Below are 48,047 nucleotides of genomic sequence, written 5' to 3'. Positions count from 1 at the left end.
CCTCCCCGCCGCGGCCGCGGACGGGTCCTGCCCGACCGGACCGGCCGTCTCGTAACACGCGCTTAACGGCGTGACCGACCCTGCGAAACAGCCGCTTCCTAGCGTGTGAGCACTGGATACCGAGGTGTATACACCCCGGTCCACCTGTGCTCCGGACCGACCGGAGACCGTCCTCACGGGGGTCCTCATGTTCGACACGCTGCTGGTCGCCAACCGGGGCGAGATCGCCGTCCGGATCATCCGGGGGGCGCAGGGCCTCGGTCTGAAGACCGTGGCCGTCTACTCCGACGCCGACCGCGACGCACCGCACGTCCGGCTCGCCGACGCCGCGGTCCACCTGGGGCCCGCTCCCGCCGCGCAGAGCTACCTCGACGTCGAGCGCGTGCTGGGCGCGGCCGCGGAGTCCGGCGCCGGTGCGGTGCACCCCGGCTACGGCTTCCTGTCCGAGAACGCGGCGTTCGCAGCCGCGGTCGAGGCGCGCGGGATGGCTTTCGTCGGTCCGACCCCCGAGCACCTGCGGGTGTTCGGCGACAAGGCCTCGGCCCGGGAGGCCGCCGCGCGCAGCGGGGTCCCGCTCGTCGCCGGCAGCGGAGTGCTCGACGGCGTCGAGGACGCCCTGGCGCAGGCCGGGCGCATCGGGTACCCCGTGATGCTCAAGGCCGTCGGCGGGGGCGGCGGGATCGGGATGCACGCGTGCCACGGGCCCGCCGACCTGACCGACGCCTACCTGCGCGTCGAGCGGCTCGCGGCGTCGAGCTTCGGGTCGGCGGGACTGTTCCTCGAACGGTTCGTCACGCGGGCCCGGCACCTCGAGGTCCAGCTCTTCGGCGACGGGAGGGGCAGGGTCGTGAGCCTCGGCGACCGCGACTGCTCGCTCCAGCGCCGCCACCAGAAGGTCGTCGAGGAGGCCCCCGCGCCAGGGCTCGACGACGCGCTGCGCGAGCGGCTGCACACCTCGGCGCGCCGCCTCGCGGCCTCGGTGGGCTACCGCTCGGCGGGCACGGTCGAGTACGTCTACGACGTCGAGCGCGAGGAGCTCTCGTTCCTCGAGGTCAACACCCGTCTCCAGGTCGAGCACCCGGTGACCGAGGCCGTCACCGGGGTCGACCTCGTCGCCTGGATGCTCCGCCTCGCGGGCGGCGAGGACGACCTCCTCGACGGCGTGCCCGACGAGGGCCCGACCCGCACGGGGCACGCGGTCGAGGCGCGCGTCTACGCCGAGGACCCGCGCCGGGGCTACCGGCCGAGCGCAGGTCTGCTCACGCACGTCACTCTCCCCGAGGACGAGCCGGTCATCCGGGTCGACACCTGGGTCGAGGCCGGCCAGGAGGTCACCTCGCACTACGACCCGCTGCTCGCCAAGGTGATCGGGCACGGGGCGGACCGCGAGGCGGCGCTCGACGCCCTGGCCGCGGCGCTCGCGGGCTCGCGGCTCGTGGGCCTGCAGACCAACCTGCCGCTCCTGCGCAGCGCGCTCGACGACGCCGTGGTGCGCGCGGGCGAGCACACGACCGGGACCCTCGCGTCGGTCGTCGACGACGAGCCGTGGATCGAGGTCCTGGCCCCCGGCGTCATGACGACCGTCCAGGACTGGCCCGGGCGCGTGGGGCACTGGGACGTCGGGATCTCGCCCTCGGGCCCCATGGACGACCTGTCGTTCCGGCTCGGCAACCTGGTGCTGGGGAACGGTGAGGGAGCGCCCGGGCTCGAGTGCACCCTCACGGGGCCGCGGCTGCGCTTCTCGCACGGCGCGACCGTGTGCGTGACGGGGGCCGACACGCTCGTCACGGTCGACGGGGAGCCCATGCCCCAGTGGGAGCCCGTGGTCCTCGCCGCAGGCTCCGTGCTCGAGGTCGGGGCCCCGCTCGACGCAGGGCTGCGCACCTACGTCTTGATCGCCGGAGGCCTCGACGTCCCCGACTACCTGGGCTCGGCCTCGACGTTCACGCTCGGCGGGTTCGGCGGGTACACCGGTCGGGCCCTCGTCCTCGGTGACGTGCTGGTCCCGGGGGAGGCCGAGGCGTCGACCGGGGCCGCGGCTCGCGCCGTGCCCGTGGCCGACCGCCCCGTCCTGGGGCACGCGTGGGAGGTCGCGGTCCAGGAGGGGCCCCAGCCGGCGCCCACCTACTTCACGCGGGGCGACATGGAGCTGATCTACGGCACCACCTGGGGCGTCCAGTCCCACGCGAACCGCACAGGGATCCGGCTCACCGGACCCGCGCCGACCTGGGCGCGCCCCGACGGCGGGGACGCGGGCCTGCACCCGTCGAACCTGCACGACAACCCCTACTCGGTCGGCGCGCTCAACGTCAGCGGCGACACGCCCATCCTGCTCGGCCCCGACGGACCCAGCCTCGGCGGCTTCGCGTGCCCGGTCACGGTCGTGGCGGCCGCCCGCTGGAAGCTCGGTCAGATCCGGCCGGGGGACACCGTCCGGTTCGTGCCGGTGACCCCGGCCGCCGCGGACGAGCTCCGTGGCTCCGACCGGCTGCGTGCGCAGCCCACCGTCTCACCCGGGTCCGTCCGGACGACGGGCGACGACGGCGTCCTGGCCACGTCGGGCGTGCGGCGAGGGACGCCGTCGCGAGACCGGCCCGAGGTCGTGTACCTGCGCGGAGGCGACGACAACGTGCTCGTGGAGTACGGCGAGCGGACGCTCGACCTGGGCCTGCGGATGCGCGTCCACGCGCTGTCCGAGGCGCTGCTCGCGCTGGGGCTCGCGGGTCTGGTCGACGTGACGCCGGGGGTCCGGAGCCTGCACCTGCACGTCGATCCGGACGTCCTGCCTGTCGGGCGGCTCGTCGGGATCCTGCAGGACCTCGAGGAGGACCTGCCCGCGACCGTGGACCTGCGCGTGCCCAGCCGCCGCATCCACCTGCCGCTGAGCTGGGACGACCCCTCGATCCAGGAGGCCGTCTCCCGGTACGCCGCGGGCGTCCGCCCCGAGGCTCCGTGGCTCCCGTCCAACATCGAGTTCATCCGGCGCATCAACGGCCTGGACACGGTCGAGGACGTGCGACAGGCGGTGTTCGACGCCGAGTACCTGGTGCTGGGCCTCGGCGACGTCTACCTGGGCGCGCCCCTCGCGGTGCCGCTCGACCCGCGCCACCGGCTCGTGACGACCAAGTACAACCCGGCCCGCACGTGGACCCCGTCGGACGCGGTCGGCCTCGGGGGCAAGTACCTGTGCGTGTACGGGATGGAGAGCCCCGGCGGGTACCAGCTCGTCGGCCGGACCGTGCCCATCTGGAGCGGGCACCGTCAGCGCGGCGTGTTCGAGCAGGGCAAGCCCTGGCTCCTGCGCTTCTTCGACCGGGTCGTGTGGCACCCCGTGAGCCCCGAGGAGCTGATCGAGCAGCGCGCCGACTTCGCGGCCGGGCGGCTCGACGTCGAGGTCGACGACGAGACGTTCGGCCTCCGCGAGCACCTCGACTTCCTCGCGGAGAACGCGGGGTCGATCGAGGCGTTCACCGCTCGCCAGGACGTCGCCTTCGCCGCCGAGCGCGCGGCCTGGGCGGCCTCGGGCGAGCTCGACCGGGGGAGCGAGGGCGAGGCTCCCGGACCGTCGACGGGGACCGGCGCGGCCGACGGCACGCTCGACGTCGACGTCCCCGACGGCCACCACGTGGTGCACGCCCCCATGGTCGCGAGCGTCTGGCGGCTCGAGGTCGAGGTCGACCAGGTGGTCGAGCAGGGGGACCCGCTGCTCGTGCTCGAGGCCATGAAGCTCGAGCTGCGGGTGACCGCGACGGGTGCCGGTCGCGTCGCCCGCCTCCTGGTCGAGCCCGGGCGGCTCGTCGGACCCGGGACGCCGCTGGTGCTCGTCGCCGACGCGTGAACGCGTCGCGCCCCCTACCTGCCGGCCAGCAGGTCCGGGGCGCCTCCCCAGCCCAGTCCCGCACGAACGACGGAGAGCCGAATGACGACCACGCACGACCACGCGACGACCGACGGGCGAGCGCTCACCCCTGACGGACCGGACGGCCCCGAGGGGTCGGCCGCCGACCTGGCGGCCGGTCACCCGGACGGCCGGGCGGACGGCCCCGCCGCGACGAGGGTCGCCGCGGCCTACGCACGCCTGCGCGAGGTCGACCGGCCCGAGGTGTGGATCACGGTCGTGGACGAGGCCGCGGCGCTCGCCGCCGCCCGCGAGGTCGACCGCCGGGCAGCAGCGGGCGAGGACCTGCCGCTCCACGGCACGGCGCTCGCGGTCAAGGACAACATCGACGTCCGGGGGCTCCCGACGACCGCCGCGTGCCCGTCGTTCGCCTCGGTGCCGGGGGCGAGCGCGACCGCGGTGCAGCGGCTCGTGGACGCCGGGTGCGTCGTGATCGGCAAGACGAACCTCGACCAGTTCGCGACGGGGCTCGTCGGGACGAGGAGCCCGTACGGCGCGGTCCGGCACGCGTCGCTGCCCGACCGCGTCTCGGGCGGTTCGAGCTCGGGCTCGGCCGTCGCCGTCGCGCTGGGGATCGTCGACGTCGCGCTGGGCACCGACACGGCCGGCTCCGGGCGCGTCCCGGCTGCCCTCCACGGGATCGTGGGCATCAAGTCGACGATCGGGCTCGTGCCCGTCACGGGGGTCGTCCCCGCGTGCCGGAGCTACGACGTCGTCACCACGTTCACGCGCGACGTCCGGCTCGGCGTGACCGCGACCGCGGTCATGGCCGGGCCGGACGGCACGGACCCGACCGCCCGGACGTGGCCCGTGGACGCCCGGGCCGCGCTGCGCGAGCGACCTGTCGTGGGGCTGCCCACGAGCGAGGGCCTCGCGGCGCTCCAGCCCGCATGGCGGGGTGCGTTCGAGAGCGTGCGCGGGCGGCTCGCGGCGATCGGTGCCGAGGTCGTCGAGGTCGACATCCGTCCGATGCTCGACGCCGCGAGGCTCCTCTACGACGGCGCGATCGTCGCGGAGCGGTTCGCCGCGGTCGGTGCGCACATCGAGGCCGGGGGGCCGGGGCTCGACCAGACGGTCGCGGCGATCATCCTGGGAGGCAAGGACATCCCCGCCGCGCGGTACGTCCAGGACCGCGAGACGCTCGAGCGTGCACGGGTCGCGACCCTCGCCGCGATGGCGGGGGTCGACCTCCTGGTCCTGCCCACCACGACCGAGCACCCCACGCTCGCGGCGGTCGCGGCGGAGCCGGTCGAGATCAACCGTCGCATGGGGACGTTCACCAACTTCGTGAACCTCCTGGACCTTGCGGCGGTCGCGGTCCCCGCGGGCGAGGCCGACGGCGGGCCGTTCGGGATCAGCGTCATCTCCCGGGCGTTCGACGACGCGTCGGCGCTCGACCTCGCCGAGCGGTTCGTCGCCGGGGGAGAGGTCGGGCTCGCGCCCGGGGGGCGGGGGGACGGCGGGCCACGGTTCGGGCCGCCGGTCCGGCGCCTCGCGGTGTTCGGGGCCCACCTGCGGGGCCAGCCGCTCAACGGACAGCTCCAGGACCTCGGGGCACGCTACGTGGGTCCCACGCGGACGAGCGACGCGTACCGGCTCGTGGCCCTGCCGACGACGCCGCCAAAGCCCGGGCTCGTCCGCGTGGCGCCGGGCGAGGGGGCGCCCGTCGAGGGCGAGGTCTGGGAGGTCACCGACGGGGCCCTCGGACGCTTCCTGGCCGACCTGCCCGCACCCATGACCCTGGGTCAGGTCGAGCTGGAGGACGGAGGGTCGGTCGTCGGGTTCGGGTGCTCGCACCGTGCCGCGGAGCAGGGGGTCGACATCACGCACCTGCGGTCGTGGCGGGCGTACCTGGAGGTGAGCGCCTCGGGGAAGGAGGTGCTCGCGCTCGACTGACCCTCGCGAGAAGGGGCGGGCCGTCCGGCCGGGGAGACCTGGCCGGGCGGCCCGCCGGTGTTCCCGGCGACGCCGGGGGCGGAGACGAAGGACCGGACAGGTCCCCAGAGCGTACGAGATGGCAGATCGTCATGATCTGTCCGTTCCTTGGACGCCCCGTTTCGGGCGCGCGAACTTTGTGCTTAGGTCTACCTCAGTGAGGAAAGGTTTACCTAACTCATTTGCCACACCACTCGATACACCTGGCTCTGGGGGGACCATGGGACTGCCGACGATCGCCGCCTACGACGGCCCGGCACCGCACGAGTACCCGAGCAACCGCGTGACCTGGCAGGTCGACCCTGCCCGTGCGGTGCTCCTCGTCCACGACATGCAGCAGTACTTCGTCGACGCGTTCGACCCGGCGTCGCCCGCCCTGCGGGACGCCGTCGGCAACATCTCCCGGCTCGCCGCGACGGCACGCGAGCTCGGCATCCCGGTCGTCCTGACCGCTCAACCGCCCGCGCAGCAGCCCGCCGACCGCGGCCTGCTCACCGACTTCTGGGGACCGGGCATCCCGGACGACGGCACCGACGTCGTGATCGACGCGCTCGCACCGCAGCCGGGGGACACCCTGCTGACCAAGTGGCGCTACGACGCGTTCGTCCGCACGGGCCTGCGCGACCTCCTGCGCGAGCAGGGGCGCGACCAGCTCGTCGTGACGGGCGTCTACGCCCACATCGGCTGCCTCGTCACGGCGTGCGACGCGTTCATGCACGACGTCCAGCCGTTCCTCGTCGGAGACGCCGTCGCGGACTTCTCGCTCGCCCACCACCGCCAGGCGCTCACCTGGGCCGCGGACCGGTGCGCGGTCGTCGCCACGACCGCGGACGTGCTGACGCACCTCGGGGCGCGCGTCCCCGCGGTGGCGGGGGCATGAGCACGCGCGTCGCCCTCGTGACCGGGGCCGCGGGCGGCATCGGGGCCGCGGTCATGCACGCGCTCGCGGCACAGGGGTACGTGGTGGTCGCGGCCGACCTCGACCGGCAGTCGGTGCCCACGCACCCGGCCGCGCCCACGCTCCCGACCGGTGCGCCCGGCACCTCGAGCACGGTCGTCCCGGTGCGCCTCGACGTGACCGACGAGCAGGACGTGGCTCGTCTCGTCCGCTGGGTCGAGGACGAGGTCGGCCCGCTCGAGGTACTCGTCAACGCCGCGGGCGTCCTGCGCCCGGGGGGCGTGACCGAGTCCTCCCTCGCGGACTGGCAGCGCATGCTGGCGGTCAACGCGACGGGCGTCTACCTGGTCTCGCGCGAGGTCGCGCGATGTCTGTCCTCGCGTCGGCGCGGCGCGATCGTCACGGTCGCCTCGAACGCCGCGGGGGTCCCGCGCGTCGGGATGGCCGCGTACGCGGCCTCGAAGGCCGCGGCGTCGAGCCTGACGCGGTCGCTCGGTCTCGAGCTCGCGCCGTACGGGGTCCGCTGCAACGTGGTCTCGCCGGGCTCGACCCGCACGCCCATGCTCGCGGCGCTCGCGGGGTCCCCGGGACCCGACGACGTCCCCGTCCTCGACGAGCCGGCCGAGGCCCGGGTCGTGGCCGGGACGCCGCAGGACTTCCGGCTCGGCATCCCGCTGGGTCGTCTCGCGGAGGTGCAGGACGTGGCCGCCGCGGTGGTCTTCCTGGCCTCGGACGCGGCCCGGCACATCACGGTGCACGAGCTCGTCGTCGACGGTGGCGCCACGCTCCGCTGACCGTCGCACCACCCACCCTCCCCCCGCGTCACCGCACGATCCCTCGCACGTCACCCTGCGGACGACCGCGCAGGCCTTCATGCACCCCATCGACACCGACGAGGACGCCTCATGACCGGCTTCACCGTGCTCGACGACCCGGCAGCTCACCCGACGACGCCCGCGGTCGCGCCCGACCCGGCGCACGCGCGCCCGCACCGCACCGCAGAAACCCCAGGAACCCCGGGCGCCCCGGACTCCGCGGCTCCCACCTGGACGCCCGACGACGGGGCCTCGCCCGGCCACGCCGAGTTCCGTTTCGCGTCGCCCCGGACGGGCCTGGTCGCGCACGGGGTCCGGGCGCGACTCGACGTGCCCTCGTGGGACGGTCCGGCCGTCGCGGCCGCCGCGCAGGAGCTGCTGGCCCGCGCGGCCGGGGCGCGGTGGGCCGGGGAGCCCGCGCCGATCCTCGTCGGCGCCATCCCGTTCGACCCCTCGCGCCCCGCGCACCTCGTGGTGCCGGCGCACCAGTCGTGGCACCCCGTGGTCTCGGCCGGTGCACCGACCGACCGCACGGCCGACGACCCGCGGCCCGTCGCCCGGCCCGAGCCCTCGCTGCCCGGACGCGACGACGCGGTCTTCCGCGCCGCCGTCGGGCGGGCCGTGTCCCGGCTCGAGGACGGCGTCGCCGACAAGGTCGTCCTGGCCCGCACTCTCGACGTGTCCGCCCCCGGGCCGCTCGACCGCGGCGCGGTGCGCGCGGCCGTGCGCCGGGCCAACCCGGACGCGTACGTGTTCGACGTCGAGCTGCCCGGCGACCAGGGGCACCTGGTCGGCGCGAGCCCCGAGCTCCTGGTCTCGGTGCGCGACGGCGTGCTCCACAGCCACCCCCTCGCGGGGTCGGCCCCGCGCTCGGCCGACCCCGACGAGGACCGCGCGACCGCGCAGCGGCTCCTGGCCTCGGAGAAGGACCTGCGCGAGCACGCGTTCGTGACCGACGCGATCCGTGAGGCGCTGCGCGCGTACGTCGCCCGCGAGGAGGACCTGGACGTGCCCGCGACCCCCGAGCTCGTCGCGACCTCGCACCTGTGGCACCTGGGCACGCCCGTCACGGCGCGCCTGACGCCCGGGACCTCGGTGCTCGACGTCGTGTACGCGCTGCACCCCACGCCCGCGGTCTGCGGGCACCCGCAGGGGGCGGCGCGCGAGCTCATCGGCTCGCTCGAACCGTTCGACCGCGGCTTCTACACGGGCCTCGTGGGCTGGGCGGACCAGGCCGGGAACGGCGAGTGGGCGATCGTGCTGCGCTGCGGCGTGGTGCGCGGCGCCGACGTGCGGCTGTTCGCGGGGGCGGGAGTCGTCGTCGGGTCCACGCCCGAGGGCGAGCACGCCGAGACCGCGGTGAAGTTCTCGACGCTGCTGTCCGCTCTCGGGGGTGTCTCGTGAGCGCAGTCCGCGCACGGCAGCCCGCGCGTCCGACGCCCTTGCTGCTCGACGGCGTGGTCCCGGTGCCGACCGAGACGGCCGACCGCTATCGCGCGGCCGGGTACTGGACCGACCAGACGCTCGGCTCGCTCGTGCGCGAGGCCGCGGCCACGTGGCCCGACGCGACCGCGCTCGTCGACGCCGCGCTCGTCGACGCCGCGCTCGTCGACGCCGCCGGCGTCGAGGGGACCCGTTCCCTCACGTACGCCGACCTCGACCGCGCGGCCGACGAGCTCGCGCACGGGTTCGCCGCGCTGGGGCTGCGCCGGGGCGACCGCGTCGTGGTCCAGCTCCCGAGCGCGTGCGAGCTCGTCGAGGTGCTCGTCGCGCTGGGCCGGTCGGGGATCGTGCCCGTCCTGGCGCTGCCCGCCCACCGGCGCACCGAGGTCGAGTACTTCGCGGCCCACACGGGCGCCGTCGCGCTCGTGTCGGCGGGCGTCGAGCAGGGCTTCGACCACGCGGCCCTGGCCCGCGAGGTCGGTGGTTCCGTCGCCTCGGTGCGGCACGTCGTGGTCGCGGGCGGCATGCCCGCAGCATCCGTCGTGCCCGGGCACGACGAGCAGGGCCCCTTCACGGTGCACACCCTCGACGACGTGCGCCGCGCGGACCTGACCGCTGCCCACGGCCCGTTCGAGGACGCGGCCCACCCGTCCGACGTCGTGCTCCTCCAGCTCTCGGGCGGGACCACCGGCACGCCCAAGCTCATCCCGCGCACGCACGCCGACTACCTGTACTCGGTGCGCGAGAGCGCTCGGATCTGCGGCCTCGGCCCGGACTCGGTCTACCTCGCGGCACTGCCCGTCGCCCACAACTACGGCCTCACGTCACCCGGCGTCCTCGGCGTTCTGCACGCGGGCGGCACCGTCGTCCTGTCCCCGCACGGCGCGCCCGACGTCGCGTTCGGCCTGATCGAGCGGCACCGGATCACGCACGTGGCCCTGGTGCCGCCGCTCGCGCACGTCTGGGCGGCCTCGCCGCTCGTCGCGGCGCACGACCTGTCCTCGCTCGAGGTCCTCCAGGTCGGGGGAGCCAAGCTCGGCACGAGCGCGGCCGGACGCCTGATCGAGGTGTTCGGGGACACGCTCCAGCAGGTCTTCGGCATGGCCGAGGGGCTCGTCTGCTACACCCGGCCGGGCGACCCGCGCGAGGTCGTCGTCGGGACGCAGGGGCGGCCCGTCTCGCCCGCCGACGAGGTCCTTGTCGTGGACGACGACGACCGCCCGGTGCCGCCCGGCGAACCCGGGCACCTGCTGACCCGCGGCCCGTACACGATCCGCGGCTACTACCGGGCCCCCGAGCACGACGCCCGCTCGTTCACGGCCGACGGCTTCTACCGGACCGGCGACCTCGTGACGCGCGACGCCGACGGCTACCTCACGGTCGTGGGCCGGGCCAAGGAGCAGATCAACCGCGGGGGAGAGAAGATCGCGCCCGCCGAGGTCGAGAACCACCTGCGGGCCCACCCCGGCGTGCTCGACGCGAGCGTCGTCGGCGAGCCCGACGAGTACCTGGGCGAGCGCGCGGTCGCGCGCGTCGTGCCGCGCACCGGGGTGGTGGCGCCCACCGGTCCCGCGCTGCGCCGGTTCCTGCGCGAGCGCGGCATCGCGGCCTACAAGGTCCCCGACCGCTTCGAGACCGTCGAGGCGCTCGCCACCACCGCGGTCGGCAAGGTCGACCGCGCCCACCCGGCCGCCGCACCCGCGGCTCCCGCCGACCCTGAACCCCGCACCCAGCCGTGGAGCCCGCGATGAGCAACCCTTCCCGCACGCAGGACCCCCGCCGTCCTGGTCACGAGGTCGACGTCGACCTCCTGGGCCTGGGGTTCGGCCCCTCCAACATGGCCCTCGCGATCGCGATCGAGGAGCACAACGCCGCGGCCGACGAGCCGCTGCGCGCGGTCTTCCACGAGCGCCAGGCGACCTCGCGATGGCACCACGGGATGCTCTTCGAGGACGCCCACATGCAGGTCGCGTTCGCCAAGGACCTCGTGACGCTGCGCAACCCCACGAGCGACTACTCGTTCCTCGCGTTCCTGCACGAGCAGGAACGGCTCGTCGACTTCCTCAACCGGGGCAGCCTCACCCCCCTGCGTGTCGAGTTCGCGGCGTACCTGCGGTGGGCCGCGGCCCGGCTCGCCGGGGTCACGCGCTACGGGTCCACGGTCGAGACGGTGGTCCCGGTGCGCGACGGCGGACGCGTCGTCGCGTTCGACGTCACGGTCGCGGGGGCGCAGGGCCGCAGCACGACGAGGGCCCGCGACGTCGTGGTCGCCGCGGGACTCCAGGCGCGCCTCCCGTCCGGGGTCGTCGAGTCGGACCGCGTGTGGCACAACCAGCGCTACCTCGACCGGGTCGCGCTCGTCGACCACGACGTGCGGCGCGCCGTGGTCGTCGGCGCCGGGCAGAGCGCGGCCGAGATCATGCTCGACCTCTACGACCGGTTCCCCGACGCCGAGGTCCGCTCGGTGTCGCGACGTTACGGGTTCTCGCCCTCGGACTCGACGCCCTACGCCAACTCGGTGTTCGACCCGGGCGCGGTCGACGTCTTCTACGACGCACCGCCCGCGGGCCGCGCCCAGCTCATGGCGCACCACCGCAACACCAACTACTCGGTCGTGGCCGAGGAGACCATCCGCGCGCTGCACGAGCACGAGTACCGCGACCGGTGGCTCGGGCGCGAGCGCCTGCACTGGCACCGCTGCACCGAGGTGCTCGACGTGCGCGACGCAGCAGATCGCCCGGCGGGCGGACCCGAGGTCGGGTCCGTGTCGCTCACGCTCGCCGAGAACCTCACGGGGACCACGGTCGCCCTGGACGCCGACCTCGTGGTCCTCGCGACGGGCTACCGCCCGCTGGACCCCACGACGCTGCTCGGCGGCTCGCTGGACGGCGAGGGGCCGGGGGCCGAGCCCTCGCGGGGGGCCGCGGGCTCCGGCCGGGGGGCCGCAGGACTCCTGGGCCGCGACGCCGACGGCGCCCTGGACCTGTACCGCGACCACCGCGTGCGGCTGACCGAGCCCGCCGACGCGGGCCTCTACCTCGTGGGCCAGTCCGAGCACTCGCACGGGCTCTCCTCGACCCTGCTCTCGACGCTCGGCGTGCGCGCCGGCGAGGTGCTCGCCTCGGTGCTCGCGCGTCGCGCCGGCTCGGGCGACGCGACCACGACCACCCTGCCCGACGGCGCCGCCGCCCAGGCGCCCGTCACCCCGGGCGAGGCGCCCGACGCAGCCCGCGCGACGTCGTCGGGCGCTGCGGGCACCGCGCTCCCCGTGGCCGCGCGATGAGCCTCACCACCGCCGGTCTTCGTGTCGGCTACGGCCGGCGCGACGTGCTCCAGGGCGTCGACCTCGAGATCCTCGAGGGCGAGCTCACCGTGATCGTGGGCCCCAACGGCTGCGGCAAGTCGACCCTGCTGCTCGCGCTCGCGCGCATCCTGCGGCCCAGTGCGGGGACGGTCGAGCTCGACGGGCGCGTGGTCACCTCGATGCCGCCGCGCGAGGTCGCGCGCCGCCTGGCGTTCCTGCCGCAGGCCCCGCTCGGGCCCGACGGCATCCGTGTCCGCGACCTGGTCGCGCGCGGCCGGCACCCGCACCAGGGCTTCCTGCGCGCGCTCTCTGCCGAGGACCACCGGGTGGTCGACGAGGTGCTGCTCGCGACCGACACGCTCGACCTGTCGACCCGCCGCGTGAGCGAGCTGTCGGGCGGGCAGCGCCAGCGCGTGTGGATCGCCATGGCGCTCGCGCAGGAGACCTCGCTGCTGCTGCTCGACGAGCCCACGACGTTCCTCGACGTCGCGCACCAGATCGACGTCCTCGACACGTGCGCACGCCTGCACCACGAGGGCCGCACCGTCGTGGCCGTGCTGCACGACCTCAACCTCGCGGTCCGGTACGCGACGCAGCTCGTCCTCATGAAGGACGGCGCGGTCGTGGCCCAGGGACGCCCTCAGGACGTGCTGACGACCGAGCTCGTCGAGCAGGTGTTCGGGATCCGCGCCCACCTCGTCGCGGACCCCGAGGGCTGGCCGCTCGTGGTCCCCGTCCGCTCGGACGTCCTGGCCCGGCGGGCCGGGCCCCGCACGCCGGAGCACCAGCCCTCCCCGACCACCCCGACCGAAGGACCCTCATGACCGCGACCACCCGCCCCCCGGTCCCCACGCGCGAGCAGGCGCTCGCGGACCTCGTCGACGTCCTGGGCGTGGGCGGCTCGGCCGCCCACGAGATCGGCCTCGACGACGACCTGACCGACCACGGCCTGGACTCGGTGCGGCTCATGGCGCTGCTCGAGCGCTGGCGCGCCGCGGGCTGGCCCGTCGAGTTCGCCCAGGTCGCGGTCGAGCCCACGCTGCGCGGCGCACTGCGCGCGCTGGGCGTGCCGACCCCCTGACCTGCGGGCCCGCGTCACGTGCGGGCTCGGCCCACCGCTTCACCAGCAACCCACCTCAAGGAGAACCCCGCATGTCCAGCTCCCGATCCCTCACCGCCGCCCGAGGCGCCCGGACCACCCGCGCCACCGCCTGGCTGCTCGTCCCCGCCCTCGCCGCGGTCCTCGCCGTGGGCGGGTGCGCGGGCGGCACGTCGGAGGCCGGTGAGCCCGCGGGCTCCTCGGCCGAGGCCGGCACGCGCACGGTCGAGACCGCGTTCGGTCCCGTCACGATCCCCACCGACCCGCAGAGCGTCGTGGCGCTCGAAGGGGGCACGGGGCCGCTCCTGGAGGCCGGGATCGTGCCCGTCGCGACCGCGGACGGCGACTGGGCCGACTCGTTCCTGCCCGCCGAGCACGAGCAGGTCGCCGACCTCCCGATCGTCATGGGTGCGGACGGCTGGGACTACGAGAAGATCGCGTCGCTGAAGCCCGACCTGATCGTCGGGTTCGTGCGCGGCGGCAAGGAGGAGGAGCTCAGCGCCGAGAAGAAGGCCGACTTCGACAAGCTCTCGCAGATCGCCCCGACCGTCCTGATCCGGGCCACGGGCTCCGCCACGGTCAAGGACGCGTCGGTCGAGATCGCGACCGCCCTGGGTGCGGGCGAGGAGGCCGAGGCGACCAAGGCCGCGTACGAGGCGCGCGTCGCGGAGATCAAGGAGACGTACGGCGACGTGATCGCGGCCAACACGTTCGCGGGCCTCGACTCGTTCGAGGAGGTCACGGTCTACTCCCAGATCTCGTGGCTCGGCGGCATCCTCACCGACATCGGCGCCCCGCTCCCCGCTGTCGTGGCCGAGGAGACCACCGAGAACGGGGCCTTCCTGTCCTACGAGCAGCTCGGCCAGGTCGCGGACGCGACCGTGGTGCTCCACGAGCAGACGGTCGACGGCGCGCCCGGCCCCGGTGCCGAGGAGCTCGAGGCCGCCGCGACCTACCAGTCGCTCCCGGCCGTGACCGCGGGCCACGCGTACGGTATCCGCTACTTCTTCGCGGACCGCTACAGCCTGGCGCTCGACGTCCTCGACCAGCTCGAGGTCGTGCTCGAGGACCTCCAGGCCTGATGACGACGTCCTCCGCCCCCGACCTTCTGGCCGGCCCGGGACCCGCACCCGGAGCCCCGTCGGCGCGCTCGGGCGTGCCCGCGGGAGGCTCTCGCGACGCGTCCGCCAGGACCCGTGAGCCCGCAGGGTTCCCTCTGACGACCGCGCAGCTCGGCGTCGTCGGCGCACAGCTCGTGCGCCCCGGCACCTCGGCGTACGCGGTGGGCGAGGTCGTCGAGATCTCGGGCGACCTCGACACCGCGGTGCTCGCGCTCGCCGTGGAGATCGTGGTCGGGGAGACGGAGGCGCTGCGCACCTCTTTCGAGGTGTCCGACGGCGTCGCTCAGGTCGTGCACCCGGCCGGCGGTCCTGCTCCCGGTCGGGTGGGCGCCCTCGCGGGCGTGGCGTCCGGCGGGGTGCGGGTCCTCGACCTGTCGGGGGAGCCCGACGCGCGCGAGCGGGCCGAGGCGTTCGTCGAGGCCGACCGGGCGCGCCCCTTCGCCCTCGACGTGCCCGGCCTGGCCCGCCAGACGATCGTCCGGATCGACGCCCGCACGGTGTGGTGGTCGGTCGTGGTGCACCACGCGATCCTCGACGCCTACGGGATCACGCTGGTCCTGCGCCGCGTCGCCGAGGTCTGCACCGCGCTGACCTCGGGGCGTGCCGTGGGCTCGAGCCCGTTCGGCCGGGTCGCGGACGTCGTGGCCGAGGAGGAGCGCTACGCGGCCTCGCCCGAGCGCGAGCGCGACCGCGCGCACTGGTCGTCGCAGCTCGACGTCCTGGAGGGCGCGGGCCCGGGCGGCTTCAGCGACGGACCCGTGGCAGGTGGCCCCGAGGAGATCGACGCCGTGGTGCGCGTCGCGCACGAGGCGGGCTGCGCCGTCGGGCCGCTCGAGGACGTTGCCGCGCGCTCCGGTGCCGGCTGGCCCGACGTCGTCGCAGCCGCGTTCGCCGCGCATCTGGCCCTCGTGTCGGGGCGTCGCCACGTGGCCGTGGGCATGCCCGCGATGAACCGCATGGGTTCGGTCGCGGCGATCGTGCCGACCCTGCGCGTCAACGTCCTGCCCGTCGTGGTCGACGTGGCCCCCGGGCAGCGGATCGACGCGCTCGTGGCGCAGCTGCGCGAGCGCGTGGGCGAGCTGCGCCGCCACGGGCGCTACCCCGCCGAGCAGATCGCCCGCGAGGTGGGCGCGGCCGTGACCGCGGCCGAGCTCAACGTCAAGCTGTTCGACCACGACCTGCGCTTCGGCGCCGCGACCGGTCGGCTGAGCACCGTGGCCGAGGGGCCGGTCGACGACCTCGCGGTCTCGGTCGTGCGCGTCCCCGGCCCGGACGGCGACGAGCTGCGCCTCACGGGTACGGCGCCCGCGCGGCTCTTCACGCCGCCCGACGTCGCCGCTCGCCTGCGCGAGCTGGCCCACCTCCTCGAGGCCGTGGGGCAGGCCGCGCCCGGCGCACGCGTGGGGAGCCTGGGGCTCGCGTCTCCCGCGTCCGAGCGCGAGATCGTGGCCGGTTCGAGGGGACCCGCATCGCCTGGCGACGCACTGTCGGGGTGCGCCCTGCCGTTGCTCGCCGGAGACCTGTTCGACCGGGCCGTGGCCCGGCGCGGTGACGCCGTGGCCCTCGTCGCGCGCGAGACCTCGACGTTCCGCGCGCTCGACGAGGCCGTCGCGCACCTGGCCGGGCGGCTCGTCGCGGCCGGTGCGGGCCCCGAGACGCTCGTCGCGATCGACCTGCCGCGCGGCACCGACTACGTCGTGGCGCTCCTGGCACTGCACCGCTGCGGGGCCGCCGCGCTCCTGCTCGACGACCGGACCCCGCCCGCGCGGCGTCTCGCGCTCGCGGACCGGCACGAGGCGCGGCTCGTGGTCGCGGATGTCGCCGATGCCGCTGGGGGCGCCGGTGCTCCTGCTGGCCAGGGCCCCCGCACGGGGCGCGACGACCTGTGGGCGGGGCGCGACGTCGTCGGGCCGCGCGGCGACGCCGCCTCCCACGGGGCCGTGCCGCTGCGGCGAGCGCGCGACGTGCCCCGCGACGCGCTCGCGTACGTCCTGCACACGTCCGGCTCCACGGGCGAGCCCAAGGCGGTCGGGATCAGCCACGGCGCGCTCGCGCAGCTCCTCGCGCACCACCAGGAGCACGTCGTGCCCCGCGTCGAGGACGAGGTGCAGCGGGTCGCGCAGACCATGCCGCTGGTGTTCGACGGCTCGTGGGACACGCTGCTCACCCTGCTGCTGGGGCACGAGCTGCACCTGCTCGACGTCGAGCAGTACCGCGACCCCGACAGCCTGGTCGACCTCGTGGTGTCGCGTGGCATCCACCGGATCGACCTGACCCCGACCGTGATGTCGGCCGTGGTCGAGGCCGGGCTGCTCGCGCGCGACCACACCCTGCGGACCGTGTCCGTGGGCGGCGAGGCGTGCCCGCCCGCGCTGTGGACCACGCTGCGCGCGCAGCCCGGTCTGCGCGTCCTCAACCTGTACGGCCCCACCGAGTACACCGTCGACGCCGTGGGGGCGAGCGGAGACGACGCCGACCAACCCGTGATCGGGCGGCCGCTCAGCGCGACCACGGCCCTGGTGCTCGACCAGCACCTGCGCCCCGTGCCCGACGGCGTGGTCGGCGAGCTGTATCTCGCCGGACCCCAGCTCGCGCGCGGCTACCTGCGCCGTCCCGACCTCACGGCCGAACGCTTCGTCGCGTCGCCGTTCGGGGAGCCGGGCGAGCGCATGTACCGCACGGGAGACCTCGCGCGCCGCGACGTCGACGGACTGCTGCACTACGTCGGCCGACGCGACCACCAGGTCAAGATCCGCGGGTTCCGCGTCGAGCCCGGCGAGACCGAGGCCGCGCTGCTCGTGCTGCCCGGCGTCGTGCACGCGACGGTCCAGGCGCGGAGGTCGGCCCTGGGCGCGCGGCTCGTGGCGTACGTGGTGGCTCCTGGACTGACCGGCGACCGGCTGCGCGCGGCGCTCGCCGACGTCCTGCCCGAGCACCTGGTGCCCGCGGCGGTCGTGGTGCTCGACGCGCTGCCGCTCACGAGCAACGGCAAGCTCGACGTCGGGGCGCTCCCGGAGCCGGCGGCGGGACCCGCCCCGACGGTGACGGGCTCGCCCGCCGAGGGAGACCCGCTCACCGGCTCAGGGCGACCGGACCTCCCGCCGACGGTGGCCGACGTGACGCTCGCGTTCGCCTCGGCGCTCGACGGCGCCCGCGTCGCGCCCGACGCCGACTTCTTCGCCCTCGGTGGCGACAGCATCCGCGCGATCCACGTCGTGGCGCGGCTCCGCGAGAAGGGGTGGCGCTCGAGCGTGCAGGACGTGTTCGAGCAGCGCACGGTCGCCGGGGTCGCCGCGCGGCTGCGCCCCCTCGCCGCGGCCACCCGGGACGGATCCACCCCGAACGGCCCCGCCGGGTCCGGCGACCCGCAGACCTCCGAGCAGGCGGAGCCCGCGTCGTCCGGCTCTGCCCGCCCCACCCAGGACGCGGCAGCGCCGCTCCTCGACCTCGCGCCCGGCGACCTCGATCGCCTGGGCGCCCTCCTCGGCGACCGCCGACGCACACGGAAGGCACGACCATGAGCTCGACCGAGAGCATCGAGGCCGTCTGGCCGCTCACACCCCTGCAGCGCGCGCTGACCGCGCACGCCGGGCTCGCGGCCGACGGGCAGGACCCGTACGTCGGCCAGACCCTGGTCGAGCTCCGCGGCCCGCTCGACGGGCCCGCCCTCGAACGGAGCCTCGACGCGCTCCTCGTGGCCCACCCGAACCTGCGCGCGGGGTTCGCGGTCGACGACGACCTCGACCCCGTCCAGTTCGTCCCCAGCCGGGCCACGGCCGAGGTCGTCTGGTACGACGCTGCGGCACCGGGGGACGGCTGCGGGGCTGCTGGGCCGGACGCGACCCGCGGCGCCGCCGAGGCCGAGCGCTCGCTCCCGTTCGACCCGGCCGACCCGCCGCTCGTGCGGTTCGGGGTCGTGGTGCTCGCCGCGGAGCACCACGTGCTGGTCGTCACGAGTCACCACCTGGTGCTCGACGGCTGGTCGATGCCGCTGCTCGTGCGCGAGGTCGCGCGGCTCTACGGGGCCGAGCTGTCCGCCGAGGGCGACGAGATCCCGCCCGCCCGGGGCCGGTTCGTCGACCACCTCGTGTGGCTCGGGGACCAGGACCCCGACGCCGCGCGCGCCCACTGGCGCGAGTCGCTCGCCGACGTCGAGCTCTCGCGGTGGCCCGAGGCCGCGACGTGGTCGGCGGGCGACGTCCCCGAGGACGCGCTCACGACCCACCGGCCTCTCGACGGGGCAGCCGTCGAGGCGGTCCGCGCCGGTGCCCGGGCGCAGGGCGTCACGTCGGCCACGCTCGTCCGCGCGGCCTGGGGCCTGACGGTCGCGGCCCACGCCGGGACGACCCACGCGACCTTCGCGGTCCCGGTCGCGCTGCGCAGCCCCGAGGTCGAGCACGCCGACGAGATCGTCGGGATGCTCACCGAGTCCGTGGTCGCGCGCGTCGACGCCCACGCCGCGAGCACCCTCGGCGCCGTCGTGGCCGACCACGCCCGCCGCTGGAACGCGTCCTGGGAGCACCAGCACGTCGGGCTGCGCGGCATCCAGGCCGCGGCGGGCACCGAGACCCCCGTCGCGACGACGCTCGTGTCGTTCGAGCAGGCGGCGAGCGCGGGGGTGGTCGCCCCGACCGTCGTCGGCCTCGACCCGCTGCACCTGCGGCTCCTCTCGACGGGCGACGGCACGCACTTCCCGCTCGCGCTCGCGGTCGACGCGGGCCCCGAGACCTGGGACCTCGTGCTCGACGCCCAGGCGTCGGCCGTCACGCGGACCGGTGCCACGGACCTCCTGGCAACGTTCGAGCGCATCCTCCTGGCCGTCGCCACGACCCCCACGGCTCGGGTCGCGAGCCTCGACCTCGTCGGACGTCCGGGCAGCGCGGCACCCGCCACCTCGGCGGACACGGTCACGGGCGCCGCCCCTGTCACGTCGGCGGACACGGTCACGGGCGCCACCCCCCACCCCGCGCTCGTGACCGAGGTCCTGGCCGGCTCGATCGCACGCCACCCGCACGCCGGCGCGCTCGTCGTGGGCGACCAGCGGTGGACGTTCGCCGAGCTCGACCTCGCGATCACGCGGGCCGAGCGTCGCCTCACGGCCTGCGGGGCACGCCCGGGCGACGCGCTCGCGATCGACCTGCCACGCGACGAGCGCATCGTCCACGTGATCCTCGCGGCCCTGCGCCGCGGGCTGGCCGTCACGCCCCTGCCGCACGGCGCGCCCGAGCGCCGCGCGCACGTGCTGCGGCTCAGCGGGGCGCGGCTCCTGTGGGACGAGGCCGGCCCCCGCCCCCTCGCCACGGCGTCGGACCCCGCGTCCACCCGTGAGGTGACGGACGCGCCCGGGGAGAGCTCCGCCGTCGGGCACGAGCTGCCGCCCGCCCCCGACGCCGCGACCCTGCGTGCGTGCGTCGGGAGCATCATCTTCACCTCGGGCTCGACGGGTGAGCCCAAGGGAGTGGCCGTGGGGCAGGACGCGCTCGCGCACCTGCTCGAGCGGCACCGCACCGAGCTCTACCCGCCGGGCGAGCGCCTGCGCGTCGCCCACACCGCGGCCTTCTCGTTCGACGCGCACTACGACGCGTTCCTCGCGCTCGCCGCGGGGCACGAGCTGCACCTGCTCGACGAGGACGTGTTCCTCGACCCGGTCGCGCTGCGCGACTACGCGGCAGAGCACGGGATCGACTACCTCGACTTCACGCCGACCGTCTGGGGCGCGCTGCTCGCGGGCGCCGACTGGGCGCGCCTGCCGCGGATCTGCGTCGCGGGCGGTGAGGCTTTCGGGCCCGCGCTGTGGACGCAGATGCGGGCGCTCGCTGCCCCCACGGGTGCGCGCGTCGTCAACCTGTACGGCCCGACCGAGGCGACCGTCGACGCCCTCGCCGCGGACGTCGCCGACACGGCAGAGCCCGTCGTCGGGCGGCCCGTGGGGCGCACGCAGGCCAGGGTGCTCGACGCCGCGCTGCGCGAGGTCCCGGCCGGCACCGTGGGCGAGCTGTACCTCGCGGGGCCGCAGCTCGCCGAGGCGTACCTGGGGCGCGCGGGCCTGACCGCGAGCCGGTTCGTCGCCCGTCCCGACGGGATCCCGGGGGAACGCATGTACCGCACGGGGGACCTTGCGCGCCGCGCCGAGGACGGGACGCTGAGCCTGCTCGGGCGCAACGACGACCAGATCTCGCTGCACGGTTTCCGCATCGAGCCGGGTGAGGTCGAGCAGGCCCTCGTGGCGCTCGACGGCGTGGCCGAGGCCGCGGTCGTGCTCGCCGAGCACCCGCGCTGGGGGAGCAGGCTCGTCGCGTACGTGACGGGCGGTGGGCAGCTCGACCCGGACGCGCTGCGCGCCGCTGCGGCCGAGCGCCTCGCGCGGCACCTCGTGCCGACCGCGTTCGTCGTGCTCGACGCCCTGCCGCTCACGCGCCACGGCAAGCTCGACCGTCGTGCTCTGCCCGAGCCCGACTGGGACGGTTCCCGGACGCCTGGGGGTCTGCCCGGCACGGCGCCCGCCGAGCGGTCTGCCGCCGAGCCGACCCCCCTCGAAGCACAGGTCCACGCGGCCGCCGCGCGCGTCCTGGGCGGGGAGGGCGTGGGCCTCGACGAGAGCTTCTTCGCCGCGGGCGGCGACAGCATCGACGCGCTCCAGCTCGTCGCGGCGCTGCGCCGCGACGGGCTCGTCCTGTCGCCCGCGGACCTGTTCGCGGCGCGCACGCCCCGGGAGATGGCGCGGCGGGTCCGGCCCGACGCCGTCGCGCCCGCGGGTGCGTCGGCCGCCTCGGGCGCGGGCTCGGGCTCTGCCGGGGCGGGCGGTGCTGCCGACGTGCTCGTGCCGCTGACCGTCGAGCAGGCTGCCGCGTTCGACGCGCACGTGCGTGAGAGCGTGCCGGGTGCGACGCGTGTCGTCGACGTGCTGCCCCTGACCCCGACGCAGCTCGGCATGGTCGCCGAGGCCGCCCGGGACACGGTCGACGCCTACCGCACGACGACCCGGTTCACGGTGACCGGGCCGGGCGACGACGGGGGTGCGCTGGTCGCGGGCGCCGTGCAGGCACTGGTGCGCCGGCACGCGAACCTGCGCGGCGCCGTGCTCCAGCTCGACCTGCCCGCGCCCGTCTTCTTCGTGCCGGACGCCGTGGAGGTGCCCGTCGCCCAGCTCGACGCGCGGGGGCTCGACCCTGCCGGGCTCGCGTCGCTGCTCGACGAGGTCGACCTCGCCGAGCGCTCGCGCCTGGGCGACCTGTCGCTCGCACCGCTCGTGTCGGCCGCGGTCGTGCGGACGGGCGGGGACGAGCACGTGCTGGTCCTCGCGATGCACCACCTGCTGACCGACGGGTGGTCCGTGCCGCTGCTCGCCGGCGAGCTGCGGGCGTCGGTCGCGGGCGGGGCCGGTGCTGCCGGTTCTGGCGTCGGTCGTGAGGTCCTCGCGGAGGCGGGCGAGCCGTCCTTCCGGGACTACCTGGTGTGGCTGCGCGACGCCGAGGCCGGACGCGACGAGGTCGAGGACCTGTGGCGGGCAGAGCTCGACGGGGTCGACGAGCCGTCGCTGCTCGGGGTGGCCGGGGTGCTCGGGGTGGCCGGGGTGGCCGGGGTGGCCGGGGTGGCCGGGGTGTCGGCCGCGACGGAGCCGCTGACGGTGACGGACCCGCCCGCCGACGGGGACGCACGCGTCGTCACGCCCGTCGCGGTCGACGCGCAGGGCCTGCGCGCTGCTGCTCGCCGTGCCGAGGTCACGCCCGCGACGGTCGTCCAGACCGCGTGGGGCCTCGTCGTCGCCGCGCTGACCGGGCGCGCCGAGGCCGTGGTCGGTTCGACCGTCGCTGGGCGCCCGACGGACCTCGAGGGTGCCGACCGCATCATCGGGATGTTCGTGAGCTCGTCGCCCGTCCGGGTCGCGGCGGGCGCTCACCTGACCGCGGACTCGCTGCTCCAGGACGTCCAGGCGCGTCAGGCGCGCCTGCTCGACGCCCATCACGTGGGGCTCCCGTCGATCGTGCGGATCGCCGGCCACCCGTTGTTCGACACCCTCGTGGTCGTCGAGAGCTACCCGCGCGGAGAGCGGACGGACCCGGACGCCGACGACCCCTTCACCGACGACGCGCTCGCCCTCGGTGGGCCGGGCCGTCGCTTGAGGGTCGTCGACGTCGTCCCCACGGGTGGTCACGACGCCACGCACTACCCCGTGACCGTCACGGTCTTCCCCGCGCCCGACGGCGACGGGCTCACGCTCGAGATCGAGGAGCGGCCCGGCGCGCTCGCCCCGGAGGTCGCCGCGGTCCTCCCGACCGCGCTCACGGCTGCTCTCGAGCACCTGACCCGTGGCGGGAGCCTCCCCACGTCGCACGCCCTCGTCGGGTCGGTGCGCGTGCCGCGACCGACCCCGGTCACGACATCGGTCGACGCGCCGCCCCGGCACGAGGCCCGCACCGAGCACGACCGCACCGGCGACCGCACCCCCGACCAGGGCGACGCGAGCACCCGCGCGAGCGGCGTCGTCGGGCCGGGGGACGCAGCCGACGACCGCACCGAGCGCGTCCGCGCCGAGGTGTCCCGGGTGCTCGGGACCGACGTGACCCCCGCGACCGACTTCTTCGCCGCGGGCGGGGACAGCATCAGCGCGATGCAGCTCGTCGGCGCGCTGCGCGGGCGGGGCCTGGTCGTGACGGTCGGGGCGGTCTTCGCGGGCCGCACGGCCGCCGGGATCGCGGCCGCCGCGACCGAGAGCGCGCCCTCGCTGCCGCTTCCGGCCGTCCGTGCGCAGGACGGGCTCGCCGAGTCCGGCGACCTTCCTCTCACGCCCGCGCTCGCCTGGCTCCTGGAGAGCGGCGGCGACCATCGCGGGTTCGTCCAGGTGCGCGTGCTGCGGACGCCCGCCGACCTCACCGAGGACACGCTGCGCGCCGCGCTCGCGGGCCTCGTGGCGGCGCACGGGGCCCTGCGTCTCGCGGTGCACGACGGCGCCGCGCGGGTACTCGACGTGGCCTCGCCCGAGGTGTCGGGCGGGCTGGGCGACGTCCTGCGGCTCGCGGACGGCACGGGAGGGCCTGCGCTCCTCGACGCGCTGCGCGCGGCGGCGGCCGAGATCGACCCGGCGGCGGGCCGGGTGCTGCGCGCGGTGTGGGACGGGGAGGCGCGCGAGCTCGCGCTCTTGGCCCACCACGTCGCGGTCGACGCGGTCTCGTGGCGCATCCTCGTCGACGACCTGCGGACGCTCGCGACGGGCGGCGACCTGCCTCCCGCGTCGGCGAGCCTGCGCGTCGCCGCGGCGGCCCTGCACGACGAGGCGGCCCATCGGGCGGTCGAGCTGCCCGCGTGGCTCGACGTGCACGCCGGGCCGGCGGTCGCGCTCAGCGCCCGACCTCTCGACCCGGTGCTCGACACCGTGGCCACCGCGCGCGAGGTCGTCGTGCGCCTCGGCGCGGACGACACCCGGCTCCTGCTGGGGCTCGCGCCCGAGCACCGCACCGACCACGTCCTGCTCGCGGCGCTGTCGCTCGCGGCGGGCGAGGTCGCCCGTGGCGACGGGGGCCCCGCCGGTGGAGCGCCCGACGTGGACCTCGTGGTCGAGACCGAGGGCCACGGACGACGCCTCGACGGCGAGGGGCCCGACCTCTCGCGGACCGTCGGGTGGTTCACGACGACCTGGCCCGTCCGGCTGACCGCCTCGCGGGCGGCAGCGGCGTCGGCCCACCTGCGAGCAACGGCCCGCCAGGCCGCGGCGGTCCCGGGCGACGGGCGCGCGTACGGGCTGCTCCGGCACGTGGCGCCGGGGTCGTCCGCGGCTCTGCGCGAGGCCGCGGCGGCCTGCCCGCCGCAGGTCCTCGTCAACTACCTGGGACGCGAGACCGAGAGCGCCGAGGACTGGGGGAGCGCGGCCGACGCCGCGCACGTCGAGTCCGCGCTCGACCTGCACGCCGACCTGCCGTCGTCGCATCCCGTCGAGCTCAACGCGTACGTGGTCGACGGCCCGGACGGTCCCGAGCTCGTGGCGCGCTGGCTACTCGCCCCGGCGGTCGACGGCGGGTTGTCGCCCTCCATGGGTGGGCCGGTCGACCTCGGTGTCCCTCGGGGGGCGGAGACGTCTCGCTCGACGGGCGAACCCGTCGCTCTCGGCGACCGGCTCGTCGACGCGTGGGAGAGGCACCTGCGTGCTCTCGTCCGGGAAGCCTCGACCGAGGAGGCGGCCGTCGCACTCCCCACGGGTACCCCCTGGCCGCTCACGCCCGTGCAGCGTGGCATGATCCTGCACGCGCTCGAGGCTCCGGTCGACCGGTACACGAGCGCGGTCGACGTGGGCCTCGACGGGCCGCTCGACGTCGTCGCGCTGCGCGCCGCCGCAGCGGACGTGCTCGCGGCCCACCCGCAGCTGCGCCTCGCGGTCGCGGCGCGCGGCCCGGAGGACGTGGGCCTCGTCGTCACGGACGTCACCGAGGTCCCGCTGCGCGAGATCACGCTGCCCGACGGCGTCGCTCGCCTCGTGCGGGGAGACTCCGGTCGGGAGGCCGAGGGGACGGGCCCCGACGGTGTCGCTTCACTCGCGCCTGCCGCGCGAGATGCGGCTAACGGGGGTCCGAACGGGATTCTGACCCCCGTTGGCCGCAACTCGCGGGACGGAGCCGGCCCTGAAGCGGACGCCGCGCACGCCAGCGCCACGCGCATCGAGGCGGCGCACCCGGAGGTAGTGGACCCGGCAGCGGCGCACGCCGAGATCGCGCTGCCCCACGCCTCGCACGCCGGCCACCACGACGCGGAGCACCCTGACGCCGGCAACCCGGACGCAGCGCACCACGACGCGGTGCGCCGCGCGCTCGACGAGATCATGGCCGACGAGCTCGACCGCCCCTTCGACCTGGCGCGGCCACCGCTGCTGAGGCTCGTCGTCGTCCACCTCGGGACCCACGCGGGCGCCGGCCACCGGCTCGTCGTGACGAACCACCACGTGCTCCTCGACGGCTGGTCGGTGCCGTTCCTCGTCGACCTCCTGCTCGGGGCGTACGTGCGGCGCGTCGGTGCACCTGCGGGATCGACGCCGTCGGGCCTCGTTACCGGCCTGGTGCCGCCGGCCCCCGGGACGGCCTGGCAGCTCTCGCGGCGCCTCGCCCGGCGTGACGCCCGAGCGGTCGACGTGTGGCGCGACACCCTCGCGGGGGCGCGCCCCGTGCGCGTGGCCGAGCCCGAGGACACGGGCGAGCGGCCGAGCGTGCTGCATGCGGCCCCGGAAGGCCTGGGTGACCGGCTCGTCCGGTCCGCGCGGGACGCGCAGGTCACGACGGCCGACGTCGTGACCTGCGCCTGGGGGCTCGTGCTCGCGGCCCTCACGGGCGAGCGGGACGTGCTCACCGGGACGACCGTCGCCGGACGGCCCGCCGAGATCGACGGCGCGCACGACGTGCCCGGGATGTTCGTCAACACCGTGCCCGTGCGGGTCCCGGTCGCAGGACCGGGCGGCGGTCCCCCGAGCGGGGGCAAGGCGGGCGATGGGCTCGCGGGTGACGGACCCGACGACGGCGCACGCGCCTGGACCCTCGCCCACCTGGTCCGCGAGGTCCACGAACGGCAGGCGCGCCTGCGCGACGTCGACCACGTGGCGCTCGCGGACGTGCAGCGGGCGCTCGGGGTCGGGGAGCTGTTCGACACGCTGCTCGTGGTCGAGAACTACCCGCGCGACGCCGACGCCCAACCGGGAGCCGCGGCCGGGCTGCGGATCACCGACGTCCAGGGCGACGACCGCACGCAGTACCCGCTCGCGCTCACGGTCGACGCGTCCGAGGGGCTCAGCGTGCAGCTCGACCACCTGTCCTCGGTGCCTGCCGAGCGGGCGGGCGCGGCGCTCGCGGCCGTCGTCGAGGTCCTCGGCCTGCTGGCCGACGCCCCGACGACGCCCGTCGAGGACGTCCTCGACGGGCTCCTGGAACGCCACCCGGCTCTGCGCGATGCACGGTCGACGGCGGCGCTCGGGGGAGCCTCGCCCGTGAGCGAGCCCCGGAGACCGGACGCCGGCCCGCTCGTGAGCCCACCGGTCCTCGCCGTCCGCGAGGTCTTCGCCGAGGCCCTGGGCGTGCACGACGTGGCCGACGACGACAACTTCTTCGCCCTGGGCGGTGACTCGATCGTGGCCATGAAGGTCACGACGGCGCTGCGTGCGCGGGGATGGACCGTCGACCCGCGGTCGGTCTTCGCGGCACCGACCCCGGCGTCGCTCGCGCTGCGCGCCCGCCCCCTGGACCTGGCGTCGGAAGCACCCCGGGCCGTCCCTCGGCCACCTTCCGACAGCTCCCCGCTCGTCTCCCCGCTCCTCGCGATGTCCGCGAGCGAGCTCGGAGACCTCGACGACCTGATGAGGAACCTGACATGACCACGACCGACGAGCGCACCGGCACGGCGCCCGGGGCGGACGCCGGCACGGCCGGAGCCCCGACGGCCCCGGCCGCCACCGCATCCCAGACCCCGGCCCCGACCATCGCCGAGGTCCTGCCCCTCGCCCCGCTCCAGGAGGGCCTGCTCTTCCACGCGGTCTCGGAGGACACGGGCCTCGACGTCTACACGATGCAGTCGACGTACCGGTTCCCGGGCGGCGTCGACGAGCACGCGATGGAGCGCGCGTGCGCGTCGCTCCTGCGGCGGCACGCGGTCCTGCGAGCGGGCTTCGCGCACGAGCGCTTCGCCCGCCCGGTGCAGTTCGTGCCGACCGCTGTCACGGTCCCGTGGCGCGTCCAGGACCTCTCCGACCTCGTGCTCGCGCGGCCCGACGACTACGCCTCCGCCCTCGACCGGCTCCAGTACGACGAGCGCCAGCGCCGCTTCACCATGGACCGCCCGCCGCTCATCCGGTTCGTGCTCGTGCGGCTCGGCGAGCAGGGGGCCGCGCTGGTCGTCACGAACCACCACATCCTGCTCGACGGCTGGTCCGACGCGCTGCTCGTGACCGAGCTCCTGCGGCACTACGCCGCGGGCGGCGAGGACCTGAGCCTCTCGCCGGCACCGCAGTTCCGCGACTACCTCGCGTGGGTCGCGGCGCAGGACGCCGACGCGGCGGAGAGCGCGTGGGACGTCTCGCTGTCGGGCCTCGCGGAAGGGACGCTCGTCGCGCCGCCGGACCCGCGCCGTCGGGCCTCGATGCCCGAGGTCGTCGAGCGCGACCTCGACCCGACCCTCTCGCTCGCGGTCCTGGCACTGGCACGCACGTGCGCGGTCTCGGTCAGCACGCTCTGCTCGGCCGCGTGGGCGCTCGCGCTGCGCTCGGTCACGGGGAGCGACGACATCGTGTTCGGCAGCACCGTCTCGGGTCGCCCGCCCGCGCTCGCGGGGGTCGAGGAGATGGTCGGGCTGTTCCTCAACACCGTGCCCGTGCGGCTGGAGACGCGGCCCGGCGAGCCGTTCCGCGACCTGCTGCGCCGCTTCCAGTCGGAGCAGGCCGAGCTCATGGACCACCACCACGTGAGCCTGGGCGAGCTCCAGCGCCGCGCGGGGGTCGGGACCCTGTTCGACACGCTCTACGTCATGCGCAACACGCCCGAGGACGACGCCGAGCTCGACCGCCTCAGCGCGGCGGTGGGCCTCGAGGACGTCGAGGGCGGCGACGCCACGCACTACCCGCTGACGTTCGTGGTGCACCCCGGGCAGCCGTACCGCCTAATCCTGTCGCACCGGGCCGACGTCGTGGACGCCGCCCGGGCGAGCGCCCTGCTCGACCAGGTCGAGGCGGTCCTGCGTCGCGCGGTGGGCGACCCGGACGCACCGGTCGCTCGGGTCGCCGCGGTACCCGACGACGTCGCGCCCCTTCTCCTGTCGCGCGGGGTCCGCGCAGCGCAGGACGTGGGCGAGGACTCGTTGCTCGACCTGCTGGACGAGGCCGTCGCCGCTCACCCGCAGCGCACCGCGCTGGTCCACGGCACGGACTCGGTGACGTTCGCGGGGCTGGGGTCGCGCATCGACACCCTCGCGCGTGCCCTGGCCGCGGCCGGTGCCGGGCCCGAGGTCGTCGTGGCGCTCGCGGTGCCGCGCGGGATCGACTTCGTGGTCGCGCTCTTCGCGACCCTGCGGGCCGGGGCGGCGTACGTGCCGCTCGACGCCGCGCACCCGGCAGACCGGCTGTGCGCGATCGTCGAGGCGGCCGGTGCCGGTCTCGTGGTGCTCGACGAGGCGTTCCGCGGGCTCGTGGGGCCGGTGCTCGCGGGCAGGGACGTGGTGCCGGTGGGCGCCGAGCCACCGGCCACCGGCCCCGACCGGCCCAGCGCCGGCCCCGACCGGCCCAGCGCCGGCCCCGACCTGCCCAGCACCGCCCACCCCTGGCCCACCTACCGCCACGAGAACCTCGCGTACGTCATGTACACCTCGGGCTCGACGGGCGCGCCCAAGGGGGTCGCGATCGAGCACGGCGGGCTCGTCAACATGCTGCGCAACCACCGCACGGAGATCTTCGACCCGCTCGTCGCGTCGCGTCCGGCAGACGTCCGCGACCAGCCCGTGCGGGTCGCCCACACGGTCTCGTTCGCTTTCGACATGTCGTGGGAGGAGCTGCTGTGGCTCGTCGACGGCCACGAGGTGCACCTGCTGGACGAGGCCGTGCGCCGCGACCCGCACGCCATGGCGACCTACTGCGAGGCCGAGCGGATCGACGTCGTCAACGTGACCCCCTCGGTGTGCTCGGCGCTCCTCGCGGAGGGGCTCCTCGACGAGGGCCGCCACCGCCCCGGACTCGTCCTGCTGGGCGGCGAGGCCGTGGGCGCGGAGGTCTGGGACGCGATCGCCCGGACCCCCGGTACCCGCGGCTACAACCTGTACGGCCCCACCGAGTACACGATCAACACGCTCGGCGGCGGCACGGACGAGAGCACGCGCCCGACCGTCGGCCGTCCCATCGCCAACACCTCGGTGTACGTCCTGGACTCGGGGCTCGCGCCCGTGCCCGACGGGACGCCGGGCGAGCTGTACGTGAGCGGGACCGGGCTCGCCCGCGGCTACCACGGGGCGCCGGGGCTGAGCGCGGAGCGGTTCGTGGCCGACCCGTTCGGCGCGCCGGGCGCACGCATGTACCGCACGGGCGACGTGGTGCGGCGCAGGCCCGACGGGCAGCTCGACTTCCTGGGCCGCAGCGACGGGCAGGTCAAGATCCGTGGCTACCGGGTCGAGCCGGGGGAGTCGCAGGCGGTGCTCGCACGCGACCCGAGGGTCGCGCAGTGCGCGGTCGTCGCGCGCCGGGGAGCCGGGGGAGGGCACGTCCTCGTGGGGTACGTGGTGCTCGTGGACGTCGACGGAGCCACGCCCCGCACCGAGGAGGACCCCGACCTGCTCGCCGACCTCCTGCGGGCCATGCGCCGCACGGTCCCCGACCACCTGGTGCCCTCGGCGCTCGTGGCTCTCGTCGAGCTGCCCCTGACCCCGCACGCCAAGCTCGACGTCCGGCGCCTGCCCGCCCCCGACCTCACGCGCGAGGGAGGACGGGAGCCCCGGACCGACCTCGAGCGCGAGCTGTGCGCGATCTTCGCCGAGGTCCTGGGGGTGGCGAGCTTCGCGGCCGACGAGGACTTCTACGCCGCGGGCGGCCACTCGCTGCTGGCGATGCGCGCGGTCTCGATGGTCCGCACGCGCCTCGGGCGCCCGCTGAGCGTCGGCGTCCTCGTCACGGCCCCCACCGTCGAGGCGGTCGTCGCGCACTGGGACGCCCCCGAGACCGACCCGTTCGCGGGCACGCTCACGCTGCGCGCCCCCTCTCCCGGGGGCGACGCCCCGCCGCTCGTGTGCCTCGCGCCCGCGGGCGGGCTGGGGTGGTCGTTCGCGTCGCTCGTCCCGCACGTCCCGGTGGGGACCGCGGTGCTCGCGCTCCAGTCGCCGCGCCTCACGGGGCCCGACGGCGTCCCCTCCTCGCTCGTCGACCTCGCCGAGCACACGGTCCGGTCGGTGCGCGAGGTGGCGCCGCGCGGGCCGTACCACCTGCTCGGGTACTCGTTCGGTGCCCATCTGGCGCACCTGGTGGCGACCCGCCTGCAGGAGGCGGGCGACGTCGTCGTGAGCCTGACGATGCTCGATGCCGAGGCCGTCGTGCCCGGGGCGCGCTCCGCCGTCGGGCCGGAGAACCAGGAGGGGCTGTCGCGCGAGGCGGACGCGCACGCCGAGGAGGTCGACGCCCTCCGGTCGCTCCTCGCCGCGGGCGGCGCCGACCCTGACCTCCTCGCCGAGCCCACGCGCGACGACGTCCTCGACGTCCTGGCCGACGCGCCCGGCGCCTGGGGCGACCTGGACGAGGACGGGCTCGCCGCGGTCGTCGACACCTACCTGTACTCGTGCGACCTCATGGGCCAGGCGCGCTACACGCCCTTTCGCGGCGACCTGCTGCTCTTCACGGCCCAGGAGACGGACCGCCACGACCTCGCGACCCAGCGCGACGCCTGGGCCCCGCACGTCACGGGCACCGTGACCCAGCACGCGGTCCTCGCCGGGCACCACGACATGGTCTCCCCGGCGGCGATCGGGCAGCTCGGCCCGGTCCTCGCACGGCATCTGTCCCAGGCCACCGCGGCCACCCGACCCAGCACGAACGAGAGGCACTGACCCATGAACCCCTTCGACGACTCCGAGGGCACCTTCCTGGTGCTCGTCAACGACGAGCAGCAGCACTCGCTGTGGCCCGAGTTCGCGGCCGTCCCGCCGGGCTGGGACGTGGTCCTGGGCGCCTCGCCGCGCGCGGTCGCGCTCGCCTACGTCGACGCGCACTGGACGGACCTTCGGCCGGCGAGCCTGCGCCGCGTGCTCGACGGCGCCACGGCCACCGGCTCCCCGGCCTCGCCCACGACCGCGACGTGAGCGCCCCAGGACTGCTCTCGGCGCTCGCGCTGGACCTCACGCCGCTGCGTGCGAGCCGCAGCTTCCGCCTGCTCTTCGCGGGTCGGATCGTGTCGCTGCTCGGTCTCGGCATGCTCGTCGTCGCGCTGCCCGTGCAGGTCTACGCCCTGACCGGTTCGTCGCTGCACGTCGCGGGCGTCAACACGACGCTGGGCGTCACGGCGTTCGCGGGCACCCTCGTCGCGGGGGTCGTCGCGGACCGCACCGACCGGCGGCGCGTGATCCTGTGGTCGCGCTCGGCCGCGGTCCTGGGCTTCGTCGCGCTGCTCGTGAACTCGCTTGCCGAGTCGCCCTCGGTGCCCGCGATCTACGCGATCGCGGCGTGGGACGGGCTCGCGGGCGGGTTCAGCGTGGTCGCGCTCGCGGCGGCCGTGCCCTCGCTCGTGCAGCGCTCCCAGCTCCCTGCGGTCGCGGCGCTCCAGGCGATCTCGCTCGACCTGGGCGCTGTGGTCGCTCCGCTCGTGGCGGGAGTCGCGATCGCGCACGGCGGATCGAGCCTGGTCTTCGGCGCCGTCGTCGTGGCGAGCGTCGTGAGCCTGGGCTTCCTGGTCCGTCTGCCCTCGCTGCCGCCGGGCGGGGAGGGTGGGGCCGAGGATGCGGAGGCCGACCAGCCCGTGCCCGACGGCGAGGCGCCGGTGCCCGGTCCCGCGCGCCGCCCGCGCCCGTGGGACGACATGGTCGAGGGGCTGCGCTTCGTCGCGACCGACCGCGTGGTCGGCGGCATCATCCTGCTGGGCTTCGTCCAGATCCTGTTCGCCTCGCCCCACGTCCTGATCCCCGAGCTCGTCGACAAGCAGCTCCACGCCGGCCCCGAGGTCGTCGGGCTGCTGTTCAGCGCCCCGGCCGTCGGGGCGCTCGTCGCGACCCTCACGAGCGGGTGGACGGGGCGCGTCCGGCGCACCGGGCGCCTGCTCCTGATCGTGTTCGCGGCCTCGGGCGCGGGCGTCGCGATGCTGGGCCTGTCCCAGTCGGTCGTGCTCGCCGTCGTGGCCATGACACTGGTCGGAGCGGGTGACGTCCTGGGCGAGATCCTGCGGTTCACGCTGCTCTACGAGCGCACGCCCGACCACCTGCGCGGCCGCGTGAGCGCGCTGTGGACCGCGCAGGGCACCGCGGGCGACGCGCTCGGCGGACCGCTCCTGACCCTGATCGCCCGGGCCCTCGGGGCGGGCGGCGCGGTGGCTCTCGGCGGGGCGCTCGCGGCCGTCGCGACGGGCCTCGTCGCCCTGCTGGTCCCCGGGCTGCGCCGCGCCGTCACCGAGCCCGAGCCCGACGGCGCGGCCCGCGCCACCCAGGACCCTTCCCACCAGCCCGTCGACGCGAGCGTCGGCACCACCCGAGGAGAGAACGCATGACCAGCACCACGAGCAACCTCGTCGTCGCGGGCGACCAGCCCGCAGAGCCCGGCGCCGTCGAGCAGGTCACGCTCCTGACGCACCCGCTGCGCCCGCGCCTGCTGACGGTCTCGGCCGTCGAGCGGATCGCCGCGCGCATGGTCCGGGTCCGGCTCACGGGCGAGGACCTCGCGGACTTCGTGACCGTGGCCCCCGAGGACCACGTCAAGCTCTTCCTGCCGACCGAGCCGGGCGGCACGCCGGAGATGCCCGAGGTGGTCGACGACCGCTGGGTCGGCGGCCGCCACCTCACGAGCCGCGACTACACGGTGCGGTACTTCGACCGCGAGGCCCGCACGCTCGACATCGACCTCGTGCTCCACGAGCACGGCGTCGCGGGTCGTTGGGCGGGCCGGGCGCAGGTCGGGGACCTCGTCGGTGTGCTCGGGCCACGCGGCTCGTTCCTCGTCAACGACGTGTTCGACTGGTACGTCTTCGCTGTCGACGAGACGGCCCTGCCCGCGGCGGCCCGCTGGCTCGAGCGGCTGCGCGCGGACGTGCCCGTGACGGTCTTCGTCGAGGTCCAGGACGAGGGCGACGTGCTGCCGCTCGCGTCGGCCGCGAGCGTCGACGTGACCTGGCTCTTCCGGGAGGACCGGACGCCGGGGACCACGTCGCTGCTCGCCGACGCGGTACGCGGCACCGACCTGCCCGCGGGCGAGGGGTTCGTGTGGGTCGCGGGCGAGTCGCTGTCGATCAAGCCGCTGCGCCGCTACCTCAAGGACGAGGTGGGGCTGGGGCGTGACAACTTCGACGTCGACGGGTACTGGCGCAAGGGTGTCTCGGACCACGACCACCACGACGACGACACCGAGGCGCCCGAGGAGGCGGGCGCGGTGGACGAGGCCGTGGTTCCGGACGTCGCCCTACCCACCGGGAGCACCACGGTCGCCGGGTTGCCCGCGCCCGTGCCCGCGCCGGGACCGTCGGGTGACTGACGGCCCCCGCCCACGTCACCCCGCGCTGCGCGTCCTGGCCTCACCGGCCGGGGCGACGTGGCGCGTCGTGGTGTGCCCGCACGCGGGCGGCGCGGCGAGCTACTACCGGCGGTTCGTGGGGGCATCGGGTGCTCCGGGCGCCTTGGGTGGCGCGGGTGGCGCGGACGCAGCGGGCGCGGCCGGTGCCACGGACGGGGCTGGTGCTGCCGTCCCGGCCCGGACCGGGCCGTTCGCGACCGCGCCTGAGGTCGTGGCCGTCCAGTACCCGGGCCGCGAGACCCGCTTCGGCGAGCCGCTCGCCCGGACCATGACCGAGCTGCTCGCGGACGTGTCCGCCCCGGTGCGCGGGCTCCTGGCCGACGACGTGCCCACGGTCCTGATGGGCCACAGCCTCGGCGCGTCGGTCGGGGTCCGGATCGCCGCGGGCCTCGGCCCGGGGACGGCCCCTGACCTGCTCGTCGTCTCGGGTCGCGCGGCGCGTGCGGACCGTCCCGGGACCGCAGGAGATGCGGGGGAGGGGAGCGACGCCGTCGGGCCCGGTCCGGCCGCGCGCGACGACGCCGCACTGCGCGCGTGGATCACCGCGCTGGGCGGCACCCCGCCCGCCCTGCTCGCCGACGACGAGTTCTTCGCGCTGCACGCGCGCGTCCTGCGCGCGGACCTCGCGGTCCACGACTCGCTCGCGGCTGCGTCCGGGCAGGGCGCCGACGTCATGGTCCCGCTGCTCGTGCTCGCGGGGTCCGACGACGTCGCGTCCCCGCCCGCGTCCGTCGCGCCCTGGACCGCGCGCGCCCGCGCAGGGGCCCGACGGCGGGTCGTCGAGGGCGGTCACTTCTTCGTCGGGGAGAGGCCCGAGGAGGTGCTCGAGGCCCTGCGCGTCGCGCTGACCGCGGTCGTCGCGGGCACCTACGCCGCCGACGTCGCGGGCCCGACCGCCGAGGACCGGTGGGTGTGGTCGCGCGAGGCCGTCGCGGCCGACCTGCGCGAGCCGGCCGTGAGCGCGGGGGCGGGCTCGTGAGCGGCGGGGGTGGCGTGGTCGGCGAGGACGGTGAGAGCGGTGAGGGCACGCTGGTGACGGGCCGAGGTGCGCGCGCTGTGCCTGCTGTGCTGGTGACGCCCCCGACCCCCCGTCGTGGCTCGCGGCCCTCGCCGCGCGCGCTGCTCGTGGGGGTCGCGCTCGTGCTCGCCCTGGCGACCGCGGTCGTCGCGAGCGTGGCGCTCGGCTCGCAACCCGTACCGTGGCCCGACGTCCTCGCGGTGCTGCGCGAGCCCGGGACGACCGAGGCGTCCGCGATCGTGTGGGACATGCGCGTGCCGCGCACGGTCCTGGGGCTGCTCGTCGGGATCGCGCTCGGCGTGGCGGGCGCGCTCACGCAGGCGCACACGCGCAACCCGCTGGCCGACCCCGGGCTGCTGGGCGTGACGTCGGGGGCCGCGTGCGCCGTGGTGCTCGCGATCCACGTCCTGGGGGTCACGAGCCCGTCGGGGGCCGTGGGCTTCGCGCTCGTGGGGGCGCTGTGCGCCGGGGGTATCGTCGTGGTCCTCTCGCAGCGCATCCGCGTGCTCGCGCCGGGCGTCACCCTCGTCCTCACGGGCTCGATCGTCACGGCGCTGCTCGCGTCGATCACGTCCGGGGTGCTGCTGCTCGACCGCACGACCATGGACGTCTTCCGGTTCTGGAGCATCGGCTCGCTCGTGGGCCGGGGGCCCGAGGTCATCTGGACCGTCGCTCCCTTCCTGCTGCTCGGGCTGCTTCTCGCGGTCGTCAACGCCCCGACGCTCGGAGCCCTCGAGCTCGGTGACCAGCTCGGGGTCTCGCTCGGACGGCACGTCGTGCGCGACCGCCTGGTCGGGCTGCTCGCGGTCACGCTGCTCGCCGGGGCGGCGACCGCGGCGTGCGGGTCGATCGCGTTCGTGGGCCTCGCCGCGACGCACGCCGCGACGCGGCTGGGCCTCGGCGGCCCGGCGTGGCGCATCCCGGTCGCCGGACTGTGCGGGGCGGTCCTGGTCCTGGGCGCCGACGTCGTCGGTCGGCTGGCCCCCGCCACCTCGGAGATCCAGGTCGGCATCGTCATCGCGCTGGTCGGGGCGCCGCTGTTCGTCGTCCTCGCCCGCGGGTACCTGGGAGATCGCTCATGACCTCGAAGCACCCGCCGACCGCTGAGTTGTCAGAACTGCACCGGGGTATCCACCGGCCCAGCTCTGACAACTCAGCGGGGCGCTCACGGTTCACCGGGCGCGCCTCACGGACCGGGCGGCTCGGCCGAGCCTTCGCACCGCTCCACCGGCACCCGGGCAGCCGACGCCAGGTCCTGGTCGCAGCCGTCCTCGTCGCCCTGGTCCTCGCCCTCCTCGTCGCCTCGATCATGGTGGGCGAGTACGTCCTGCCCGCGGGAGACGTGGTCAGGACCCTGCTGGGGACGGGTGACCCCGCCGACCGGTTCGTCGTGCTGGGTCTGCGGGCGCCGCGGGCCGTGACCGCGCTCGTCGTGGGGTTCGCGCTGGGGGCGGCGGGGGCCATCACGCAGTCGGTCGCGCGCAACCCGCTCGCGAGCCCCGACATCCTGGGGGTCACGGCCGGAGCGACGGCCGCCGCGGTCGCGGCGATCGTCCTGGCGGGGACGGGGACCGGTGTGGTCGGCGGCTTCCTGGTCTCGGCGGGGCTGCCGGTCGTCGCGGTCACGGGTGGGCTGCTCGCGACCGCGCTCGTGTGCGTGCTCGCGTGGCGAGGGGGGATCGAGGGGTACCGCCTGGTGCTCGTCGGCCTGGGCGTCAACGCCGGGGCGTCCGCGATCACGTCGTGGCTGCTGGTCCGCGCCGAGCTGCCGGACCTCAACGCGGCCCTCATCTGGATGACGGGCAGCCTCAACCGGGCGAGCTTCGCGATCGTCGGTCCTGTCGCGGCCGTGGTCGGGGTGACGGTCGTGGTCAGTGCGCTGTCGTCGCGGTGGCTCGCGATCCTGCGGTTCGACTCGCGCGTGATCGTGGGGCTGGGGGTGCGACGGTCGTCGGCGCAGCTGCTGCAGATCGGGCTCGCCGTGGTCCTCGCCGCCGCGGCGACCGCCGCCGCGGGGCCCATCCCGTTCGTCGCGTTCGTCGCGCCGCAGATCGCGTGGCGGGCGCTCGTGACCCAGGGGCCGCCGCCGCTCGGTGCGGGGCTCGTGGGCGCGGGCGTGGTCCTGGCCGCGGACCTGGGTGCCCGCTCGTTGCCCGTGGACCTCCCGGTCGGGGTCGTCACGTCGGCGGTCGGTGCGCCGTTCCTGCTGTGGCTGCTGCTGCGCGAGAGCCGGGAGGTGCGCTGACGTCAGGGCGTGCCGAGCCTGTGCCGGGAGAGCAGGGCACGGCCGTCGGCGAGGTCGACGGTCGAGAACGCGACGGGGCCCCGGGGGGTGCAGAGCGCGACCGCGCCGAGGTAGGTCTCGTCCAGCGAGGGGGACGAGACCGGCCGCCGAGGGTGACCGGGCTGGCCGCCGAGGGTCACGCTCTCGCCCGCTCTCGGCGTCGGCCAGGCGTCCGGCGGCACCGAGGGGAGCGTCAGGTCCCGCAGCGCGAGCCGATCAGGAGCGGGGAGCACGCCCCTGCTGCACACGACGGCCGCGATGCTGTCTGCGGGGGCCAGGAGCAGGTCGTCGCGCGGGGCGAGCAGACCCGTGCCCACCGCCTTGAGCACGGCCTCGCGCCGCGTCCACGACCGGGTGAACGACTCGGCGTCCCAGCCGTCGGCCGGGCGCTCGCCCGGGGGCACCGCGTCGAGGAGGTCGGTGAGGTGGTCCCGGGCCGGGGCCGTGGACTCGACGTCCACGCCGACGTCCACACCTGCTGCGAGGTCCGGGCCGCCGTCGCTCGCGGCGTCGCCCGCGACGCCTCGGGAACCGGTCACCGTCCCGACGACCGCGACCAGCACCCAGCGGCCCGCGTGGGCGATCGAGAACGACGGCGCCCCCTCGACGAACGGCCTGCCAGGGGCCGCGGCGTCCCGCGGGCCGAGCCGGATCGCGACCTCGGTCGGCGGGACGCCCAGGCGTTCGCCCAGCGCGGCCCGGACCAGTGCCCGGCCCGTGACGAACCGCTGACGGTCCTCCTCGTGCCGGAAGGCCGAGGCCCTCAGTGCCTCGTCGGGAGAGAGCCACGCCGTCGCCCGTGCGTCCGTCGCGTCGGGAACCGCGCACCAGACGGTGACGGCCGCGGTCAGGAGGGGAGTGGGCACGGCGACACTCTAGGAGGTCGGGACGTCCCCCGGCAGGGACCGGCGAGGCGGGGTTCCCGTGCGCTTCAGTCGAGCACTGCGGTCGCCTCGACCTCGACGAGGACATGAGGCTCGAACAGGGACTCGACACCGATGAGCGAGGAGGGGGGCATGGGCTGCGGGATCTGGAGGCGGGCGGCGACGGTCTCGATGCCGGCCAGGAACTCACCCATCTTGTCGGGCGTCCACCGCGCGACGTAGAACGTGAGTCGGACGACGTCCTGGAACGTCGCCCCCGCTGCCTCGAGCCCGCTCGCGGTGCTCACGAGTGCCTGTGCGACCTGCCCGGCGAGATCGTCCGGGTCGACCGGGCGCCCGTCGAGGCCCGCGGCGACCTGGCCGGCGACGTGCACCTGGCGGGTGCCCGTACCGATCGCGACGTGATGGTAGGGCGTGGGCCCGACCATGCTGGCGGGAGAGAAGAGATGGACGGTCATGGTGGGTCCCTTGGTCGAGGTCAGGATGAGTACCCCAGTGATACCTGGTTTCCGAAGGACACTTCAACGAGACTAGGTGTCGTGACGGAAACCTCTCGCCCTGCCGCCCACCCTCTGGAGATCACCGCGTCGCACAGGGAGCTGCTCGACCAGGTGCTGGACAAGTGGTCGGTCCACATCCTCGACGAGCTCTGTGAACGACCCGCTCGTTTCAACGAGCTGCGCCGTGCGATACCTGCCGTGACGCAGAAGTCCCTCACGGCCACCCTGCGCCGCCTCGAACGCAACGGGATCGTCGAGCGGTCCGTGGTCCGCTCCCGGCCGGTGGCCGTCGAGTACCGCATCTCGCCCCTGGGCAAGACGCTCCGCACGCCGATCGACGCACTCCTGGAGTGGATCGCGACGCACGGGGCAGACGTCGACCGTGCTCGTGACCGGTTCGACGACGAGGCCGAGCACGACCTGGGCCGCCTCGGCAGGTAGGTTCACCCCACCCGGCTCACGCGGTTCTCGCTGAGCTCGAGGAGCGCACCGTGGTAGCCGACCAGGCCCATGCTCTCGGTGCTCGCGCCGGACCACAGCACCTCGCCCGTGGTGAGGTCGTAACCGACCGCGCGGGCCGAGCCACCGGCGTCGTGGGCGAGGACGACGGCCTGGGACCCGTCGGTCGCGGCCCCGAACGGGTAGACCGAGTCCTCACCGGGCACGGTCCACAGCGTGCGGCCCGTCGCCGGGTCGATCGCGGTCAGACCGTTCGCTCCGTCGTCGACGACCATGACGGCGCTCGTGTGCACGAACAGCGTGCTCGCGTACGTCGAGGCGTCCCAGAGCTCGGTGCCGTCGGGGCGGAACGCCGCCAGCCCGCTCAGGGTGTCGACGACGACGACGTCCTCGCCCGTCCCGTCGGTCGCGGTCGGGCGCAGGACCGGTCCGGTGACGTCCCACAGCGAGGTACCCGTGCGGTCGAGCACGGTCGTGTGCTGGGTCGTCCAGTCGAACCGGTTCACGGTCGTCGCGGTCAGGGGCTCGACCTGGTCGTCGTGCGAGGTCACGTCGTCGAGACGGGTCCCGTCGGCGTCGAACGCCGCGTTGATCCCGCACCCGTCGACCGAGACGACGTAGCCCGTCGTCCGGGAGCTCACCTTGTCGAGCTCGAGCTCGGCCTCGGGCGTGTCGCTGAAGACCTGGCACTTCCAGGCCTCGTCCGGCGCGACGAACGGCACCCGGTTCTCCCACAGCACGTCCCCCGAGACCGCGTCCTGCAGGGTCACGACGACGCCACGGCCCCCGGGGACGTCGACGAGGGTCGGGTCTCCGTTCTCGTCGTAGATCTCGCGCGGCCCGACAGGCGGCCCGACGGGCCCGTCACGACGCACGTGGACGACCGTGGCTCCCGGCCCGACGGCGTAGCTCGACCCCTCGTCGACCGGCCCGAGGTCCCGGCTCGCCGTGACCTGACCCTCCGGACCCAGGACCGAGACGACCATGGCGTCCGCGGTGCCCGACAGGCACAGCAGAGGACCGGCCTCCTGGACGAAGGTCTGCCACGTGCCGGACCGGCCGCAGATCGCGTTCGGTCCGACCACCGCCTGCCACACCTCGTTCCCGGACAGGACGTCGACGGCCGTGAGGCCCTCGACGCCGACCTGGCCCAGGAGCAGGCCCCCGGACGGCATCCAGACGCGGTCGCTCAGGTCGAGCGACCACAGCTCGCGCGGTGGTCCGGTGAAGGGCAGCACGCCGCCCTCGCTCGCGACGAGCCGCGACGCGGTGCGTCGCTCCTCGATCTCCCCGCCGATCGCGAGCCCGCAGACCACGAGGGCCAGGACGCCGGCTGCGGCCGTCCACGGCTTCCAGCGGATCGCCCGCCCGCCCGACGGCGCGTCCCCGACCCCGGAGGCCGGCTCACCGAGGCGCCTCGGGGCGACGTCAGCACCCTCACCAGCACCGTTGCCGACGTCCCCGGCCGGAGGGGAGCCGTCGACCGCCGCTGCCTCCGCCGAGGCTCCCGGGGGCACGAGCTCGTCGTCCAGGTCCTCGACGACCTCGAACGACACGGCACGGGAGTCGGCGGACTGGCGGCGGCGCGGCATGGAGGGGAGCCTAGCGGCCCCCGGGAGCCCGGTCCTGCGGGGTCAGCGCAGGAACAGCCTCGACGCCTGGGCCTCCGCGTCAGCGTACGTCTGAGCGGCCGATCCCAGGGCTGCGGTGATCGAGTCCAGCGCTGTCTCGACGTGCACCTGAGCCCCCTGCCACTCGGTCATGACCCCGGCGAACGCGGTCGCCGCGCCGCCCTGCCAGCTCGCCTGGAGGTCCTGGAGATGACGCAGCATCGCTCCGACCTCGGTGCGGATGGCCGTGACGGAGCCTCCGACCGCGGTGCTCGCCTGCGCGACCCGTGCACTGTCGACCTCGTACCTGCTCATGACGTCCTGCCTCTCCAGCGTCCGCGGGGGCACCGGTCGGCGCCCCGACCCGGCACGGAGTGCGCGACCGGGTGAGCAGGACGCTAGAGGGGAGCGACGTCGTCGGGCAGGGAGCGACCCGGCGCCTGTGGACAGGGCCTCACGAGGCGAGGCCGTGCACGGCCCGTCCCACGGGGACGGCACCGCGGGGTGGCGGCACGCGAGGAGGAGCTGCTCAGGAGGGAGAAGGTGCGACGAGCGCCGGCGGCGCCGACGCCTGCAGCTTGGCCTGCTCCTTGCGCAGGCGCTGGAGCTCGGCGTCCAGGTTCTGCCGTGCCGGCTCCTCCCACGCGGCGCCCATGGGGCTCGAGAAGAGGGTGCGCCGGTCGAGCAGCTTGGTGATGATCGCGATGCGCGCCCGCAGGTAGTCCGGGAGCGGGATGTGCGCGTACTCGTCGCGCACGTCCTTGAGGTACTCCTTGTACCGCTGCGGCTCGCCCGCGAGCATCGCGAGGTCCGCGTCGCACAGCACCGCGCAGTCGAAGTCCGCGGGGTCGGGGGCATGTCGCACGAGCGCGTTCACGAGGAACGCGACCCGCCGGCACGCCTTCTCCGGCACGCCCAGCGAGGAGAGCTGGTCGAACGCGAGCGCGGCGCTCGCGGTCTCGTCCTCTCCGCCCTTGTTGGCGTACGCGGCCTTGCGGGCCGCGTCGAAGATCGCGCCGTGGTACCAGGCGGCGAGGCGGACCACGTCGGCGTCGTGCGTCTCCTGCGCGAGCTCGTCGACCCGGCCGAGGACGTCGGCGAGGTGCCGCACGTTGTGGAAGTGACGGTCCGGCTGGCTCCAGCGCTCGAGGAGACCGTCGCCCACGGCGCGGATCTCGTCGTCGGGGGCGGTCGCCCCGGCGCCTCGGCAGCTACGGGTCCAGGAGGTGAGCAACCACTGCGGTGCGTCAGAGGTGGTGACGCCCATGAGATCAGCCTTCTTCGATGCGGGAACGGGGTGCGCCGTCGGTCCACAGGTTCATCTCGAGCCTACGTCCGATCGGGCGACGACCCGTCATCGTAGCGTCGTGTCGGGAGTTCCACATGAACCGTGAGGCCACCGCCCTGCGTGGGGGCCACCGAGATGTGTCCCTGGTGCGCCCCGACGATCGCGGCGACGATCGCCATCCCGAGTCCCGAGCCTCCCGAGGCGCGGTTGCGCGACGAGTCGGCGCGGTAGAACCGCTCGAACACGTGGGCCGCCTGCTCGGGCGTGATGCCCGGCCCGTGGTCGCGGACCTCGAGCACCGCGACGTCCGCCCCGCCGCCCTCCTGGGGCGCGCCGGTCCCGAGCGCGATCTCGACCGGGGTACCTGCGGGGGTGTGCTGGGAGACGTTGCCGATGAGGTTGGCGAGCACCTGCCGCAGCCGGTCCTCGTCCCCGATCACGGTGAGCTCGGACGGCGCGTCGGCCGCGCCCCCGCCCAGGCCGACGACACGCACCGGACGGGTCGGGTCCAGGGCGTGCAGGTCGCCCGCCGAGTCCCGGGCGAGGGCCGCGAGGTTCACGGGCTCGTGGCGGATGGGACGTCCCTCGTCGAGGCGGGCGAGCGCGAGCAGGTCGTTGACGAGCGTGCCCATGCGCGTCGCGGAGTCCTCGATGCGCCGCATGGTGTCGTCCATCTGCTCAGGAGTCGTCAGTGCCCCCATCCGGTACAGCTCGCCGTAGCCGCGCACGGTCGCGAGCGGGGTGCGCAGCTCGTGGCTCGCGTCCGAGACGAAGCGTCGCATGCGGGCCTCGGACGCCTCCGAGGCTGCGAACGCCCGTTCGATGTGGTTGAGCATGGTGTTGAGCGAGGCCGCGAGCGAGCCGACCTCGGTGCTCGGCGGGGCGGGGCGGATGCGTCGGGTCAGGTCGCCGCCCGCGATGTCGGCCGCGGTCTCCTCGATCTCGCGCAGCGGGCGCAGCGCCCGCTGGACCGCGAGGTAGGCGACCGCGCCACCGATCAGCGCGATCCCCAGGGCGCTGACCGCGAGCGTCCTGCCGAGCACCTTGACGGTCTCGTGGATGCCGCTGAGCGGGAGCGCGACGTAGGCGGTGCCGACGGTCTCGCCCGTGAGCTTGCTGATGACCGGGTAGGGCACGACGCGCCACTCGGCCGGCTTGGTCCCGCCGACCGACGAGACCGTGAACGGCGTGCCCGTGCGCGTCGCCACCTCCTGGGCCATGAACGTCGGGATCTGCGGCGTGCCCGAGCGCTCGACGACCGGGTCCCAGTAGTTGGGCGTCTCGGCGCCGTTGTTCCAGCGGATCAGGACGTAGTACTCGCTGGGCAGCGTGGACCTCGACTCGTTGCCTCGGAACGTCTCGTCGGCGACCGCGGAGGCGGTGAGGTCGAGCTGCTGGTCGACCTGCCCCACGAGGTACTGCGCGACCACGGTCGTCGTCGCGAGGGCCGTGATGCCCAGGCCCGCGGCGAGCAGCAGCGCGATGATCGCGACGAGACGTGCCCGCAGGGGCACCCGGGCGAACCAGCCCCAGTTCTCGGTGGGGACGGGGCGACCGTAGGGGCGGGGCTCGTCGGGCGAGGGGACGGGTGGCGCGTCGGGGCCGTGGCCGCCGGCGCTGGGGGGACCGCTCGCGCGGTCAGCACCGCCGGAGCCGCCGCTGCCGGAGCCGGGATCGCCGCCCGACGGCGCCGCCCTCCTCCCAGGACGCGCCGCACCCTGGGTGCGGGGCGTCGAGGAGGGGCGTGACGTCGTCGGGCCGGACGACCGGGACGGCGGAGGCGGCGGGACCGGGGGCAGCGCGCCCCCGGATGCCCCGGCCGGGCGGCCGGACGAAGGCGTGCTCATGACCTGCGGGTGCTCCCGGACTCCGGGGGCGTGCGCAGCAGGTAGCCCACGCCACGCTTGGTGTGGATGAGTGGCTGCACGGGCTCCTCGGTGCCGTCAGGACCGGTCACCGTGAGGTTGTCGATCTTGCGACGCAGGTACGAGATGTAGGACTCGACGATGTTCGCGTCGCCGCCCCAGTCGTACTGCCAGACGTGGTCGAGGATCTGCGACTTCGAGAGCACGCGGCCCGCGTTGAGCATGAGGTAGCGCAGCAGCTTGAACTCGGTCGGCGACAGGTCCACGACCTGACCAGCGCGACGCACCTCGTGCGAGTCCTCGTCGAGCTCGAGGTCGGCGAAGCGCAGCACCGCGGTGTCCTCGGGCTCGGCGTGCGTGCGGCGCAGCACCGCACGGATGCGGGCCACGACCTCCTCGAGGCTGAAGGGCTTGGTCACGTAGTCGTCGCCGCCGACCGTGAGGCCCGTGACCTTGTCCTGCGTGTCGTCGCGCGCCGTGAGGAACAGCACGGGCGTGTGCTGCCCCGTGGCGCGCATGCGCCGGGTCACGGTGAAGCCGTCCATGTCGGGGAGCATGACGTCCAGGACCACGAGGTCCGGCTCGACGTCGCGCACGAGCTTGAGCGCGCTCGTGCCGTCCGCCGCGGCGAACACCTCGAACCCGGCGAAACGCAAGGAAGTGGACAGCAGCTCACGGATGTTGGGCTCGTCGTCGACGACGACCAGCCGCGCCTCGGGTTCGCTCATGGTTCCAGTGTGCGACCGAACCCTGGGAGTCGCCTGGGCGCGAACGGTGCGCCGAGGGGCTGTGGGTGGTGTGCCGGAGCATGGGGGCCGGAGGCGCCCAGGCACTGACAGCAGCCGGTCGAGACGGAAGGATGCAGGCATGCGGATCAGCGACGACCAGAGGAGGGCGCGGCTCGTCGCGCACCAGCTCGACCTCGGGGCGGGCGGTCCCGCCCCGGAGAGCACGGTCGAGGGCGTCGTCGACCGGCTCGTCGCCCTCCACGCGACCGACGCGCCCAGCGTCTACCTCTCGGTCCTCGCGCGCGTGCCCGAGCTGCGCATCGAGGACGTGGCGGCCGCGATGTACGACCGGCGCACCCTCGTGCGCGTCCTGGCCATGCGCCGCACCCTGTTCGTCGTGGCGCGCGACATGGTGCCGGTCGTCCACGCGGGGGCGAGCGCCGCCGTCGGGCGCCGGCTGCGAGCCCGCCTCCTGAAGGAGCTCGCGACCCTCCCCACGGACCCGCCCGTCGAGGACGCCGAGACCTTCCTCGCGGCCGCCGAGGAGCAGGTCCACGACGCGCTGGCCCAGCACGGGCCGCTGACCGGGGCACAGCTCTCGGCACGGGCCCCCGTGCTGCGGACCGCGTTCCTGCCCACCACGACCAAGTCCTGGGACGTGCGGCGCTCGCTCACCTCTCCGCTGCTGTCGCTGCTGTCGGCCGAGGGGCGGATCGTGCGCGGCGAGCCGACCGGTGGCTGGGCGTCCAACCGTTTCCTGTGGCGGCCCGTCGAGGACTGGTTGCCCGGCGGTATCCCGGAGCTCGACGAGGCCGAGGCGCGCGTGCGGCTCGCACAGGCCTGGCTCGAGGCGTTCGGGCCCGCGACCCTGGCCGACCTCCAGTGGTGGACCGGGTGGAACCTGGGGCAGACGCGGGCAGCCCTCGCGGCGCTCGACGTCCGGGAGGTCGAGCTCGAGGGGCTCGGTGCGGGGGTGGTGCTCGGCTCGACCGTGCTGCCGTCGGCTCCGGGGCTCGGGTCCGCTGCCGGGCACGTCGCCCTGCTGCCCTCGCTCGACCCCACCGCGATGGGCTGGAAGCACCGCGACTGGTACCTCGGTCCGCACCGCGAGCAGCTCTTCGACTCGGCGGGCAACATCGGCGCGACCGTCTGGTGGGAAGGGCGCATCGTGGGGGCGTGGGCCGTGCGGCCCGACGGGGAGGTCGTGTCCCGGCTGCTCGAGGACATCGGGACCGACGGTGCCGCAGCCGTCGAGGCCGAGGCCGCGCGGATCGGGTCGCTGCTGGGCGGTGGAGGCGTGACCGCGTCGTTCCCCACACCCCTGTATCGCGAGCTGCGGGGCTGAGCCCGCACGCGCTGCCCCGGGGCGGCGTGATCGGGCGGGCTGCGCAGAGCACGGAGGGCGGGGTCGCGCGTGCTGCGCGGCCCCGCCCCTCGGTGGACTCAGAGGTAGCGCAGCGGGTCGAACTCCTCGAGCGGGATGATCCGGACGCGCGGCAGGATCGTCGTGAACGCCCCCACGTTGTCCTCGAGGTCGTAGAAGCTCAGACCGCGCGAGGCCAGCTCGGAGAAGCGCGAGTTGACGAACTCACGGAAGCAGAGGAGCCCGACGCGGCGGTCGCTGTCCTCGAGCAGGTCCTCGACCTGCGGGATGAAGTCGCCGTCGTGGCTCGCCAGGAGCACGTCACCCTGGCGGTCCTTGAGCGCCTCGAGCGTGCGCTGGATACCGATGTCCACGACCTTCTCGGAGCTGGACCCGGCCAGCGGGATGGGCCGGAAGCCCATCGCGAGCAGCGCCTGGACGAACGCCATGGGCATCTGACCCGACGACGCGTTCAGGAAGAACAGCGGCGTGACGTCCTGGGCCCACAGGTTGGCCGCGAAGTCGACGATGCGGTCCCAGCGCGGTCGCTCCTCGGGGTTGGGGCGGTGCCCCAGGACGCTCATGCCGAGCGTCGCGTCGATGTTCTCCCCGTCGACGATCAGGTAGGTGCGGCGCGGCGCCTCACCCTGGGTGCTGACGAGGCCGTTCGACGTGCTGAAGTCCGACATGGGCTCAGCCTATCCGGCGGGGCGCGAGGAGTCGGACGGGCGGTGGGTGGCCGGCTGGTGGATGGGTGGGCGGCCTTCCGGTCGTGGCCGGTGGCCGCCGAGAACGACCTTGCGTGCGGTGGGGGCCGGGGGTTTGGGGCGTGAGTTGGGCCCGGCGGCCCCCCACACCGGGGGGACCCCCCCGGGGGCCCCCCCCCCGGCCCCCCCCCCCCCCCCCCGCGAGTGCGGCCCCCCACTTGTTGGGGGCCGTTCGGCGCCGCCGGCCCACCCCACCCCGGTGCCCCACAGCCGGGGTCGCACGCCCGCCCCTGCCCCGTCCCCGACACGGATCGGGTCGAGGCGTGAGCACGGTTTGCACCGGACCCCCTGGGGGCGAGTACCTTTCAGCGGTGAACCAGCAGCTTCTCGACCCGGTCCGGATCACGGTCGTCCAGAACTCCCCGGACGTCACCCTGGACGCCTTCGCCGACCGGCTCGGGCCCGACGTCCGCCTCGTGCGTCCCTTCGACGGGGACGCCCTGCCGGACGCGACCGACCTGGGGGACGGTCTCGTCGTCCTGGGCGGGCAGATGTCGGCCTACGCCGACGACGTCGCCCCCTGGCTCCCCGCGCTGCGCGACCTGCTGGCCGCTGCCGTGTACTCGGACGTCCCGACGCTCGGGATCTGCCTCGGTGCCCAGCTGCTCGCGGTCGCGGGCGGCGGGAGCGTGCAGGTCGCGGCCCCTCCCGGTCGCGAGGCGGGCCTGACCCGCGTCTTCTGGAAGGCGGGCGCCGAGGGCGACCCCGTCCTGGGGCCGATCGCACGTGCCGCGGCGGGCACGGGCAAGCGTGCACGCTCGCTGACGGTCAGCATGCACGCCGACGCGATCATCGACCTGCCCGAGGGCGCGTCGTGGCTCGGCATGTCGGACATGTACCCCTACCAGGCGTTCCGCCACGGCTCGGCCCTGGGGGTCCAGTTCCACCCCGAGGCGACGCTCGCCACGATCCGCGGCTGGGCCGACCAGCACGACGACGTCGACACGACCAACATCCTGGCCGACGCCGCACCGTTCGAGGGCGAGGTCCTCGAGACGGGCCGCCTCCTCGCGGAGTCGTTCCTCGCTGCCGTGCACGACGACGTCGCTCGCCGAGGCGTGCGGGCGTAGACCGCGCGGGCTCGCCGCGACGACGGGGCGAGGTGTGCGTGTCCGCCCGGGCTGACCGGGTGGTCGGTGGCAGGGTGTCGGAATGATCCGTCACACCGTCGCCTTCCGCCTGCGCCACCCCGAGGGGTCCGCCGCCGAGACCGCCTTCCTGACCGACGCCCGCGTCCTCGCGGCGATCCCGGGGGTCGAGCGGTTCGAGCAGCTCCGTCAGACCAGCGCCAAGAACGACTTCACGTTCGGCTTCTCCATGGAGTTCGCGGACGCTGCGGCGTACGCGGCCTACGACCAGCACCCCGACCACCGGGCGTTCGTCGCCGACCGCTGGGTCCCCGAGGTCGAGGACTTCCTGGAGATCGACTACGAGCCGCTGCCTGCGGCCTGACCCGCCGAGACCGAGGGCTCTCCGGCGGGCACCACTGAGAAGGCGCGCGGACGCTGGACCGGCCCCTGCGACCGCCCTTCCGACGACACGGCGACGGCCGGTGACCTCGTGG

31 protein-coding genes are annotated in these 48,047 nt (G+C 75.3%); 23 read left to right on the top strand and 8 right to left on the bottom strand.

Annotated elements, in window-relative coordinates; genetic code table 11:
• Nucleotides 1-187: 187 nt before the first annotated feature.
• The 19 genes from uca to ACFWFR_RS00250 all read left to right on the top strand — a co-directional run bounded on the left by uca (nucleotide 188) and on the right by ACFWFR_RS00250 (nucleotide 36,980).
• Entirely contained in the window at nucleotides 188-3,838 is a 3,651-nt protein-coding gene (uca, locus tag ACFWFR_RS00340) for an urea carboxylase (protein ID WP_377620410.1), read from the top strand.
• An 81-nt stretch (nucleotides 3,839-3,919) separates the two neighbouring features.
• Nucleotides 3,920-5,794 carry an allophanate hydrolase gene (atzF, locus tag ACFWFR_RS00335; protein ID WP_377620409.1) on the top strand — a complete coding sequence of 625 codons (1,875 nt, stop codon included), beginning with the start codon at nucleotides 3,920-3,922 and terminating at the stop codon, nucleotides 5,792-5,794.
• A gap of 259 nt (nucleotides 5,795-6,053) precedes the next feature.
• Entirely contained in the window at nucleotides 6,054-6,713 is a 660-nt protein-coding gene (locus tag ACFWFR_RS00330; protein WP_377620407.1) for an isochorismatase family protein, read from the top strand.
• A complete protein-coding gene (locus tag ACFWFR_RS00325) occupies nucleotides 6,710-7,525 on the top strand; it encodes a 2,3-dihydro-2,3-dihydroxybenzoate dehydrogenase (protein WP_377620405.1) in 816 nt (271 codons plus the stop codon). Before ACFWFR_RS00330 ends, ACFWFR_RS00325 begins: the two co-directional genes overlap by 4 nt.
• A gap of 111 nt (nucleotides 7,526-7,636) precedes the next feature.
• Nucleotides 7,637-8,950, top strand: coding sequence for an isochorismate synthase MenF (locus tag ACFWFR_RS00320; RefSeq protein ID WP_377620403.1), 1,314 nt, complete (start codon nucleotides 7,637-7,639; stop codon nucleotides 8,948-8,950).
• Nucleotides 8,947-10,740, top strand: a complete 1,794-nt coding sequence (locus tag ACFWFR_RS00315; RefSeq protein ID WP_377620401.1) for a (2,3-dihydroxybenzoyl)adenylate synthase — start codon at nucleotides 8,947-8,949, stop codon at nucleotides 10,738-10,740. Before ACFWFR_RS00320 ends, ACFWFR_RS00315 begins: the two co-directional genes overlap by 4 nt.
• The gene (locus tag ACFWFR_RS00310; protein WP_377620400.1) at nucleotides 10,737-12,272 is read left to right on the top strand and encodes a lysine N(6)-hydroxylase/L-ornithine N(5)-oxygenase family protein; all 1,536 of its coding nucleotides are present in this window, start codon (nucleotides 10,737-10,739) and stop codon (nucleotides 12,270-12,272) included. Before ACFWFR_RS00315 ends, ACFWFR_RS00310 begins: the two co-directional genes overlap by 4 nt.
• Complete coding sequence (locus tag ACFWFR_RS00305; RefSeq protein WP_377620399.1) at nucleotides 12,269-13,117, top strand: ABC transporter ATP-binding protein; 849 nt, start codon at nucleotides 12,269-12,271, stop codon at nucleotides 13,115-13,117. The genes ACFWFR_RS00310 and ACFWFR_RS00305 overlap by 4 nt, the downstream gene beginning before the upstream one ends.
• On the top strand, nucleotides 13,114-13,374 hold the full coding sequence (locus tag ACFWFR_RS00300) for a phosphopantetheine-binding protein (protein WP_056645318.1): 261 nt from the start codon (nucleotides 13,114-13,116) through the stop codon (nucleotides 13,372-13,374). Before ACFWFR_RS00305 ends, ACFWFR_RS00300 begins: the two co-directional genes overlap by 4 nt.
• Before the next feature lie 71 nt (nucleotides 13,375-13,445).
• Entirely contained in the window at nucleotides 13,446-14,474 is a 1,029-nt protein-coding gene (locus ACFWFR_RS00295) for an ABC transporter substrate-binding protein (RefSeq protein ID WP_377620398.1), read from the top strand.
• Nucleotides 14,474-18,034, top strand: coding sequence for an amino acid adenylation domain-containing protein (locus ACFWFR_RS00290; RefSeq protein ID WP_377620396.1), 3,561 nt, complete (start codon nucleotides 14,474-14,476; stop codon nucleotides 18,032-18,034). The genes ACFWFR_RS00295 and ACFWFR_RS00290 overlap by 1 nt, the downstream gene beginning before the upstream one ends.
• The gene (locus ACFWFR_RS00285) at nucleotides 18,031-26,859 is read left to right on the top strand and encodes a condensation domain-containing protein (RefSeq protein ID WP_377620394.1); all 8,829 of its coding nucleotides are present in this window, start codon (nucleotides 18,031-18,033) and stop codon (nucleotides 26,857-26,859) included. The genes ACFWFR_RS00290 and ACFWFR_RS00285 overlap by 4 nt, the downstream gene beginning before the upstream one ends.
• Complete coding sequence (locus ACFWFR_RS00280; RefSeq protein ID WP_377620392.1) at nucleotides 26,856-31,055, top strand: amino acid adenylation domain-containing protein; 4,200 nt, start codon at nucleotides 26,856-26,858, stop codon at nucleotides 31,053-31,055. The genes ACFWFR_RS00285 and ACFWFR_RS00280 overlap by 4 nt, the downstream gene beginning before the upstream one ends.
• Before the next feature lie 3 nt (nucleotides 31,056-31,058).
• Complete coding sequence (locus tag ACFWFR_RS00275; RefSeq protein ID WP_377620390.1) at nucleotides 31,059-31,307, top strand: MbtH family protein; 249 nt, start codon at nucleotides 31,059-31,061, stop codon at nucleotides 31,305-31,307.
• Complete coding sequence (locus tag ACFWFR_RS00270) at nucleotides 31,304-32,701, top strand: MFS transporter (RefSeq protein WP_377620388.1); 1,398 nt, start codon at nucleotides 31,304-31,306, stop codon at nucleotides 32,699-32,701. The genes ACFWFR_RS00275 and ACFWFR_RS00270 overlap by 4 nt, the downstream gene beginning before the upstream one ends.
• A complete protein-coding gene (locus tag ACFWFR_RS00265) occupies nucleotides 32,698-33,678 on the top strand; it encodes a siderophore-interacting protein (protein WP_377620387.1) in 981 nt (326 codons plus the stop codon). Before ACFWFR_RS00270 ends, ACFWFR_RS00265 begins: the two co-directional genes overlap by 4 nt.
• Nucleotides 33,671-34,696, top strand: coding sequence for a thioesterase II family protein (locus ACFWFR_RS00260; protein WP_377620385.1), 1,026 nt, complete (start codon nucleotides 33,671-33,673; stop codon nucleotides 34,694-34,696). The genes ACFWFR_RS00265 and ACFWFR_RS00260 overlap by 8 nt, the downstream gene beginning before the upstream one ends.
• A 77-nt stretch (nucleotides 34,697-34,773) precedes the next feature.
• A complete protein-coding gene (locus ACFWFR_RS00255) occupies nucleotides 34,774-35,817 on the top strand; it encodes a FecCD family ABC transporter permease (protein ID WP_377620384.1) in 1,044 nt (347 codons plus the stop codon).
• Nucleotides 35,814-36,980, top strand: a complete 1,167-nt coding sequence (locus ACFWFR_RS00250) for a FecCD family ABC transporter permease (RefSeq protein ID WP_377620382.1) — start codon at nucleotides 35,814-35,816, stop codon at nucleotides 36,978-36,980. Before ACFWFR_RS00255 ends, ACFWFR_RS00250 begins: the two co-directional genes overlap by 4 nt.
• Before the next feature lie 2 nt (nucleotides 36,981-36,982).
• Here the strand turns inward: ACFWFR_RS00250 and ACFWFR_RS00245 are convergent, their stop codons facing one another.
• On the bottom strand, nucleotides 36,983-37,885 hold the full coding sequence (locus ACFWFR_RS00245) for a 4'-phosphopantetheinyl transferase family protein (protein WP_377620380.1): 903 nt from the start codon (nucleotides 37,883-37,885) through the stop codon (nucleotides 36,983-36,985).
• A 65-nt stretch (nucleotides 37,886-37,950) separates the two neighbouring features.
• A complete protein-coding gene (locus tag ACFWFR_RS00240; protein ID WP_377620378.1) occupies nucleotides 37,951-38,361 on the bottom strand; it encodes a RidA family protein in 411 nt (136 codons plus the stop codon).
• Nucleotides 38,362-38,442: 81 nt separating this feature from the next.
• Here ACFWFR_RS00240 and ACFWFR_RS00235 point away from each other — a divergent pair, with 81 nt between their 5' ends.
• Nucleotides 38,443-38,844: a winged helix-turn-helix transcriptional regulator gene (locus ACFWFR_RS00235; RefSeq protein WP_377620376.1), complete on the top strand. Its 402-nt coding sequence runs from the start codon at nucleotides 38,443-38,445 to the stop codon at nucleotides 38,842-38,844.
• A gap of 2 nt (nucleotides 38,845-38,846) precedes the next feature.
• Here ACFWFR_RS00235 and ACFWFR_RS00230 read toward each other — a convergent pair whose 3' ends face one another.
• The 5 genes from ACFWFR_RS00230 to ACFWFR_RS00210 form a co-directional block, all read right to left on the bottom strand.
• Entirely contained in the window at nucleotides 38,847-40,454 is a 1,608-nt protein-coding gene (locus ACFWFR_RS00230) for a PQQ-binding-like beta-propeller repeat protein (RefSeq protein ID WP_377620374.1), read from the bottom strand.
• 42 nt (nucleotides 40,455-40,496) lie between these two features.
• Nucleotides 40,497-40,787, bottom strand: coding sequence for a WXG100 family type VII secretion target (locus ACFWFR_RS00225; protein WP_191802005.1), 291 nt, complete (start codon nucleotides 40,785-40,787; stop codon nucleotides 40,497-40,499).
• A gap of 214 nt (nucleotides 40,788-41,001) precedes the next feature.
• Nucleotides 41,002-41,739 (bottom strand): hypothetical protein, encoded by a 738-nt coding sequence (locus ACFWFR_RS00220; protein ID WP_191802003.1) that lies wholly within the window; start codon nucleotides 41,737-41,739, stop codon nucleotides 41,002-41,004.
• A gap of 62 nt (nucleotides 41,740-41,801) precedes the next feature.
• Nucleotides 41,802-43,274, bottom strand: coding sequence for a HAMP domain-containing sensor histidine kinase (locus ACFWFR_RS00215; protein ID WP_191802225.1), 1,473 nt, complete (start codon nucleotides 43,272-43,274; stop codon nucleotides 41,802-41,804).
• A gap of 329 nt (nucleotides 43,275-43,603) precedes the next feature.
• Nucleotides 43,604-44,353: a response regulator transcription factor gene (locus ACFWFR_RS00210; RefSeq protein WP_377620372.1), complete on the bottom strand. Its 750-nt coding sequence runs from the start codon at nucleotides 44,351-44,353 to the stop codon at nucleotides 43,604-43,606.
• 139 nt (nucleotides 44,354-44,492) lie between these two features.
• Here ACFWFR_RS00210 and ACFWFR_RS00205 point away from each other — a divergent pair, with 139 nt between their 5' ends.
• A complete protein-coding gene (locus ACFWFR_RS00205) occupies nucleotides 44,493-45,698 on the top strand; it encodes a winged helix DNA-binding domain-containing protein (protein WP_377620370.1) in 1,206 nt (401 codons plus the stop codon).
• Between the two features lie 98 nt (nucleotides 45,699-45,796).
• Here ACFWFR_RS00205 and ACFWFR_RS00200 read toward each other — a convergent pair whose 3' ends face one another.
• A complete protein-coding gene (locus ACFWFR_RS00200; protein ID WP_191801997.1) occupies nucleotides 45,797-46,405 on the bottom strand; it encodes an NYN domain-containing protein in 609 nt (202 codons plus the stop codon).
• A 389-nt stretch (nucleotides 46,406-46,794) separates the two neighbouring features.
• Between ACFWFR_RS00200 and ACFWFR_RS00195 the strand changes: the two genes are divergently transcribed.
• On the top strand, nucleotides 46,795-47,553 hold the full coding sequence (locus ACFWFR_RS00195; protein WP_318244409.1) for a type 1 glutamine amidotransferase: 759 nt from the start codon (nucleotides 46,795-46,797) through the stop codon (nucleotides 47,551-47,553).
• An 82-nt stretch (nucleotides 47,554-47,635) separates the two neighbouring features.
• Nucleotides 47,636-47,935 (top strand): Dabb family protein, encoded by a 300-nt coding sequence (locus ACFWFR_RS00190; protein ID WP_191801993.1) that lies wholly within the window; start codon nucleotides 47,636-47,638, stop codon nucleotides 47,933-47,935.
• Nucleotides 47,936-48,047: the final 112 nt, after the last annotated feature.

It is taken from the genome of Oerskovia sp. NPDC060287 (assembly GCF_042726775.1).
Taxonomy (GTDB): Bacteria; Actinomycetota; Actinomycetes; order Actinomycetales; family Cellulomonadaceae; genus Oerskovia; species Oerskovia merdavium.
Note: the sequence above shows the minus strand (reverse complement) of the source record. Positions and strands in the feature narration are given on the sequence as shown.

Coding starts and splice junctions, on each gene's coding strand:
- uca (WP_377620410.1), top strand. CDS start 188: ATGTTCGACACGCTGCTGGTCGCCAACCGGGGCGAGATCGCCGTCCGG.
- atzF (WP_377620409.1), top strand. CDS start 3,920: ATGACGACCACGCACGACCACGCGACGACCGACGGGCGAGCGCTCACC.
- ACFWFR_RS00330 (WP_377620407.1), top strand. CDS start 6,054: ATGGGACTGCCGACGATCGCCGCCTACGACGGCCCGGCACCGCACGAG.
- ACFWFR_RS00325 (WP_377620405.1), top strand. CDS start 6,710: ATGAGCACGCGCGTCGCCCTCGTGACCGGGGCCGCGGGCGGCATCGGG.
- ACFWFR_RS00320 (WP_377620403.1), top strand. CDS start 7,637: ATGACCGGCTTCACCGTGCTCGACGACCCGGCAGCTCACCCGACGACG.
- ACFWFR_RS00310 (WP_377620400.1), top strand. CDS start 10,737: ATGAGCAACCCTTCCCGCACGCAGGACCCCCGCCGTCCTGGTCACGAG.
- ACFWFR_RS00305 (WP_377620399.1), top strand. CDS start 12,269: ATGAGCCTCACCACCGCCGGTCTTCGTGTCGGCTACGGCCGGCGCGAC.
- ACFWFR_RS00300 (WP_056645318.1), top strand. CDS start 13,114: ATGACCGCGACCACCCGCCCCCCGGTCCCCACGCGCGAGCAGGCGCTC.
- ACFWFR_RS00295 (WP_377620398.1), top strand. CDS start 13,446: ATGTCCAGCTCCCGATCCCTCACCGCCGCCCGAGGCGCCCGGACCACC.
- ACFWFR_RS00290 (WP_377620396.1), top strand. CDS start 14,474: ATGACGACGTCCTCCGCCCCCGACCTTCTGGCCGGCCCGGGACCCGCA.
- ACFWFR_RS00285 (WP_377620394.1), top strand. CDS start 18,031: ATGAGCTCGACCGAGAGCATCGAGGCCGTCTGGCCGCTCACACCCCTG.
- ACFWFR_RS00280 (WP_377620392.1), top strand. CDS start 26,856: ATGACCACGACCGACGAGCGCACCGGCACGGCGCCCGGGGCGGACGCC.
- ACFWFR_RS00275 (WP_377620390.1), top strand. CDS start 31,059: ATGAACCCCTTCGACGACTCCGAGGGCACCTTCCTGGTGCTCGTCAAC.
- ACFWFR_RS00265 (WP_377620387.1), top strand. CDS start 32,698: ATGACCAGCACCACGAGCAACCTCGTCGTCGCGGGCGACCAGCCCGCA.
- ACFWFR_RS00250 (WP_377620382.1), top strand. CDS start 35,814: ATGACCTCGAAGCACCCGCCGACCGCTGAGTTGTCAGAACTGCACCGG.
- ACFWFR_RS00240 (WP_377620378.1), bottom strand. CDS start 38,361: ATGACCGTCCATCTCTTCTCTCCCGCCAGCATGGTCGGGCCCACGCCC.
- ACFWFR_RS00230 (WP_377620374.1), bottom strand. CDS start 40,454: ATGCCGCGCCGCCGCCAGTCCGCCGACTCCCGTGCCGTGTCGTTCGAG.
- ACFWFR_RS00225 (WP_191802005.1), bottom strand. CDS start 40,787: ATGAGCAGGTACGAGGTCGACAGTGCACGGGTCGCGCAGGCGAGCACC.
- ACFWFR_RS00220 (WP_191802003.1), bottom strand. CDS start 41,739: ATGGGCGTCACCACCTCTGACGCACCGCAGTGGTTGCTCACCTCCTGG.
- ACFWFR_RS00210 (WP_377620372.1), bottom strand. CDS start 44,353: ATGAGCGAACCCGAGGCGCGGCTGGTCGTCGTCGACGACGAGCCCAAC.
- ACFWFR_RS00205 (WP_377620370.1), top strand. CDS start 44,493: ATGCGGATCAGCGACGACCAGAGGAGGGCGCGGCTCGTCGCGCACCAG.
- ACFWFR_RS00200 (WP_191801997.1), bottom strand. CDS start 46,405: ATGTCGGACTTCAGCACGTCGAACGGCCTCGTCAGCACCCAGGGTGAG.
- ACFWFR_RS00190 (WP_191801993.1), top strand. CDS start 47,636: ATGATCCGTCACACCGTCGCCTTCCGCCTGCGCCACCCCGAGGGGTCC.